Genomic DNA, 52,771 nt, shown 5'->3' with positions numbered 1-52,771 from the left:
TGCACGCTCTGGCTGTCCGTCTGGCCGTAGCTGGCAGGCGCGCGGGCGGCACGTTGGGCGTCGGCCTGCAGGATCTGCATCCGCAGCGAATCGCTTCCGGTACCGCCGTCGCGGTTGCACAGACCGGCCATCAACAGCAGCAGGGCAAGCATCGGCATGGCACGGTGCTCCGGAGAAGGGAGCCCAGCGTTGCACTGTGGCCTGCGCTGTGAAATCGGCATGCGACGAAGACCGGAAAAGCGCGTGCCAAGCGCCGTCTGCAAGGATGAATCCGGGCCGCAGAAAAAAGGGCCGCCCAATCGGACGGCCCGGTGCAACGCCCAGTGCAGACGGGGCGCCTCATCCATGCAGGAACTGTGGCCGGGAAGCCGAAGTCAGGTCCTGCGCTGGATGGGGTGGATCAGGGAACCTGGCAGCAGACGCGTCCGCCGCTCCAGCGGCCGTTGCCGCCGTAAGGACAGCCCGGCGTGTACTCACAGCCCGGTGCGAACCCGGCCTTGGCAGGGGTGGTCGCGAAGGCCTGCGCGGCGCCGAATGACATGGCGGCCACGACGACGATGCCGGCAATGGACGAGAACAGCTTCTTCTTTCCGATCATCTGTATCTCCTTTGCAGAGCTTCGAGGCGGGTTACATGGGATCGCAGCAGGCCAGCAGGCCGTGGGAGCCTGCGTTGCCATAGGGGCAGCTCGGATGTTCCTTGCAGCCCGGCGCGAAGCCGGTCTTCACCGGAGTGGCGAAGGCCTGCGCGGCACCGAATGACATGGCGGCCACGACAACGATGCCGGCAATGGACGAGAACAGCTTCTTCTTTCCGATCATGTGTATCTCCTTGGAATGGCGATGGACAATGAAGTCACCGCGTGCGGGGCGGTGTCGAAGCGGGATCAGTTGGCGACGCAGCAGATGCGCGTGCCGCCGGCGCGGCCATTGCCGCCGAACATGCATCCGGGGGTATCCACGCAGCCCGGCGCGAAGCCGGTCTTCACCGGTGTGGCGAAGGCCTGTGCGGCCCCGAATGACATTGCAGCAACGATGAGGATACCGGCGACGGACGAGAACAGCGTTTTCTTCCCGATCATGTGTATCTCCTTCAGTTGGTGTGGCTTCCCGGATTCATTGCGTTGGCGACGGCCTGCACCGTCCCGGTGTCGAGCTGGCCGACGTGCTTGTAGGCGATGCTGCCATCCGCGGCCAGCACCATCAGCATCGGTGTCAGCGTGGCGCGGTAGCGCTTGGAGACTTCGCCCTGATCGTCGACGGCGATCGGAAACGCCAGCGCGTGCTTGCCTGCGTAGTCGGCAAGCTGGTCGTACGGTGGCAGGCCCACGCCCACCAGCTCGGCACTGCCTCGCGCAGCCGCGATCTGCTGCAGTTGTGGCACCGAGGCCAGGCAGTAACGGCAGGCGGTAGAGAAGAAGTAGAGGATCTGCGGCACGCCGCGCGCGCCACCGATATCGACATGGGTCTGCTGCGTCGTCCGCAGGGTCAATAGTTCAGGCCGGGTGCCGGTGGCAAGACCATGCGCGTCCAGCTGCGTCTGCTGCAGCTGCGCCGCCATCTGTTCGTTGACCTGCCGCAACTGGCGGTTCTGCCAGGAGAGCATGATGACCAGTGCGGCCAGCAGCAGGGCGACTACGGGAAACAGTGCACGCTTGAGCATCGATCATCCTTGAACGCCGCGTTGCATCGACCATACCGGAAACAGCAACAGGAATGTCAAGCTTTTGTATCATCGGTGACGCAGTTCCCAAACCTCAGGACGCCACCATGAGTGACCATGCTCCCGTTTCCCGGCCTAACCCGATCATCGAACTGCTGTTCGGCGGCAACATGCTGGAAGGCACCTTCAAGGCCGTGATCTGGGTCGCACTGCTGTCTGCGGTGCTGGCCTGGACGACCTTCCGCTGACGGGACGCTCAGGCCGCAGTGAAGGCCTGGCGCAGGCTGCGCAGCGTCGCCTGGCGATATTCGGCCGCACACGGCTCGCCCATTTCCAGCTCCTGCAGGCGCAGGCCGACCAGGGTCATCGACAGTGCGTATCCGCGCGCAGCATCGGCAGCGCGTGACAGGCCAAGTGCACGTCGGGTCAACGCGTCCACATGATCCATGTCCGGCAGCAGGCCCAGGTAGGCGCGCTCGGCGCTGTCCAGATCCGGCGCGCGCAGGATCGCGTTGGCATCGGCGGTGGGGGTGACAGCGGCCATGCGGGATCCTTGTTGTCCGTTGGGTGGATGCAGGTTCGGTCAGAACGCGCGCATCAGCGAGATGAAAGCGGAGGTCTGGCTGCTGCGCCGTGCCATCGGGCTGTCTTCGACGGCATCACCGAACCACTGGTTGGCGACGACGCCGGTCGCGCGCCATTTCGTACCCAGGGGCGTGCTGACCGCGATCTGCAGGCTCGGCGAGGTGGCACTGCCGGGCTTGTAGGCCGCCAGCCCGGAGCGCAGCGCTTCTTCGTCACTGATGCCGTAGTAGTAGTCGAGCAGGCGGGCGCTGGAATGCACCACGCCCACGCGCGGCACCCAAGTGAAACGGCCGGCCTGGATCGGATAGCTGTAATGCAGGCTGGATTCAACACCGCCGCCGTGCCCGCTCACTTCGCGCTTCACGCTGGCCGCCACCGCGCCCCAGTCGGCGCTGTAGTCGGCATTGATGCCGACCATCGCCGACATCTGCCGGCTGTGCAGGTGGCGCAGCTGCGGATCGTTCACGTCGTCGGTCTTGAAGCGCAACGTGTAGGGCGTCGCCACCGCCGACAGGCGCAGGCCGTCGGCCTTGTAGAGGTTCATGCCAAGCGAACCGGGGCTGGCGAAGAAGCGCTTGCCCTGCCAGGACAGCGCCGGCAGCACCAGCGGCTTGTCGTCATAGTGCGCGTAGGCGCCAGTGGTCGCGCCGAAGGTGATGCCGGCCTGTACCCCCGGAGCCTGTTCCTGCGCGGTGGCCAGCAGCGGCGTGGAGAGAGCGACGGTGCACAGCAGGGGGCGCAGCAGGGCGGGGGACAGTGAGGTCATCGATGTAGTGCGTTGCAGGGATGGCGATGCATGCTGCGCGCGCAACATTGTCGGAACATTGCGCAGGCGCAATCTGCTGGCATCGCCGCCACCTGCACGCCGAAGGCACTATGATCGGCACCGTTTCCGGTTGCCGAGCCCCTGATGCGCATTCTCCTGGTCGAAGATGATCCCGATCTCTCGCGAGCCCTGCAGTCCGGGCTTGAGCGCCAGGGTGTGGTCGCCGACGTGGTCGGCAGCCTGGCCGAGGCTGCGCTCGCCCTGCGTGAGCCGGTGCATCAGCTGATGCTGCTCGATCGGCAGCTGCCCGATGGTGATGGCGTGGGCTTCGTGGCGACTGCCCGTGCGCTGCGGCCGAACCTGGCGGTGATCATGCTCACTGCCAAGGGTGGGCTGTCGGACAAGGTGGAGGGGCTGGATGTCGGTGCCGATGACTACCTGGTCAAGCCGGTGGCGATCGAAGAGCTGATGGCGCGCATCCGCGCCGTCTCGCGTCGACCGTCGGCGATGGTGACCCCCCGGTTGCGGCTGGGCCGGCTGGAGTTCGATTTCGAATCGCTGCAGGCGCAGGTGGATGGCCAGCCAGTCGCACTGCCGCGGCGGCAGGTGCTGGTGCTGCAGGCGCTGGCGATGCGGCAGGGGCGCACGGTCACCCGCAGTGCGCTGGAAGCGGCGGTGTACGGATTCGATGATGAGATCCAGTCCAATGCGCTCGATGCGCATATTTCAAAGCTGCGCAAGGCGCTGCAGCAGGCCGGGGCAGGCGTGGAAATCCACGTGATCCGCGGCGTCGGCTATCTGCTGGCGGAGGCCTGAGATGGCACGACCGATCCGTTCGATCACCCTTGGACTGGCGTGGCGGCTGTTCCTGGCGCAGGCCTTCACGGTGTTGTTCGCCGTCGTCGCGCTGATCCTGACCTGGGGCGACAAGGACACCTGGGGCATGGACATGTTCATGGCCGAGAGCGCAGCCAATGCGGTGCACAGCGAAGGCGGCCGTCTGGTGCTGGACGAAGCACGCTGGCAGAAGCTCGATGCGCGTGCCGGTGGCAACCTGTGGTTCGCGGCGGTGGACGATCGCGGTGCATGGCTGCAGCGCGGCACGCTGCCTGCCATCCACGCGCCGCTGCTGGCCCGCCTGCCGACACTGGGTGCCACCGAGCTGGGATCGCTGGTACCGCCGTACCTGGATGTGGCGCGGGTGATGATCCGCAACGAAGACGGCCGCCGCATCACGGTGATGGTGGGCGGGGCGCCGAAGGGCGGCCTGCTGGATGGCGCATTGATGGTGCTGCGGCTGATCGGCCTGTGGTTCTTCCTGCCGTTGATCGTGGTCACGCTGCTGGTGATGCCGACGGTGATCCATCGCGCCATGCGTGGCGTGCGCCGGTCCGCGCAGCAGGCCAAGGAGCTGGATATCGGCCAGCCCGGTGCGCGCCTGGACGCGCAGCTGGTGTCGACCGAGGTCGCACCTCTGGTCGAAGCGTTCAACGATGCGATCGACAAGGTGCAGCAGGGCTACGCAGCACGCGATAAATTCCTGGCCGACGCCGCCCATGAACTGCGAGTACCGATTGCGGTGGTACAGGCGCGCTTGTCGCAGTTGCCGCAGGGGGAGCTCAAATCGCAGCTGCTGACCGATGTCGCCCGTCTCGGCAACGTCGCCGAGCACCTGCTCGACCTGCAGCGCCTGGACCGGAACGTCGCAGCGCTGCAGCGCCTGGACCTTGCGCATGTCGTGCGCGAAGCGGCCGCCGACCTTGCGCCCCTGGTCGTTGGCGCCGGATACGGCTTTGAAGTGGATGCGCCGGAGACGCCAGTATGGATCCATGGCGATGGCCTCGCCCTGGGGCGGGTGATCGCCAACCTGGTGCACAACGCCATCGTCCATGGCGGCGGGCGCGGCACCATCTGCGTGCGTCTGGACCGGCAGGGCCTGCTGGAAGTCAGCGACCAGGGAGCCGGCGTGCCGGTCGGTGACCGCGAGGCGATCTTCGAGCCGTTCCACCGCCTGCGTGCTGCTGGCAGTGGCAGCGGCCTCGGCCTGCATCTGGTCAAGGAGATCGTGCAGCACCACGGCGGCACGGTGAGCGTGGGCGAGGCCGTTGGGGGCGGCGCGAGCTTCCGGGTCAACTTCCACCGCGGCAGCGTGCGTCGCTAGCCGGGCGCTGACAACGCCACACGGCGTTGCCTGATGGCTGGGTGAGGCCGCGCCTCGGCACGCTGTGTCGATGGCTGCCGATCGGACCTTGTCGCCCCTGTTTGGCCCCGCGTGTGCTGCCGCTCTGGTTGCCGGTGCGTTGGTCTGCGTGCTGCTGCCGGTGTTGCCACCGCTGTGGGCTTCTGTTGCGGCGACCGCCGTGGCCGCGTTGGGCTGGGTGGTGCGCTGGTGCGGACGCGTGGCGGCTGCCTTGCTGTTCGGCTTGGCCTGGACTTGCTGCCACGGGTATTGGGCAATGCAGGCGCAGCTGCCGGCCGGTTCTGCCGCGCAGGATGTGCTCGTCCGGGGGCAGGTCATCGAACTGCCGAAGGAAACGCCTGCATACACCCGGTTTGAGTTCCGGGTGGATGCGTCCGATGCGATGCCGACGCTGCGTGGAAAGCGGCTGCAGGTGCTCTGGCACGCGCCACGGGGGGGGGCCGACCGACGCCGGGCTTGATCAGAGACGTCTCCTGCACGCCGGGGCGGATTGGCAGTTGTCGCTGCGCGTGCGACCACCACGTTCACGCATCAATCCGGGGGGCTTCGATGGCGAGCGGCAAGCGCTGCTGCGTGGGCTGGCAGGGAACGCCAGCGTGCGCGATTCGAATTCCACGCGACAGCTGCGCCCTGCGCATGGTCTACCTGCGTGGCGCGAGCGCACCAGTGCCGCCATTGCCAGGCAGATCGCACACCCGTCGGCGCGATTCATCCAGGCCTTGGCACTGGGCGATACGCGTGGCCTGTCCGACGTCGATTGGGCGCAGCTGCGCGCGCTGGGCCTGACCCACCTGATCGCCATCTCCGGCTTCCATGTCGGCCTGGTCGCGGGCTTCGCCGCATTGCTGTGTTCTGCGCTCTGGCGATCCTGGCCTGGGCTTGCCCGGTTCTGGCCACGACCGCAGGCGGCGGCCTGTGCGGCGGCGGCGGCAGCAGCCGGCTATGCCGTTGTTGCAGGCAGCGAGCTGCCGACCGTGCGTACTGCGCTGATGATCGCGGTGCTGGCCCTGGCGCGCGTTGCCCGCCGTCCGGTGACGGTAGCGCAGGGGCCGGCGCTGGCCGCGCTGGCGATGCTGCTGCCGGCACCGCTGTCGGTGCTGTCTGCGGGCTTCTGGCTCAGTTTCGGTGGGGTGCTGTGGTTGCTGTGGTGCCTGCCGCAGGGGCGGCCGAAGGGGTTCGCCGCGATGCTGCGTGGCGCTCTGGCAGGGCAGGGGGTGGCCAGCGTCGCTCTGCTGCCGCTGGCGGTGGCACTGTTCGGTGGCAGCGCACGGCTGGGGCCGCTGGTGAACCTGCCGATCATTCCGCTGTGGAGCCTGCTGGTGGTGCCTCTGGCTCTGCTGGGAACCGCTCTGGAGGCCCTGCGCACCGGGGCAGGGCAGTGGCCTTGGCGCACGGCTGCCTGGGTGTTCGAGGCCAGTTGGCAGCTGCTGCAACCCTTGGCCGAGCACCCACAGGCGATGTGGTGGCTGGCGCAGGCGCCGGCCTGGGCGTTGCCGGCGGCCTTGCTGGGGGTGTTCTGGTGGCTGTTGCCACGCGGTGCCGGGGCCGGGCTTGCCGGTTCTCTGCTGTGCCTGCCGTTGCTGTGGCCGGCACGGTCGGGGCCGCAGCAGGGTGAGCTGGAACTGGTGGTGCACGATGTCGGCCAGGGCGCGGCGGTGCTGCTGCGGACCGCCCAGCACGCACTCTGGTATGACGTCGGCCCGCCAGCCGGCAGCGAGGGCGAGGAGCGGATGCTGCTGCCGACGTTGCGGGCGTTGGGACAGGAGCCGCCGGCACAGGTGATGATCAGTCACGACCACCTGGACCACAGCGGCAACCTCGCCGCGCTGCGCCGGCAATTGCCGGGTCTGCACGTACTGGCTCCACCGGGCAGTGCGATTGCCACGGCCGGTAGCTGCCAACAGGGCCTGCGCTGGCAATGGGACGGGGTCGATTTCCAGGTGCTGCATCCGCCCGCCGCGTTCCCTGCCGTTGGCGGGAAGGGCGCCGACAACGAAGCCAGTTGCGTGCTGCGGGTTGCTGGCGCGCACGGGGTGGTGCTGCTGCCCGGTGACATCGGCCGGCAAGGCGAACAGGCGCTGCTGGCGGGTGCTGCCGATATGCTGCGTGCGGACGTGGTGCTGGTGCCCCATCACGGCAGCGGAGGCAGTTCCACGCCGGACTGGGTGAAGGCGGTAGCGCCGCAGCTGGCGCTGGTCTCGGCCGGGCACCGGAACCACTTTGGCCACCCGAAACGTGACGTGGTGCGGCGCTGGCAGGCGGCGGGCGCCGAAGTGCTGTCCACCGCCGAGTCCGGCGCGATCCGCGTATGGCTTGGCGCACAAGGCCTGCAGCTGCGTGAACAGCGTATCCACGCCGCCCGGTGGTGGGATGCCGCTGGGCGGGCGCGGTCGGCTGCTATCCTATCGCCGATCGAACAAGCGGCCGCTGGGCCGGAGGGTTGAAACGTGTGGGAACTGGTCAAGGCCGGTGGCTGGCCGATGGTGCCGCTGCTGCTGTTGGGCGTACTGGCTTTGGCGATCGTCCTGGAGCGTTTCTGGTCCTTGCGGCGTAACGAGGTGCTGCCGCCTGGCCTGGGCCAGGAGGTCCGCAACTGGGCCGCGCGCGGCAAGCTGGACCCGGCGCACCTGCAGACCCTGCGTGCCAATTCACCGTTGGGTGCCCTGCTGGCCGCCGCGCTGGAAGCGCGCAACCGCCCGCGCGACCAGATCCGCGAGCGCATCGAGGACACCGGTCGCCATCTGGTGCACCGCATGGAGCGTTTCCTCAACGCGCTGGGCACCATCGCCTCGGCCGGCCCGTTGCTGGGCCTGCTGGGCACCGTGGTCGGCATGATCCAGATGTTCCTGGGCATCCTCGACCACGGCGTGGGTGATGTGAACCAGCTTGCCGGCGGTATCGGCAAGGCACTGGTGTGCACCGCCACCGGCATGATCGTGGCGATCCCGGCGCTGATGTTCCACCGCTTCTTCAAGGGCCGCATCCACGGCTACGTGGTGGAGATGGAGCAGGAAGCCAGCGCGCTGCTGGATACGCTGGACGGTCGCCCCGGGGTGATGACCCTGGCCCCCGCTGCGCGCGCGTCTTCCGCCGCTACGGCAAAGGCCTGATCGATGCGTATCGGCAACGACCGGTCCCAGGATGAGCCGCATATCGACCTGGTGCCGCTGATCGACGTCATCCTGGTGCTGATCATCTTCTTCGTGGTCACCACCACCTTCGACGCGCGATCGACCCTGCAGGTGCAGCTGCCGACCGCCAGCCAGCAGCAGACCAACGAGCCGCCGCGCTCGCTGAGCGTGCTGATCAACGCTGACGGCCGCTACTTCGTCAACGATCAGGAAGTGCTGCGCAGCGACGTCGAGTCGGTCAAGCAGACCATTGCGGCCGTCGCCGGCAGCGACCGCGAACAGACCGTGCTGCTGCGTGCCGACGCGCGCACTCCCTACCAGGCCGTGGTCACCGCGCAGGACGCGCTGGGCCAGCTCGGCTTCCGTCGTATCGCCATTGCAACAGCGCCAGAGGTGCGTCCATGAGTTCCCATCACGCGCCAGTGTGGCCGATCTACAAACGACTGCTGGGCTATACCCGCACCTACTGGGTGTTCATGATCGGCGCGGTCATCGCGATGGTGGTCGAAGCCCTGGCCGGCTATCACTTCACCAAGCTGATGGAACCGCTGGTCAACCGCGGGTTCGTCAACCCCGAGCCGCGCATGGCGGTGATCCTGCCGCTGACCATTCTCGGCCTGTTCCTGATGCGCAGCGTGGCCACCTGGGTCAGCGACTACACGCTGGCCAAGACCGGCCGCAGCGTGGTCCGCGACCTGCGTGAACAGGTGCTGCAGAAGTACCTGCACCTGCCGTCCTCGCATTTCGATGCCGAGGCGACGCCGGTGATGGTCAGCCGCCTGAACTTCGACACCGAACAGGTCACCCAGGCCAGTGCCGATGCGCTGAAGACCGTGGTGGCCGATACCCTGACCATCATCGCCATGCTGGCGGTGATGCTGCAGATGAGCGTCAAGGTGACCCTGGCGATGCTGGTGGTGGTGCCGCTGATCGGCGTGATCGTGTCCTACGTGGGCAAGCGCTACCGGCGCATCAGCCGCGGCATCCAGGACGGCATGGGCACCATGGCGCAGACTGCCGAGCAGTCGCTGGCCGCGCAGCAGGAAGTGAAGGTGCACGGCACCCAGCAGCACGAGATCTCGCGCTACTCGCGCCTGGCCAACCGCATGCTGGCGCTGAACATGAAGGTGGAAGTGACCCGCGCGGCGGCCTCCAGCGTGGTCCAGTTCCTGGCGGCGCTGGCGCTGGCAGTCATCGTCTGGGTGTCCACCCGCGAGGCACTGGCCGGCAAGCTCAATGCGGGCCAGTTCATGGGCCTGATGACGTCGATGATGGCCATCATTCCGTCGCTGCGGCGGCTGACCAGCGTGCAGACTTCGATCTCGCGCGGTGTGGCTGCGGCCGAGCGCCTGTTCGGCATCATCGACATGCCGGTCGAGCGCGACGAGGGCAAGCACGCGGTGCAGCGCGTACGCGGCGAACTGGCCTTCGAGCACGTCATGCTGCGTTACCGTGAAGACAGTGGCATCGCCCTGGACGACATCAGCTTCGTTGCCAGGCCGGGCATGGTCACCGCCATCGTCGGTCGTTCCGGCAGCGGCAAGACCAGCCTGATCCGGCTGGTGCCGCGCTTCTACGAACCCAACGGTGGCCGCATCCTGCTCGACGGCGTTGCCCTGGATGAGTATCCGTTGGCCGATCTGCGCCGGCAGGTGGCCATCGTCGGCCAGAAGGTCATGCTGTTCGACGACACCATCGCGGCCAACATCGCCTATGGCATGGATGCCACCGACGAGCAGATCCGTGCGGCTGCCGAGGCGGCCAATGCCTGGGAGTTCATCGCACGCATGCCGCAGCAGTTGCAGACGCCGGTAGGCGAGAATGGCGCGCTGCTGTCCGGCGGCCAGCGCCAGCGCCTGGCGATCGCCCGCGCGATCCTGCGCGACGCACCGATCCTGATCCTGGACGAGGCCACCGCGGCGCTGGACAACGAATCCGAGCGCCTGGTGCAGGATGCGCTGCAGCGCTTGATGCCCGAGCGCACCACGCTGGTGATCGCGCATCGCCTGTCGACCATCGAGCATGCCGACCAGGTGCTGGTGATGGACCATGGCCGCATCGTTGAACGCGGCACCCACCAGGAGCTGCTGTCGATGGGCGGCCTGTACCAGCACCTGCACAACATGCAGTTCCGCGAAAGGCAGGACTGATGGCGGGCAAAGGTACCCAGACCCCGCCGTACTGGTACGACGGCAGCCCGGCTCCGTGGCCGATGCGACTGCTGGCACCGCTGTATGCCGGCGTCACCGCGCTGCGCCGGCGCCTGTACCGGCGTGGCTGGCGCAAGCGCCATGCGCTGGCGGTGCCGGTCATCGTGGTTGGCAACATCACCGCCGGCGGCACCGGCAAGACGCCGCTGACCATCGCCCTGGTCGAGCGCCTGCGGGCCGCAGGCTGGAAGCCCGGTGTCGCCAGCCGCGGCTACGGCCGTGAACAAGCGGACAAGGCACGTTGGGTGGAAGCCGATACGCCGACCGCCCTGGGGGGCGACGAGCCGGTGCTGATCGCCTGGAAAACCGGCGTGCCGGTACGCGTGGACAGTGACCGCGTGGCAGCGGGCAAGGCGCTGATCGCCGCCGGCTGCGACGTGATCGTCTGCGATGACGGCCTGCAGCACTACCGGCTGGCGCGCGACATCGAGATCGAGGTGGTTGATGCCCAGCGCCGCTATGGCAATGGCCGGATGATTCCCGCCGGCCCGCTGCGCGAGCCGGTCAGCCGCGCAGCGGAATGCGATTTCCGGGTGGTCAACCTGGGCCAGGCGGATGGAGCGGCGGCTGCCCAGGCCTGTGGCTTCGGCCAATGGCCGATGGCCCTGCACATCGACAGTGCACAGCCGCTGGCCGGCGGGCGCGCACGTCCCCTTTCGTACTTCGCGGGCCAGCGCGTGCATGCCGTGGCCGGCATCGCCCATCCGCAACGCTTCTTCGACATGCTGCGCGCGCGTGCGATCGGCGTGGTGCCGCACGCCTTCGCCGACCATCATGCCTACCAGCCGCAGGATCTGTCCTTTGGCAGCCAGTTGCCGGTGCTGATGACCGAAAAGGATGCCGTGAAGTGCCGCGCGTTCGCCAATGACTGGCAGTACGCGGTGCCGCTGCGCGCCGAGATGCCTGCTGCTTTCTGGATCGCGTTGACCGATCGCCTGGACAAGCTGCGACCGAACTGAGGGGCCGTGCGGCGCTTGCAAATGGACGCCGCCGGCCGCATTCCTGCTGTATCGCGCCTGCCGAGTACCGCCCGCATGACCGACTTCGTTGTTGCCATCCCGGCCCGCTATGCCGCTTCGCGGCTGCCGGGCAAGCCGCTGCGCCTGCTGGGCGGAGAGCCCATGGTGCTGCATGTGGCCCGCCGCGCGCTGCAGGCCGGCGCAGGTGAGGTATGGGTCGCGACCGACGACCAGCGCATTGCCGACGCATTGTCCGGCCTGGCGGAAGTGAAGGTGGCGATGACCGCTGCCTCGCATGCCTCGGGTACCGATCGCCTGGCCGAGTGCGCGCGCATTGCGGGCTGGTCCGATGACACCGTGGTGGTCAACCTGCAGGGCGATGAACCGTTCGCGCCGGCTGCCGGCATCCGCGCCGTGGCCGAGGCACTGGTGGCGGGCAGCGCACCGATGTCGACCCTGGCCACGCCGGTCGAGGATGCCCACACGTTGTTCGACCCCAACGTGGTCAAGCTGGTGCGCAACGTGCGCAACGAGGCCCTGTACTTCAGCCGTGCGCCCATCGCCTGGCATCGCGATGGCTTCGCCCGCAGCCGCGACACCCTGCCCGAAGGCCATCAGTGGCTGCGCCACATCGGCATCTATGGCTACCGTGCCGGTTTCCTGCAGCAGTTCGCCTCGATGCGGCCGGGCACGCTGGAACAGGTGGAATCGCTGGAGCAGTTGCGCGTGCTGGAAGCGGGCTATCCAATTGCCGTGGCGATCTCGCCCGAACCCTTCCCGCCGGGCATCGACACCCCTGAAGACCTGCAGCGCGCTGAAACGCTGCTGCAGGCGATGGCCGCGCGATGAGGCTGCTGGTCGTCTGCCTCGGCAACATCTGCCGCTCGCCGATGGCCGAAGGCGCGCTGCGTGCCCGCCTGGATGCCTCGGCGCTGGCTGGGCGGGTACAGGTCGATTCGGCCGGTACCGGCGACTGGCACGTGGGCCAGCCACCGGACCGGCGTGCCATTGCATGCGCGGCCGGACACGGGGTGGACCTTGGCAGCCTGCGCGCGCGGCAGCTGCAGCCGCAGGACTTCGACGCTTTCGACTGGATCCTGTGCGCCGACGAGGCCAACCTGCGTGATGCCGCACGCCTTGCCACCGCCACCCAGCGCGAGCGCCTGGCGCTGTACCTGCCGTGGTCGGGCGGGCAGGGCGAACGTGCGATTCCCGATCCCTATACCGGTGGCAGCGATCATTTCGAACAGGTCTGGTCGCTGGTCGACGCTGCTGCCGAACGTACCGTGGCACGCCTGTTGCATCACGCCGACTCCGGCATAATCGGGTCATGAACATCCAGCCCGTCCCGGACCTGCCCGAGTTCGCCGCCTGGCTCAATGCCGCGCCCTGCACCCTGACCGAACTGCGTGGCCGGCCGGTCGCGCTGTTGTTCGTCAACGCGGCTTCCGCATGGAGCGCGCAACGGCTGGCCGAGTTCAGCCAGTGGCTGTCACGCCACCCCGGCAAGCTGCAACCTCTGGTGCTGCAGGTGCCGCGCTTCGACTTCGAGCGTGATGCCACGGCTGCGCTGAAACTGCTGCGCCGCCAGGGCCTGACCATGCCGGTGCTGCTTGATGCCGATTGGGATGGCTGGCGCCGCTTCGGCGTCAGCGCCTGGCCGACCATGGTGCTGCTGGACGCGCAGGGTCGCGAACAGCAGCGCTTGATCGGCCAGGGCGTGCCCGGCGAGCTGGAGCGGGCCCTGAATGCCCTCTGCGAGGGTGCGCCGTCGGCCCCTTCGCGTGGCGGCAGCGAGCTGCACCCCGAACCCCGCCAGGCGCTGCGATTCCCGATGGGTCTGGCGGTGAACCAGGAACGGTTGTACATCGCCGACAGCGGCCACCACCGCATCCTGGAATGCAGTCATGGCGGCCGCGTGCTGCGTCAGTTCGGCTTGGGTACCGCCGACTTCATGGACGGCAACCTCGCCGAAGCCGCTTTCCACCGGCCGCAGGCGCTGGCCTTGGAGCGCGAGTCGCTGTACGTGGCGGACACCGGCAACCATGCCGTGCGCCGCATCAACCTGCTGACCGGCCTGGTCGACACCCTGTGTGGCAACGGCCGTCCGGGCGCCCCCGTGGAAGGGCCGGTGACGCAGCCACGGCAGGTGGCGCTGGATCATCCGGTTGGCCTGGCCATCGCCGAAAACCAGCTGCACGTCGCCATGGCCGGCGACAACCGCATCTGGAGCTACCACCTCGGCCAGCGCAGCCTGCAGTGGCGCGCCGGCAGCGGCGCCATCGACGAGCGCGATGGCAGTGGCCATCTGGCCGCGTTCGCCCAGCCCACCGCCGTGGCCGTGGTCCAGCAGGTGCTGTACGTGGCCGATGCGCTGGGCTCTTCGATCCGTTCATTGCAGTTGCGCGGTGACCTGGTGCAGACCCTGGTCGGGCAGGGCACCTGGCGTTTCGGCGAGGACGATGGCCCGCGTGCGCAGGCCAGCCTGCAGTTCCCGCAGGCGATCGCATTGAGCCCGGATGCCCCGTTGTTGTGGATCGCCGATACCGGCAATGGCCGCCTGCGCACGTTGCGCCTGGGCGGCGGCGAACTGACCACCCAGCCCTTGCCGCGGCGCCTGCATGGCCCCGCCGGCCTGGCCGTCGGTGCCGGCGCGGTGTGGATCGCCGAAACCGATTCCCACACCGTACTGCGCCTGGACCCTGACAGCGGCGTGCTCAGCGAAGTGCCGATCAGCGAATGACCGTTGTTCCTGTCCCGACCTTCGATGGCAAGGCATTCGCGGCCCAGCTGAGTACCGCCCCGGGCGTGTACCGCATGTACGCGGCCGACGACATGCTGTTGTACGTCGGCAAGGCCCGCGCGCTGCGCAACCGCGTGGGCAGCTATTTCAACGGCAGTCCGAAGAACGCGCGCATCATGTCGATGCTCTCGCAGATCGTGCGCATGGACGTGACTGTAACGCGCTCGGAAGCCGAAGCGCTGCTGCTGGAAAACCAGCTGATCAAGTCGCTGTCGCCGCGCTACAACGTGTCCCTGCGCGACGACAAGACCTATCCGCATGTGCTGCTGACCCGCGAAGACTGGCCGCGCATCGCCCTGCATCGTGGCCCGCGTGCCATTCCCGGGCGCTATTTCGGGCCGTATCCCGGCGTCACCGCGGTGCGCGAGACGCTGAACCTGATGCACAAGCTGTTCAAGCTGCGCAGCTGCGAGGACAGCGTGTTCCGTAACCGCTCGCGGCCCTGCCTGCAGTATCAGATCGGACGCTGCAGCGCGCCGTGCGTGGAACTGGTGCCAGCAGCGGACTACGCCGAGTCGGTGCGCCGCGCGGCGATGTTCCTGGAAGGCAAGAGCGATGAGCTGACCCGGGAGCTCGGCGAGCAGATGCAGGCGGCCAGCGAAGCGCTGGAATTCGAGCAGGCCGCGCGACTGCGCGATCTGATTACTTCATTGCGCAGCATGCAGACCCGCCAGTACGTGGACGGCCGCGCGGCCGACCTCGACGTACTGGCGGTGGCCATGCAGGGCTCGCAGGCCTGCGTGATGCTGCTGGCCTTCCGTGATGGCCGCAACCTGGGCACCCGCCCGTTCTTTCCCCGCACCAACGGCGAGGAAAGCCCGGATGAAGTGCTGGCGGCCTTTGTCTCGCAGTACTACATCGAATTCGAGCCGCCGCGCGAGATCCTGCTTGACCGCGAAATTCCCGATGCCGATCTGATCGGTTCTGCGCTGTCGGCCTCGGCCGAGCGCAAGGTGCAGTTGAAATGGAACGTCCGCGGCGAGCGCGCCGGCTACCTGGAACTGGCCAGCCGCAACGCACAGTTGACCCTGGCCACCGAGATCAACAGCCGCACCGCGCAGCACGCGCGCAGCGAAGCGCTGCGGGTGATGCTGGGGCTGGCCGAACCGGTAAAGCGGGTGGAGTGCTTCGACATCAGCCACACCATGGGCGAAGCCACCGTGGCCTCCTGTGTGGTGTTCGATGCTGCCGGCCCGGTGCGTGCGCAGTACCGCCGCTTCAACATCAGTGGCATTGAGCCGGGCGATGACTACGCCGCGATGCGCCAGGCGATCGATCGCCGCTTCCGCCGTGCAGTGGAAGAGCAGGGCGTGCTGCCGGATGTGCTGCTGATCGACGGTGGCGCCGGCCAGCTGGCTCAGGCCCAGGCGGCGCTGGCTGATCTGGGCGTGGAAGACGTGCTGCTGGTGGGCGTGGCCAAAGGCGTGGAACGTCGTGCCGGCCACGAAGCGCTGGTGATGCCCGATGGCCGCGAACTGCGCCCGGGTGCGGCCGATCCCGCTCTGCAGTTCATCCAGCAGGTGCGCGATGAAGCACACCGCTTCGCCATCACTGGCCATCGCGGGCGCCGGCAGAAGGCCCGGATGACCAGCAAACTGGAAGACATCCCCGGCATCGGGCCGCGACGGCGCGCCAGCCTGCTGAAGCATTTTGGCGGTCTGGTCGGCCTGAAAGCAGCCGGAGAAGCGGAAATTGCCAAGGTCGAAGGCATCAATGACGCCCTCGCAGCGCGCATCTACGCTAACCTGCACGGGTTGGCCGCGCCGGATCCGGCCGAGTAGAGAGAGAATAAAGCCGCATGACGTTGACCCTGCCCACCTGGCTGACCCTGTTGCGGATCGTGATGATCCCGGTGCTGGTGCTGGTGTTCTACCTGCCCTACACCTGGACCAACTTCGCATCGGCGGCGATCTTCGGCCTGGCCGCGATCACCGACTGGCTCGATGGCTGGATCGCGCGCCGTTACGGCCTGGAGTCGGCGTTCGGCGCCTTCCTCGACCCGGTGGCGGACAAGCTGATGGTGGCGGTGGCCCTGTTCCTCATCGTGCAGGGTCATCCGACCCCGTGGATGGCGTTCTGGGCGGCGGTGATCGTCGGCCGCGAGATCGCGGTGTCGGCGCTGCGCGAGTGGATGGCCGAACTCGGCCAGCGTGCCAAGGTGCGGGTGGCGATGATCGGCAAGGTCAAGACCACCGCGCAGATGGTCGCGCTGCTGTGCCTGCTGTATTCGGTGGCGCCGAACGTTCCGGTCGACGACATCTGGATGGGCCCGCCGGTGTTTCATATCGGTGACTGGACCCTGGCCATTGCCGCGGTGCTGACCCTGTGGTCGGGCCTGCAGTACCTGCACGCCGCCTGGCCCAGCCTGCGTGACGACGAGCGCGCCGCGCGCGAGCGTTCGCGGCAGAAGAAGCTGGGCAACTGAGCACCGGGGTCGGATCCCTTTCCGCGAGAAAGGGCTCTGACCCCATCGCTGCCATCATCCACGCATGGCGTGGATCTACTGGGCATGCGTGCACTGTGTGGGGCTTCGCGTGATCCCTCATCCACGCATGGCGTGGATCGCCTGGAATGTGGCCTGCGGTAGATCCACGCCATGCGTGGATGACGCATTCCATGCCCTCTCGATCTGCCTGAAAAAAAGGCCTTGACGCGTTGCGCAGAACAGGTAGAATTTCGCCTCCCAAGCGGGAATAGCTCAGTTGGTAGAGCGCAACCTTGCCAAGGTTGAGGTCGCGAGTTCGAGTCTCGTTTCCCGCTCCAGATTCAAGAAAAGCGCTCCCGAAAGGGAGCGTTTTTCGTTTGGCCGGAGCGGCTTCATCCCCACTTCACCGCCACTCCATCGCCTCACCATGTGCCGATCCGACGCTGTGCTCCCGGATCCAGCAAGGTGATGCCGCGATGCCTCACACTCCCCCTGCCAACGACTACGACGTGGTCATCGTCGGCGCCAGCTTCGCCGGCGCCGCCTGCGCACTTGCCGCCGCTCAGTACGGCCTGCGCGTCTGCGTGCTCGAGCGCAAGGCCGACCCTGGCGAACGCCTGCACACCACCGGAATCGTGGTGAAGGAGGCGATGGAACAGACCTGGCTGGGGCGCATGCCCGATCATCTCGTGCAACGCGTCGCACGCGTGCGCCTGTATGCGCCGAACCTGCACAACGTGCTGCTGACCGCACCGGGTTACTACTTCCTCACCACCGATACGCCGAACCTGATGCGCTGGCTGGCCAGCGAACTGCGTGCCAGTGGCGTGGACCTGCGGCTGCAGCAGTCGTTCACCGACGCCTGCCGCGACGGCGACGCGTGGCAGGTTGAAGGGGTGGGGCGCACGGCCTGTCTGGTCGGCGCTGATGGCGCACGATCACGTGTTGCCCAGCGCACAGGCCTGGGCCAGGTGCGCGACAACCTGTATGGCGTCGAGCGCGAGTTTGCCGGCGTGCAGCTGCCGGAAGGCGATGCCTTGCACTGCTTTGTCAGCCGCCGGTTCGCACCCGGCTACATCGGCTGGGCCGCGCAGAATCCCACCGGCGTGCAGGTGGGATTGGCGCTGCGGCATGATCCCGCACATGCACGCCCGCCGGATATCGAGGGATTCCTTGAACACGTGCGCGACGTTGTGGGACTTCCGCACTCGGCCCAGGTTGCCGGCACCCGCGCGGGCCTGGTGCCCTGCGGGTTGCCGGATGGCCCGATCACTGCGCCGGGCGTGATCCTGACCGGTGATGCGGCAGGTGTCGTCTCGCCGCTGTCGGCCGGCGGCATCCACTCGTCATGGCGGCATGGCTGGGCGATCGGTGATGCGATCGGGTTGCACCGGCGCGGCAAGGGGCCAGCCGCAGAGCAGGTGGCGCGTCAGGCCGCCCCCACCTTTCACCGCAAGCGCATGCTGCGCTGGGCAATGGACCACCTGCAGCGGGACTGGCCGGTCAATGCGCTGCTGCGTACCGGCCCGATGCGCCGGCTGGCCGAACAGATCTACTTCCATCGGCGGGGCGTGCGGATGTGATCTGAAGCTGAACGCTGCTTCATGAGGGGGCAGCAGAATCCTGTTGACGCCGTGCAGCAATCCCGACACAATAGCGCTCCTTCGACGCAGGTCGAACGGAATCTGCGGGAATAGCTCAGTTGGTAGAGCGCAACCTTGCCAAGGTTGAGGTCGCGAGTTCGAGTCTCGTTTCCCGCTCCAGATTCAGAAAAACGCTCCCGCAAGGGGGCGTTTTTCGTTTGCGCACCGGAAAGGGATTGCGATCGCGCTAGCGCGGGCTGCCTCGGCCCGCACCGCACCAGGTTCGCACGTCCGCACGATCGAAGCCGGCGCAGGCGTTCTTCCGCGTGATGTACAGATACGGGGCGTCGGCCCGGTAGGTGAAGTGGTAGTAGTAGTTCCGGTCCTGGCCGTACACCCAGTAGTTCGACGAGCCCTCGTTGATCACGTAGGGCTCGAAGGAAAAGATCGACGACTGCGCGGGAATGAAGTTGCTGCGGTCCATCAGCAGCATGGCCGCGTTCGACGCCAACGGAGTGGTCAGGCAGATCGCCGTCGTGCCCACGATGAGTACGGTCGCGAAGATGCCGAGCGTGCGGCGAAGGGCGGATTTCAAGCGTATTGCCTGCCGGTGGAAGCGTTCAGGACAATGTGCCGCAGCGCCCGCGGACAGTCCAGCGTTCAGCTTGGCGGCGCCGATGAAAGGCTGTGGAAAGGCCGAGGGTTCGCAATGCATGCACCGCACACGCGCTGTAACGCACCTCCGACCGATTCTCCATGTCCACTCCACAATCGCGGCGTAGCCTCCTCGGCTTCTCTCTCCACGAAGGCGGGCGGGTGGCCAGTCGCATCACTTTCCCGGCAGCGTTCGCGCAACGGAATGCCGTCGTCCCACGCATCGTCCTGGGTACCTGGGCGCTGCTGACCAGCATGATGCTGGTGGGCTGCATGTCGGTGCCGGTTCCCGATCTGCCTGATCGCGTACCAGCAGTCTGGAGTCAGACCGCGGCAGGGCAGGGCGTAGCGGTCGACGCGCGGCAGTGGTGGAAGGTGCTGGCCGATGCGCGCTTGAACGCGCTGGTGGACGAGGCCGTCGCCGGCAATCTGGACCTGCGCCAGGCCACCCTGCGGTTGCAGGCGGTACGCCTGCTGTCGGGCACTTCCGATGCGCGCTTCCGTCCGGAAATCTCCGCCAGTGCCAAGCAGGTGCAGGACGCCGCTGCGGTCGACACGTACTTCCACGCCGGCGTTGAAGCGATCTGGGATCTTGGCCTGTTTGGCGCAGCGGAGAGTGCCCGTCTAGGCGCGCAGGCGGCCAACGGAAATGCCGAAGCACTGCGCGATGCGGCACAGGTGGCGGTCATCGCTGATGTCGTGCGCAGCTACCTGGATCTTTCCGTCGCGCAGGCGCAGGTGGATCTGCTGGGCAGGCAGCAGGCCGTTGACGCACGTGGCGAGCAACTGGGCCTGGTGCGGCAGCGCCTGCATCTGGACGAGCCCGGTGAACTGGATCGCCTGCGCGCGCGGCGGGCGGCCACGCGCGCGGCCATTGCACAGGCGAATGAAAACGCGGGCAACGCCTCGCGCGCGTTGGCGCTGCTGCTGGGGCGCGATGGTCCGGATCCGGCCTGGAATGCGTACCGCACGCCACCGCAGTTGAGCGCCTTCACCCTGCAGCAGGTGCCGGCCGATCTGCTGCGCCATCGCCCGCAGATCCTGCTGGCCGAGGCCGATGTGCTGCAGGCTGCCGCCGAAAAGGGCAGTGCACGCGCGTCGATGTTCCCGAAACTGAGCCTGGGCGGTTCCATCCTGTACGCCTACAACCTGACCCAGAACGCTCGCTCCAACTCTGATTCCAGCCCATCGATCGGTCCCTACATCGATATCCCTCTGTGGGATTGGGGCCAACGTCGCGCGCGCTATCAATCCGACGACAAGCAGCTGGATGCAGCCTTGCTGGGATATCGCAAGGCAGTGCTGCAGGGCGTGGCGGAAGTGGAGGGTGCACTGGGCAGCCTTGCCCGCCAGGACAGCAGCATCCAGTCGCTGCAGGTGGCCGACGAAGCAGCCCGGCAGCAGGTCGTACGACAGGCCCGGCAGGTGCAGCTTGGTCTTTCCAGTGAGTTCGACGGGTTGGAAACCCAGCGTGTCGCGCTGTCCGCGCAGGCCGACCTGATCGGCGCGCAGGGTGCTCGCGTACTTGCATTCGCGTCGCTCTATCGCGCAGTGGGCGGTGCTCCCTTGCCAGCCGAGCCTGAAGGCGACGCGCAATGATCGCGCTTGCCCGCAAGACCCTGGTTTACGAGTGGCGCCGTTTCCTGCCGGTAGTGCTGGCCATGTGTTTCGCCGGCGTGCTGCTGATCGTGCAGGCGGCGCTGGTGCTGGGCATCTTCGGCACCGCCGCGATCTACGTGAAGGCGTCCAGCGCCGATGTCTGGGCGGGCTTTGCCGGCACGCAGAGCGTGAACTACGGTCATGCGATCAGTGCGGATGTAGAGAATCGCCTGCGGATGGACCCGGATGTCACCCGCGTCGAACCCTACGAGTGGGTCGATGGCGAGTGGCGCTCCAGCGCACAGGGTGCCGGCAACGTGTCGGTCTATCTGTCCGGCATCTCCACGGCAGGCGACGCGATGATGTTTTCGCGCATCCTGTCGCCCGATCTGCGTGCCCGGTTGCGCGAACCCGGTGCGGTGATCGTCGACAGCGCGGACCTGGATACTCTGGGCGTCGATCTGCATCGCAACCGCGCGTGGATCAATGGCAAGGCCGTGCGTGTGGTTGCCGCGCAACCCGGCCTGCGTGGCCTTGGCGGTGTCAACGTGCTGGCGTCTTTGGATACCGCGCGTGCCATCGCCGGAACCGATCCGCATGAAGGCAGCACCTACTTCGTGGCGGGCACGCGCTCACCGGAGCTGGCCGCGCGCGTGCGCGATCGCCTCAGTGCATCGACGGGCCGCGCCACGCCCGTCGAGTTCTGGACAGCGCCGGAGTTCGCCAGTCGTTCGCAGCAGTACTGGCTGTTCGATACCGGCGCCGGCATCGCAGTGCTGTTCATGGCGGTCATTGTCTGCTTCGTCGGCGCGGTGATCACCAACCAGTCATTTGCCGCAGTGGTGGCCGGGTCGGTACGCGAGTACGCCACCCTCAATGCGCTCGGCGCAGGCCGCTACGCGCTGGCCCGTGTGGTGTTCGAACAGGCCGTGCTGATCGGTGGTGTCGGCATGCTGCTGGCCGCTGCCTTCAGCGCGGTGGTGCTGATGGTCGCGCAGACCCAGCGCGTACCGGTACAGCTCACGCCGACGGTGGTTCTTGGCTGCGTGGGGCTGGTCGCGGTGATGGCCATGCTGTCGAGCATCATGGCGGTGCGCAGCGTCGTCCGTTCCGATCCATCGCTGCTGTTGCGTTGAGGGGCCACCGATGACGAATGCTCCCATCGCGATCCCGACCCTGCGTGCCGACGCACTCGAAAAGGGCTTCGTGTCCGGCGATGTGCATGTGCCCGTGCTGCGTGGCCTGTCGCTGGACATCTATCCCGGCGAGTTGACCCTGGTATCGGGCCCCTCCGGCTGCGGCAAGAGCACGCTGCTGTCGCTGATGTCCGGGCTCTCAACGCCTGATGGCGGTCGCGTGCATGCGCTTGGCCAGGACGTCAGCCACATGACCCGCAGCGAGGTGGAGCGCTTCCGCCTGCACCACGTCGGTTTCGTGTTCCAGGGCTTCAACCTGTTCCCGGCGCTGACGGCGCTGGAGCAGGTGCAGCTGCCGTTGGGCTATCGCGGCATGCGCAACCGCGACAGCGAGCCGTTGGCGCGGCAGGCGCTGGACGAAGTCGGCCTCTCGCATCGCAGCCACATGCGCCCGGCACAGCTGTCCGGCGGCGAGAAGCAGCGCGTAGCCGTCGCCCGTGCGTTCGCCAAGTCACCCACGCTGATCTTCGCCGATGAGCCCACCAGCGCACTGGACGCCGAGAACGGCCAGCGCGTGATCGACATCCTGCACCGCTATGCACGCGCGCATCAGGCCACGGTGTTGTGTGTAAGCCACGATCCACGCCTGATCCGCCATGCGGATCGGGTGATCGCCATGGAAGACGGCACGGTCCGCGATGACCGCCGCCAGAACAAAACCGTAGAGCCCAGCCCATGACCAGAATGCCGCCGTTGTTCTCCCTCAGCTTCTCCTTGGGCGCGGCATTGCTGCTGGGTGCCTGCAGCAAGGATGCACCCGTACCCGCGCAGCCGACCGCTGCCACGGCCGCCAGCGCGGACAACGTCGCCGTCGCGCGCGGCATCATCGATGTGGAAGGCGGGCTGATTGCACTGGTACCAGCGATGGATGGTTCGGTCAGCACCGCGCCGGTGAAGGAAGGAGCGGTGGTGCGCAAGGGCGATGTCCTGCTCACCCTGGATGGCGCACTGCTTGAACAGGAGGTGGGCATGGCCAATGCCGATCTCGCGCTGGCCACCGATCGACTGAAGGGCAGCCAGGCGCAGCTGCGCGAACTGGAGCGCAACGCCACCCGCCTGGCCACCGGCGCCAGTGAAGGCGTGTCGTCCAGCCAGCAGGCTGACGCAGCCAGGCAGCAGCTGGCCGGCGTCCGCGCCGATGTGGATGTGGCCGGAGCGCAGGTCGACATGGCCCAGCACAAGCTGGAGCACGCCAGGCTCAAGCTGCGACAGATGTCGCTGACCGCACCGGATGCCGGCACCGTGGTCGGCCAGGTGCCGGGCGTGGGTGCGTTCGTGCAGGCCGGCAAGCCGGCGATGTCACTGTTGCCGGCGCGACCGTTGCAGGTGCGTGCCGAGCTGAGTGCGGCCTACGCCGATGCCGTGCAGGTTGGCATGCGTGCGACGGTGGTGATCGATAGCGATGGCGCAGAGGGCAAGCCACTGCCGGTGGCACGCGTGGTCCGCATCAGCCCGGTGTTCGCGCAGGCACGATTGCCCGAGGACGCAGGGCGCGGCGTCGCCAAGGTGGTGGAGTGCGTGCTGGAATTCGATAGCGCCGCCAAGGCGCGCGTCGGCCAGCATGTGCGGGTGGAGTTCCACAGGTAGGGGCGTGCTTCGCTAGGCGCGCGCGCGTCGGGTCTGTTTCCGGGTCAACGCCCGCCACGCACTGGCCAGCGACACCACGCACAGCGCCAGCAGCACAGCCAGGTCGAGCAGCAGCAGGCGCAGCAGATGCATGCCCTGCACCGGTGCCTGGTGCAGGGCAGCGGCCAGCCACGGGAACGACCAGGCCAGCAGCAGCACCAGGGCGATCAGCAGTCGCAGCCACGGGCGCCCTGGTTTCCAGGGGCGCACGATCAGCACGGTGACCACCAGTTCCGCTCCGGCCAGTACAGCGAACTGGATGACCGCGCCGGTGGGGTAGGGCAGGGTTGCGCCTTCGAAGTGGCGCAGCATCCAATAGTCCGGGGTGAAGCCCGCATTGATCAGTGCAGCAATCACCGCAAGCCAGGCCAGGGCGACAAGGCTCCAGCACAGGCGGGCGAAACGAGGTCTCGTGGGCGGGTTCATCGGTGCTGCGGACTGTTGACGGCGTGAAGGAATTTGGACACAATAGCGCTCCTTCGACGCAGGTCGGAGAATCTGCGGGAATAGCTCAGTTGGTAGAGCGCAACCTTGCCAAGGTTGAGGTCGCGAGTTCGAGTCTCGTTTCCCGCTCCAGATTGCACAGGGCCCCGGTTGGGGCCTTGTTTTTCTCTCGCCACGGCAAGGCGGGGCACGTTGAGCCACAAGGCTCTTCGCGCAGTCAGAAAAGTGAAAACTGTTGTGAAATGGCTGGTGTGTGTCCCGGGCTTCCGGTACCATGACGGCTTATGCGGGAATAGCTCAGTTGGTAGAGCGCAACCTTGCCAAGGTTGAGGTCGCGAGTTCGAGTCTCGTTTCCCGCTCCATGTTCCGACAGGCCCCATCGCGGGGTTTTGTCATGTCAGGGGCGTCGTTCCTGATCGCAGTACGTTGGCCTCATGGCAGAGTGGCTATGCACCGGATTGCAAATCCGTTTACAGCGGTTCGATTCCGCTTGAGGCCTCCAATTGAAAAGCCCTGACTCCGGTCAGGGCTTTTTTCTTTGTGCGGACCCCTGGCGCCAGCAGGGGTACCAAACTGCACATGCGACCCGGCGGGACCGGCTGCTAACGTCGCCGCACTCCTCTTCAGCGGTGGTGACTGCAGTGCGGAACCTGGCCATCCAGCAGGCGGTGTACGTTCCTCTCGGCGCCATGCTGGCGCTGATCGCTTTTGCATTCACCGTGCCCGGCTACCACCCGCTCTCCCAGCACCTCAGCGAGCTGGGCCTGATACCGGGGCTGCCAGCCAAGGCGGTGCAGGTCGGCGCGGTGGTCAGTGGCTCGGCCATCATCGTCTTCAGCCTTGCGTTGCTCGCACAAAGCCGCCGTTTCGCGCTCACGGTGCTCACCTCCATCCTGTTCGGCGTGTCCATGGTCAGCAATGGCGTCTTCACCACGGGCAGCCCGCTTCATGGCCTCTATGGCATCGGCATCTTCTCGATCCTGACCCCGCTGCTGTTCCTGGCCGAGCTGGGCCCTGCTGCGTCGACGCGGATGGCCTGGATTGCGCGTGCCATCTCGCTGCTGGGGATGGCCTATCTGTGGCTGATGCTTTCCGGATTCGACCCGGAGCCCTATCGCGGCCTCACCCAGCGCATCGCGCTGCTGCCGGCGTTCGGCTGGTACACCTTCGCTGCGCTGGAGCTGCGTCGATCCCGCGTCTGAATCAGCGGCTTCTTCAACCCCTGGTTCGCAGTGCGCAGCCAAGGGTTCAGGCAGGCAATGGCAAAGGATCGTCAGCGCGGAAATTGCGCGCCACCGGCGTGGTGGTGCCCACATAGTGGCGGAACAGGTAGATCAACGGTGTCCAGCGCTGCACGTCGATGTGCTGGGTACCGGCAACGGTGATCGCCTCGTGCGCATGCACCCGGCAGATCCGTCCTTCGACGATCATGAAGCCCTGATCCTGCGTTCCGCTGGACCGGTGCGAGGCGAGCAGCGTGACCTCCACCTGCAGCGGGCATTCGGCAATCGCCGGCGGTGCCACCTGCACCGAATCGACGCGGCTGAAGCCGCCCAGTGCGAACTTGTCAGGCACATGCACGTACCCCATGGCACGCTTCGATTCCGGCACCGGGGTGCGGGCGGTGGCGCGGGCGATGGCTTCAACCTGCGCCGCCTGCGTGGCATCTGCGAAGTTCAGTACGCATTCGCCGCGTGCCAGAAGGTTGCTGCAGCCCTGGCCCTGTTCGCCGATGCCGAGCACCACGCGGTCGCCCAGCGCCCAGAATGACGAAAGCGGGCTGATGTTCGCACTGCCGTCTTCATTCAACGTGGTCATCAGCACCACCGGTGTTCCCGGGTAGAGCACGGAGGGGGTGATGCAGCGGCGTTGGAGGTCTTCCGGTGACATGCCTGAGCTCGTGGGGTGCGGGCGATGACTGTGCCCTGTGCAGGGGCGCGCATGCTTCGATCCGGGTCGAACGATGCGCGGAAAGCGGCATGCCACAATGCGGCCATGGTCCAGACGTCCCGCTCCTTCATCCATGTCGGCACGCTGGTCGGTGACCACGCACGCGCGGCCATGCTGTTGACGTTGATGGATGGCCGGGCGCACACGGCGTCCGAGCTGGCCGGCGTGGCTGGCATCTCGCCGCAGACGGCAAGCAGTCATCTACGGCGGTTGCTCGACGGCGGCATCCTGGCCGTGGAGGTGCAGGGACGCCACCGCTATCACCGGATTGCCTCGACCGAGGTCGCCGACATGCTGGAAGGCATCCTGCGTTTCAGCGATCAACGGCCACCGCTTTCTCCACGAGCGGTACGAGTTGATGCCGGCTTCCGCCGGGCGCGCACCTGCTACCGGCACCTGGCGGGTGAATACGCTGTCGCCATCTGTGACCACCTGCTGAGCACCGGGGCGATCTCCACGGCTGCAGACCATTGGCAGATGACGTCCCATGGCGCCTCCATCCTGCGCGCCGTGGGGCAGCCGCTGGAAGCGTTGATCGCGCGATCGCCACAGGTGACGCCCGCGCGATACTGCCGCGGCTGCCTGGACTGCACCGAGCGGCGCCCGCACATGGCCGGCATGGTGGGTGAAGCACTGCTGGAGAGTTTCCTGCAGAACCACTGGCTGCGTCGCCTCGCGGGGCGGCGCGACCTGCAGGTCACACCTGCCGGGCAGGAGGCATTCCGCAGGCTGTTCGACGTACACGCCTGAGGCCCGCCGCGCGCCGCTGGCAGTCTCAGCCGGCCACGACATTGCGACGGGGTATGGTCGGAGTCCTGGTCTTCGGGAGCAGCAATGGCAGGCAAGGACATGAGGGGCCGCATGCACGATGCGGCTGGTCGGCAATGAGCAGGTCAACCGCAGATGTGCGCTGGCTTACTTTCCGGCTGAAGAACGGGCAGTCCATCGGCCCCGATCAACTGAAGGATGGCTGGGTCGTCGCCTCGGAGAGCCGTCATTGTGATGTGCGCCGGGAGAGTATCGAGGGCGCTGGCGTGGTCTATGCCCTGTATGGCCCGCCGGATCTTCCGTCTCCGCGCCGCGCCGAACTGCGCATGCGCGACTTCCTCATGCGCTCCGGCTATACCTTCACCATGGGTACGCTCGGCCACTGATGCGGTCGGCGACTCAGAAGGGAGCCGCTGCTGCCTTCAACGCCTCGACCACCTGTGAATCCGCAAAGCCGCAGTGGCCTTCGCCCACCGCAGGCAGTACGCGCGGCAATGGCGTGGCGCCAGCGTGCTCGGCCAGTTGCGGATACACCGCCTGCATGCGCGGCACGATGCTCGGGTCGTTGTTGTTGAACTGGATCACCAGCGGTCGCTTGAGCGCGCCGGTCAACGCCAGCTTTTCGCGCACGTATCGCTGTGCCGGCGCAGCAGGTGCCAGCCGCTGCACGCCCGCGTTGAACGCCTTGTCGTCACCGAATCCGCGGTAGACGGTCGTAACGTTGCCGACCGGCATGCCGCCGGCGCGCGTGGCCAGTTCGTGCAGGATCATCGCGTGCAGGCTGATCGTGCCCGGCAATGCCTCCACGCTTACCTGCAGCCGTGCAGCCAGTTGCGCAGCCACGGCCGGCCGGGTCTGAAGCGCGGCGGCGATGCCTTGATAGAGCTCCATCTGCGGCAGTGCCGCAGCTTCCGCCGATGCCAGGCCCTGCCGGGGCAGTGCCTTGGCTTCGGGGAAGAAATAGTCGAACGCCACCAGGGTGGTCAGCAGGTCATTGGCCAGTTGTTCGCCAGGCAGGTTGGCCCCGCAAAGCGACACGCCACCGGCGTAGTGCCGTGGCAGGCGTTCGAGGGTGGCGATGGCTACCGCACCGCCCATCGAAAAGCCGAGAATCCAGGTGCGACGCACGTCCTTCAATTCGGACACGGCGTGGGCGCGCAGGCGTTCCATGTCCACGATCGCATCTGCCACCGCCCAGCCCTGGCTGGCATAGGCGCTCTGCGCCACGGCATAGCCCGCTGCAAGGAGGCTGGCGGTGCTGTCGTTGGCCGGCATCGGTGATGGCTGCGGCACGCCGACCGGTTCATAGCCATGCGCCAGCATCACCAGTTCGCCGTTCCAGCCGGCGGGCACGTCCAAGCGCCAGCGCGCGCCCTGCAGCTCACCGCTGGAGGTGCGTGGCGTGGCGGGCGGCGCGGCGGCCTGCGACACGTGCGGAAGCAGCAGGACCAGTGCCAGGACCAGCCGGTGGAAGGTTCGCATCATGGTCTTTGCCCTGGCCGGTGTGGTCTGCGCGGAAGGTGCCGCCTGTATAGCGCTGCCCCTGCACGGTGGCTAGCCCCTGACGCAATGCAATCGAATTCGATACGATCTGCTGTATCTGCTCCCTTCCATTTGATCTTGGGTCCCGCCATGGTCGATCGCCTCGCCATCCTGCTCGAACGCTTCGCGGTCACCGCCTCGGTGTTCCATGCCGGCGCGCTGTGCGGCATCAACAGCCTGGAGGCCGAAGGCGACGCCGGCCAGCTGCACCTGGTGCGGCGCGGTCCGTTGCAGGTCAGTCATGGCACGCAGACCGTGCAGGTCGACGTTCCCAGCCTGCTGCTGTATCCGCGCCCGCTGCCGCATCGCTTCCACACCGATCCCCAGCACGGCGCCGACATGGCCTGCGCCAACCTCCATTTCGAGGGCGGCAGGCTCAACCCGATCAGTGCCGCGCTGCCCGATTTCATCTGCCTGCCGTTGGCCGAACTGTATGGCGGCCATGCCGCCCTGGAGCTGTTGTTTGAGGAGGCATTCGAGCAGCGCTGCGGTCGCACGGTGATGGTCAACCGCCTGTTCGAGGTGGTGATGATCCAGGTGCTGCGGCAGTTGATGGAGGGGGGCGAGATGCGCGGCGGCCTGTTCGCCGGGCTTGGCCATCCACGGCTGCGGTTGGCGCTGGTGGCCATGCACGAGGCACCCGCCCAGGCCTGGACACTGGAAGATCTGGCCGATGTTGCAGGCATGTCGCGCAGCGTGTTCGCCGCCAGTTTCCGCGAGGCTATGGGAACCACGCCCGGGCAGTATCTGCAGGGCTGGCGGGTAGGCCTGGCGCAGCAGGCGTTGCGGCAGGGGCGACCGTTGAAACGGATCGCCGACGAGGTTGGCTATGGCAGCGAGGCCGCGTTGTCGCGGGCGTTCAAGGCACACACCGGGCAATCGCCACGGCAGTGGCGCGGACAGGCGCGCGCTGCTGCCGGCTGACTGTTACCCCAGCGCGAGCCGGGTCAGCTTCATGCCGGCGAACAGCCCGGCCAGGCCCAGGGCTACCGAGCCGCCGGCGTACAGTGCGGCCAGGCCATGCTGGCCCCGCTGCAGCAGCAGGCCGGTTTCCAGCGAGAAGGTGGAGAACGTGGTGTAGCCACCAAGAATGCCGGTGGCCAGCAGCAGGCGCAGTTGCGGCGACGCGCCATTGCGCAGCGCAAACGCCTCTACCACCACGCCCATCAGCACGGCGCCGCTGATGTTGACCAGGAACGTCGACCAGGGCCAGGTGCTGCCGGCAGCCACGCGGGCGCCGATCAGATTGCAGGCATGGCGCAGGCAGGCGCCGACACCGCCGCCCAGGAATACCAGCACATAGTTGTTGAACGTCTGCATTGCTTGCCTCGAGTGCGTGTTCGCAGGTTCGACGGCGGACGCAATGGCGGGCACGGCCTGCCATCGACGAACGCCGGATTCGTCTCAGCAGGAGCCATCAGCCATCTCAGGCGGTTATCGGGGGAGCCCCATCCCCATCGACGGCCATGCTACCAGCCCGCGATGGGTCAGGGCAGGGCAGTCATCACCACGCGTGCGACCTTGCCGCGGCTGACGCCCTCCATCAGCAGGTCATGGGCCATCAACCCCAGCGTGGCCTCGCGACGGTAGCCCACCTCAAGTCCGCGCTCGTCAAGGATGTGGGCGACCAGCTCATAGGCCGCTTGCCAGACATCCAGATGGGCTTCGCTGGGCATGTGCATGTAGGCCGTGCCGCGCTCGCCGACTCCCCGTCCCAGCGGGCCGAACAGCAGCTCGCGTGGGTCCAGCTTCACCGCATCGGCAATGCGGAACAGCTGTTCGGCTTTCACGTGGTTGGCCTTGACGTGGTCGTTGAGCCAGTTGCTGACCGTTGCCGTCGTCGTTTCGGCGGCACGCGCCAGGTCGGCCGGGCGTGCATGCCCGGCGTCCTTCATGGCGACCGCGAGTCGTTGTCCAAGAGTATTCATCTATGCAAGCCAGCTTAACGCGTGGAAGCGAAAGAGGCCTTGGCGCAAGAATAAGTTTGATGATGAAAGGGATCGAAAATGGACGAATTCTGGAGCAAGCGGCAGGTCCGCACGCGGCTGGGCTTTTCCACCGACGCAGAGCTCGCCAGGTTGTTTGGAATCAGCAGATCCGCTGTCTCGCAATGGCCCAGAGGCTTTCCCATCCCGCCGCTCAGGCGCTACATCCTGCAGCAGCGATACCCTGCGTTGTTCCCGATGGATGACGACTCGCACGACGAAACCGCATGAGATGCGTCGATGGTTGTCGCAGACAAGCCGCCAAGATCGATTTGCTAAGTATGCTTAGCAACATAGACAGAATCGATCGACTTGTCCCCAGCGATGGTCCGATCTGTGATGGCTACCCGGGTTCGCCGGCTGTCTTTGTCGACATCGGCACGGACGTTTCTGATCCCGGTCGCTACGGCCTTTCATGAACGATTAATAATTTCAATCGCGAAAGTCGCGGCCTGTAATTGACGTGTCGTGAAATCTATGACTAATTGGCATCAACCGGCTGTGAAGGCCGGGAGTCTTTCAGCAGCTCGCAAGTGAATCGGTCGACCGTCAACGATGCAGAACAAGTCCAACGGAGGTCGTATGGAATACGGCATGCATGGCTTGGCTGAACGGGTACGCCGCGAACTGGAAGCCAGTTATCACAAACACGGATGCGGTCCGGCGTTCTGGGATACCTACCAGCAGGTGCTTGATCGTCTGGTTCCGCAGGGGACCGGGCGAACCGATGTCACCAATGAAATGGCGCTGATCATCGAACAACTGGGCATCGTCCGCCGCGCCCAGCTGGTACCGCCGCGCCCGGGCGACCCGGGCTGATTCAGAGCAGGCGCCAAGCGCCGCACACCAGCAGCGCCAGCAGCAACGAAGCCAGGGCCGTGGTGCGGGGGCGCCACCACCGGCGCGGCTGGCCTGCCATCACCTGCGGGCTGCAGTAGCGCACCAGGCTGGGGCCGAAACCGGCCTGATGCTGCTGCTGCGTGCACGCTTCCAGGCAGGCACCGCAGGCCAGGCAGTCGGCCTGTGGGCCATGGCGGATGTCCAGCTGCATCGGGCACGCGCGCACGCAGGCCATGCAATCGAGGCAGTCGCCCAGCCGATCCGCGCTGAAGGTGGGCATCGGTCCGGCCAGCAGCGGATGCGCGGCACGGAAGACATAGTCCTGCGCGGTGGTGGGGTCGAGCAGGCCGCGACCGCGGCCGAGCACGCCGCCCAATGCCGGCGGGCGGGCGCCGCGCGGCTCGCCGCGGCGGGGGTCATACAACATGCGCGGGGTGTGCGGGTCGGTCAGCAACGGCTGCATGCGCGCGAACGGACAGAGTGATCGGCACACCTGCTCGCGCAGGAACCCCGCATTGCCCCACGTGGCGCCGGCATAGAACAGCACCCAGAAGGTCTCCCAGCCACTCCATGCGCCATCGAACGCGCCGGTGACCAGTTCGCGGATCGGGCTGAACAGCCCGACGAACGTGATCCCGGTCCACAGCGACAGCAGCAACCAGGCCAGCTGGGTGGCCGGCCGCGCCAGCTTCGCCGGCAGCACGCGGGCCAATGCCTGCGCGATTCCGTCGAACGCTCGTGTCCACAGCGTCTGCGGGCAGGCATGTCCGCACCACACGCGACCAGCCAAGTGGGTGAGCAGGGCCAGACCCACCGCCATCACCGCCAGCAGCCCCAGCAACACACCGATGTCATCCGGCCACAGGGTCCAGGCGAACAGGTCGAAGCGGCGCGCGTTGAGGTCCAGCAGCAGGGCTTGCCGTCCATCCCACTGCAGCCACGGCAGCGCATGGAACAGGACCAGCAACGCAAGGCCCAGGGTGCGGCGCCAACGCCATGCGCGCAGGGGCGAGGATGCGGTGATGCTCATCCCAGTGGCAGCTCCTCATCCTCTTCGTCCGGCATCGGACGCAGCAGGTAGCCGGTCACCGCGCTGGAAAGTGCGGTGACCGCCCAGAACATGAAGAAGCCTGCGGTGTAGCCCAGCTCACGGCTGATGGCCGTACCCGGGAAGCTGATCGCCTGCAGCCGCAGTGGATCGACGAAGGCGAAGAACACCACGCAGGCCAGGCCGGCGGCGATGAAGCTGGGCCACAGGACTGCACCCCAATGCTGGATACGCCGCTGGCGGCTGGAAGTCGGTGTGTTCATGCGGGTTCGGGTTGAAGAAGAGGGCGGCGCGTATACTTCGCCGTGGTTGGCGCAGCATCCGCAGGGCATGCTTCCTGCAAGCGTGCCAGCCTAGGTGCGCCGCAGTGCGCTGACATTGATCTGGATCAACAGCGGTGGTGGCGGCATGCGGCACACTGCCGATCCGCACTTGGTGCCCTGATGAACGCAACGCCCACGACTGCCCTTCCCATTGCTTCGCCAGAGTTGTGCAGCGAGGAGGAAGTGACCCGGTTGGTCCACGATTTCTATGCGCGCGTGCGTGAAGAGGAGCGTCTGGGGCCGGTATTCGAAGGGCATGTGCGCGACTGGCCGGAACACCTGGCCCAGCTCGTCGATTTCTGGTCGGCGATGCTGCGCGGGACCCGCAGGTTCAAGGGCTCGCCGATGTCCAAGCACATGGCGATCGATCTGGAAAAGGATCTGTTCGACCGCTGGCTGGTGCTGTTCCACATCACCACGGCCGAATGCAACAACCCGCCCATGCAGGCGCTGGCCGACGATGTGGCCGCCCGCATCGCCGACACCTTCTGGCGCCGCTACCAGATGCTGCGTTGGCCGCAGGTCATGCTGCCGGTGCTGGGCGTGCCCCCCAAGGATTGATCTGGGTCAAGGCGTACCGCCAGGGTTGGGGCGATGCTGGCGCCATGGACACGTTCTCTCCCGCTGCCGGTGGCCTGGCCTGGACCTTCGATCCCGATCTGCTGCGACGGCATGACCGTCCCGGCCCGCGCTACACCTCCTATCCCACCGCGCCGCACTTCCATGACGGCTTCGATGCACCCGCGCTGCGCCAAGCGATCGCCGACAGCAACCCGTTGGCGCGCGCGTTGTCGTTGTACGTCCACGTGCCATTCTGCTCCAGCCCCTGCTTCTACTGTGGCTGCAACCGGGTGATCACCCGCGACCGCGGGCGTGGCCACAGCTACGTGTCACGCGTGCTGGCCGAGGCGGACCTGCTGGCACCGCAGTTCGCCGATGGTCGTGAAGTGATCCAGTTGCACCTCGGCGGTGGTACGCCGAATTTCCTCGATGCCGATGCGATGACCGCACTGGTCGAGGGCCTGCGCCGCCGCTTCGATTTCAGCGGTTCGTCGCAGCGTGATTTTTCCATCGAACTGGACCCGCGTTTCATCGACACCAGCGATGTGGCGATGCTGGCCCGGCTGGGCTTCAACCGCGCCAGCCTGGGCGTGCAGGATTTCGACCCGCAGGTGCAGGAATCGATCAACCGCGTGCAGGGCGTACGGCAGACGCTGGATATCCTGCGTGCGTGCCGCGACAGCGGCATGCGTTCGGTCAACGTCGATCTGATCTACGGCCTGCCAGGGCAGAGTCTGCAGGGCTTCGGCCGCACCCTGGAACTGGTGCTGGCGCTGCGTCCGGATCGACTGGCGGTGTATGGCTATGCGCATCTTCCGCACCTGTTCCGCGCGCAGCGGCAGATCGACGAAAGCCGGATGCCTTCGCCGGAAGACAAGCTGGCGCTGCTGGGCCTGGCGGTGGAGCGCCTGTCCGCAGCCGGCTACCAGTACATCGGCATGGACCACTTCGCATTGCCGGAAGAAGACCTGTCGCGTGCCCAGCGCGCCGGCCAGCTGCATCGCAACTTCATGGGCTACACCACCCACGCAGACACCGATCTGCTCGGCCTTGGCGTAAGTGCGATCAGTCACATCGGTGCCACCTACAGCCAGAATCCGCGTGACCTGCCGTCGTGGGAGAGCGCGGTGGACCAGGGACAGCTGCCGGTCTGGCGCGGCGTCGCACTCAGTGCCGACGACCAGCTGCGCGCCGAGCTGATCCAGCAGTTGATGTGTCAGGGTGAGGTGGATGGAATGTCACTGGCCCAGCGCCACGGCATTGATTTCGAGACCTACTTCGCCGAAGACCTGCAGGCCGTGCAGCGCCTGCAGCAGGATGGCCTGGCCGAGTACCGCGATGGCGTGGTGCGCACCAGCGAGCCGGGGCGGCCGTTGCTGCGCCTGCTGGCGATGTGCTTCGATCCCTATCTGCGCGCTGCGCAGGAGCAGCCGCGTTACTCGCGGGCCATCTGAGCGCGGGTCTCAGCGCTTGCCGACGCCGCGTTCGGGGTGGCGAGCGGCCATGCCACCACTGGAGGTGGTGCTCCAGTTGCCGCTCAGATCGCGCACGCTGGTGGAGTAGGAGCCGTCGCTGTACTCGGTGCGCCACCTGCCGCTCAGGTCACGCTTGCTGACCGAGTAGCTGCCGTCACTGTACTGGGTGCGGATGTTGCCGCTCAGGTCAGTGCTGCTGTTGGAGTAGCTGCCATCGCTGTGGGTGGTGCGCTTGCGGCCACTCAGATCCGTGGTGGTGGTCGAACGGCTGCCGTTGCTGTGCTCGGCGGTCACCCGGCCGGACAAGTCGCGCTTGATGCGGCTGGACGATCCGTCACTGTTGCGGATATCCAGGCTTCCGTCGAGGTTGCGATGACTGTCCGAACGACTCTGCGCCGATGCCGGTGCGGTGGCCTGGGCGAGCATCGCGACCAGCGCCAGCGATGACGCGATCCCTATCCACTTCATGGCTGATCTCCTTGTGCGCGGTTCGGCGGCCGGGGCGGGGCGTTCGATTCTGCCATGCCGGCCTGAAGGCGTCCTGATCGCGGAAACGGCAGCTGAGTGGCGGCATTCCGTCCGGCGGGCTGCTGTGCGCAACCAGCGGTGCGGACCCTTTGTGGGAGCGTCAATGCTTGATTGGGTGTGCTACTCCGCCCAAATGGAAGCCGCCTACCAGAAGCTGGTCCGCATGAGAGGTGCCACCGTGTCGCTGCAGGAGTTCGCCGCGCTCTATGCCCACGATCCGGGCAGCCGCTGGGCTAGCTCATGCGCATCGCGGCTCGCGTCTGCTCCTGGGCGTGGTCCTGCTGGGCGACCTGCTGTGCCTGTGAAATCTGCTCGACCTTGGCGAGCGACTGCTCCACGGGTGTGTTGACGGCCTCGCTGATCGCAACCGACGCCCGCAGGTGCGCCGGATTGTCGAGCTCGCCCTGCACGACGAACATGCGCGGGCCCGAAACATTGCTCGGCGGAGTGCCCAGCACGACGTGATCGACGCGCTCCAAACCGCTGCTCTTGGCCGTTGCCAGCAAGCTGGCCGTCATTCGCTCGCTGATTTCATCGAAGCCGCGCCCGTGCTTGGCGTCCAAGGCGGATACGCCATCGCGAATCTGCCGGTATAGCGCATGGTCTGAGTGACCTTCCTTTCTGGGATCCAGGCCTGCCTTGTCCAAGGTTGATTCGATGCTTTCTTGCAACGGGCTCTTGGGAGAGAAGCCTGGATTGCTCAGAGAGGGCGAGCCCTTGTCGGTTGCATCCTGGACCAGCTGCCCGCCGGGCTTGAGCGCATTTTGGGCCCGCTGCTCCGCTTCAGCCTCGTGGCGAGCGTACGCACCGGCTTCCTCGGTGCCGCGCAGGTAATTGACCCCGTCGCGCAGCAGTCCAGGTCCGCCGCCGACAAGCACGGTCGCTCCCACACGCAGCTGATGAATATCACCGCGATAGTCGGCAATCCGGCGCAGGTCTTCAGGGTCTGTGACCCGGGCTCTGGGGTCGTCCAGTACAGACTGCACCGGCCCCTTGTCGGTCATCCGATCAAGGAAATGAACCATTCGATGGGAATCCCCCAACTGGACCGCCACAGCGGCGGACATGAGGTGGCCGCTTTTCAGCCCGGGTGCTCCGAGGGACGCGATGCGTTGGCCCTGCTCGGCGGTGCGCAGAACCTCCAGTTCCTTGGGGAGCGCGTACATCTCAACCTTGCCGTAATGCGGGCCGCCCGCACTGACCAGGTCGCCTGCCATGACATGGTTGGTGAACGGCGCCGCATTGGCCGGCTGGCCTTCGGGAAGGCGATAGGCCAACCCGGCAGCGCCGTACGGATTGAAGGCGTCGCCGGGGAGGTTGTAGTGGTGCGCCGTGATCTGTGCAAGCGCGCCGCCCAGTGAATGGCCGGTGACGTGCACCGGGCCATACCCATTTTCCTCAGCCAGTTTGGTTGCCTGCTTGGTGAGCGCAAGAGCATCGCCAAGCTGTGAATTGATTCTGGCGGTGACCATCGCAGCGTCGATGCCGCCATCAAGTACTGCCTGGCGATCAAACTCGGTTCCACGATGGGCAGCGATGACTTCTTTTGTTTCTATGTTGAGGTAGACAACACCTTGATATCCGTTCCCGGAGTCGCGACGGGCCAAAACCGTGTATTTCGTTCCATCAATGGCGATGTCGGAATCGGGGCGCGGGAGGGGGTCCTTATAGACATGGTTCGAAAGCGTGGCGTTTTTCCTAGCGTTCATGGCGTTGTTCCTTCAACCCGTGTGGATACTTCGATTGGGAAGTATTCCTTGCGCTTGTCTTGTGGCATCTTTTCGTACCAACTCGAAGGTTCGGTTGGAGTCCGGCTTGGCGTTTGCCCCGTGGTCATGGCGGGCAATGCGCGCTTTATATAGGCGGTGAAGGTTTTCCCGCCTTCAATCTCACTGAATAGAGCTGAGACTGATGCACGGATTGGCCGATCATCGATGATGAAGGCGAACGAAGCTTCTACGAGAGCAGGTGTCCATGTGCACGGACCACTACCGTAATAGTCAGCAACTTCCATTCCGTCCTTGAACACGGTGCTGCTGAATTCTGTAGCACTTATACGCCGTACTGGGAGATCAATCGTGTGCTGGTTCGGTTCGTATTGCACACCCTCGTAATTGTTGATCGGGGGCAGGCAAAGTGGATCTATCTGGTAGGTGACGGATACCTTGGGAATTGGTATCTCCAGTGGCGCGTCATGGACCCGTATGATGATGGGCAGCGCATCCGCAGGTACAGGATTTTCGCGGTAAACAGGATACGAGCGTTCCTTGTGGCAGCCTGAAATGACCAAGCTGATCAAAGCGATCAATGCCGCATGAGAAAGGCTTGCGAGAGATTTCAGCATGAGCCGTCCATGTCGCGGATTGACGAACTATGGGGGCATGCTTGTACAGCTTTCGTGCGGAGCATGGTTCTCGGTGCGTGAAGCTGCCGACAGGATTGCCCTGATCGGTGTTCAGCTGGACAAGAGCTATGGCTGTGAAAGCCTGCGCGATGAGCATTTCGGGGCAAATACGACAGTCTCGTCGCCGCCGTCGGCTCGTTCCCATAGCCTCCATTCTTGCGCCCCAGCGATACGGGGCCATGCGAGATAGCGTTCATCATCGCTCCATTGCTCTTCATCAACAGACTATACGGCTCGTTTCTGCCGTGTTCCATGGTGTCGGCCATCCCAGCATCAACGTTCCCTGAAGATTGAGCAGCGCTGCGGCAGTACCTGGACCGAACGATTCAGGCAGGTCACTGCCGCGTTTGCAGGATCTGCGACCGCCGCCCGTGTGCTTTCGGCCGTGCTCCCTTGCACGGCTGCCAAGGCGTCCGCTCAGCTCCTCCCTCCTCTGGTTGGATCCATCTGGGGGATATCTGGACGCCGTGGAGGAATAGGCGGCAAATCGCCCAAGTCTCGCCAGCCAAAGATCCAGGTGTGCGCGTGCATCTGGGTGCTTGAAAGATGTGGGAGACGAGGAATGAGCGGGCGGCCTGCATCTTCCAGGGTAAACGCCATGCCGAGCGCTGGTGCGCGGGCAGGCTGGACCCCCGGATGCGGCTGCGAGCAGCTGTGGCTCGGATGGTGGACGACACTCCGAGCGAGCCTCTACCGCCGCTGCCCGCCCTGCCGCCTACATAAACAGCTGCAGCAGGCACGCTGCTTGATCGAGGGGGGGGCGAGGGACCTGGAACGAGTAAAGGAAGCGCTGGCGCCAATCCGTTCGCCGGCGGTGACGAAGCCAAGGGCGAAGGACCCGATGAAGACACGGCTGAGGACAGGTCTGAGGGAACTGCGCCGGGGCGTGTGAGCACGGCCAGCTCGCTTTTGCGGAGCAAGTCGAAAATTGCGGAGCGCTGGGAGCTACAAGAAATCGCCCGAAACCGTTGGTGCCCGGAGCCGGAATCGAACCGGCATGACCTTGCGGTCGGCGGATTTTAAGTCCGATGCGTCTACCAGTTTCGCCATCCGGGCCTGCAGCGCGCGCCGATTGTAACGGAATCGCCGCCGCTGCCGCCGGCTAACGCGGCTTTTACGCAACCGGGCGCGGCGCTGGGTACAGTCCGCCAACGTTCCCGGGAATGGCGATATGCGTGCACGTGGCAGGCGATGGATCGGATGCAGTGCCGTGCTGGGGCTGATGCTGGGGATCGGCCCGGCCGCCGCGCAGCAGGGGCCTGCGCCCACCGGCGCGGTGGTGGACATGGCGACGGTGCAGGTGACCGGCGAACAACCCGGCCCCGGCCTCTGGAAGGTCACCGCTCCACAGGGGCATGTGTTGTGGATCCTGGGCACGGTCTCGCCGTTGCCGAGCGGTGTGCAATGGCGCTCCGACGAAGTGGAGCGGACCATTGCCAGCGTCGACCATGTGCTGGGCGATCCGGGTTTCGCCCTCGATGCGAAGATCGGTGTGTTCAAGGGCCTGACCCTGCTGCCACTGGCATTGAAGACCGCGCGCGATCCGCAGGGGCGCACGCTTGACCAGATCCTGCCGCCGGCAACGCACGCGCGCTGGCTCGGCCTGAAACAGACCTACCTGGGCAATGACCGTGGCGTGGAAAAGGACCGTCCGCTGGTTGCCTCCGGCCGCTTGTACCAGGCTTTCCTCAAGCGCAACGGCCTACGCGATGGCAAGCAGGTCAAGGAAGCACTCGGGCGCGCGTACAAGGCGCACGATCTGAAGCCGGAAGACGTGCAGGTCAAGCTGAAGGTCGACGACATCCGTGGCACGTTGAAGGAGCTGCAGGCGACCGAAGTAGATGACCGCGCGTGTTTCGAACGCACGCTCGACACGGTGGAATTCCAGGCACCGGTGCTGCGCGAGCGCGCCAACGCCTGGGCGCTGGGGGATGTCGCGGCACTGCGCCGGCTGTCGGGTTCGGCGATGGCCCAGACCTGCCGCGAACTGCTGCAGGATTCGGCCTTCGTGCGCCGGCGCGGCTGGAGCGATATGCCGCAGCAGGTACGCACGCGCTGGCTGCAGGGCGTGGATGCGGCGCTGAGCCGTCATCCAGGCACCTTCGCGACGGTGCCGGTCAGCCTGCTGCTGGGCGAGGGCTATCTGGATGCGCTGGTGCAACGCGGTTATCAGGTCGAGTCGCCGCCGGAATAGCCAATGCTTGAAGTCCTCGTGCTTCCTGTCATATTCCTCTGCACTCAGGAGGGGAGTGATGGACATGCCGTTGCATGCGTACGCTTATGTCAGCACGGCCAGGGAGGGACTGGACGTGCCCGAGCTCGATGCATTGCTGGCCGATGCAACCGCGTTCAACCGCATGGCCGGGGTGACCGGGGCGCTGATGTTCGATGGCAGCCGTTTCCTGCAGTACATCGAAGGCCCACGGGATGGACTGGCTTCGGTGCACGCGCGGATCGGCAACGCGCGTCGCCACGGCAGCATCATCCAGCTTGCCGCAGGCCCGATCCCGAGCCGCTGGTTCCCGCGCTGGACGATGGCCAACCGGCACGTGGATGCGGCGACGCTGGGCAGCATCGTGGCGGCCCCGTGGCATGGTTTCAGCCTGGGGCAGGAGCCCCCGGATGATGGCTTCTGCCTGTTGTTGCGGGCCTGGACGGGGCGGCACGGCGAACTCGAGCCGGCTGCCGTCAGCCTCGGATCCTGATCCGGGCGTGGTCTGGCGCCGCTGCCGCGGTTAACCTTGTCGGCACGTTTGCCTGCTCCCGGATCCTCGCATGACCCAGTGGACACCATCGCCGCCTGTTGGACGCCGCGCATGAGTGCGCCGATCGGCGCAGCACAGAGCCCGTCCCCGGCCATCATCGGCCTGGGATATGTCGGGCTGCCGTTGGCAGTGGCGTTCGGCCGCCAACTGCCTACCCTGGGGTACGACATCGATGCTGCGCGCATCGCCGAACTGGCCGGCGGGCAGGACCACACGCTGGAAATGGAGCCGGACGAACTGGCCAGCGCGTCGCTGCTGCGTTACAGCAGCGATCCGGCGCAGCTCGACGCCTGCAACGTCTACATCGTCACCGTGCCCACGCCGATCGATGCCTACGAGCAGCCTGATCTGGAGCCCTTGCGCTCGGCGACGCGACTGATCGCCAGCCATCTGCGCGTCGGTGATCTGGTGATCTACGAATCCACCGTCTACCCGGGTACCACCGAAGAAGTCTGCGTGCCGCTGCTGGAACAGGGCTCGGGGCTGCGCTTCAACGAGGATTTCTACTGCGGCTACAGTCCCGAGCGGGTCAGCCCGGGTGACCGCCAGCGGCGCCTGGCCGACATCCGCAAGATCACCTCCGGTTCAACGCCGGACGTGGCTGCGGTGGTCGATGGCCTGTACCAGCGGATCATCACCGCCGGTACGTTCCCGGTGCCGTCGATGCGGGTCGCCGAAGCGGCCAAGGTGGTGGAGAACATCCAGCGCGACGTCAACATCGCGCTGGTCAACGAGTTGGCCCTGATCTTCGATCGCCTCGGCATCGACACCCAGGATGTGCTCGACGCCGCAGGCAGCAAATGGAACTTCCTGCCGTTCCGGCCGGGGCTGGTGGGAGGCCACTGCATCGGCGTGGACCCGTACTACCTGCTGCACAAGTCCGAAAGCATGGGCTACCACCCCGACCTCATCCACACCGCCCGGCAGGTCAACAACCGGGTGGGCGAACATGTGGCCAAACGCGTGCTGGCGATGCTGGCCGAACGTGGCCGCATGCCAGCGCACTCGCGCATCCTGGTGCTGGGCGTGACCTTCAAGGAGGACTGCCCGGACCTGCGCAACAGCCGCGCGCTGGAACTGGCCCAGCGGCTGGCCGGCAGCGGCGCGCAGGTGGACGTCAGCGATCCGTGGGTGGGGCCAGCTGCCATGGCGGACGAGGGCGTGAACTGGCTGGCCGAGCCGGCGCCCGGCAGCTACGACGCGGTGGTGCTGGCGGTGGCGCATGAGAGCTTCAAGGCGATGGACGATGCCCATATCCGCAGCCTGTTGGCGCCCGGTGGGCTGGTCTATGACGTGAAGTCCGCCTGGCCGCGCAGCGTGGTCGACGATCGCCTGTAGGTGCTTGCGCGGTAGACTCGGGGCAGTTGCAACCGAGGAACGCCATGCACCGGTATATCGTCTACCTGCTCGCCATCCTGATGTTTCCGATCTGCCTGTGGCTGGCCACGATCTGGCCGGCCTGGTACTGGGGCGTCGGCATTACAGCTGCGATGGTGGCGCTGGGGACCTGGGACCTGCTGCAGAAGCGCAGCACCCTGCGCCGCAACTATCCGGTGATGGCGCACTTCCGTTATGGCCTGGAATCGATCGGCCCGGAGATCCGCCAGTACTTCGTGCAGAGCGATCTGGAGGATGTGCCGTTCTCGCGGCAGCAGCGCGCGCTGATCTACCAGCGCGCCAAGAACCAGATGGACACGGTGCCCTTCGGTACCCTGCGCAGCACATATGCGGTGGACTACGAATGGATCAACCATTCGCTGGCGCCGACCACCATCGCCAAGCATGATTTCCGCGTGCTGATCGGTCCGAACTGTGCCAAGCCCTATTCGGCCAGCGTGTTCAACATCTCGGCGATGAGTTTCGGTTCGCTGTCGGCCAATGCGATCCGCGCATTGAACGAAGGCGCACGCCTGGGGGGTTTCTACCACGATACCGGCGAAGGCTCGATTTCGCCGTATCACCGGGAGATGGGCGGTGACCTGGTCTGGGAGATCGGCTCGGGCTACTTCGGGTGCCGTGACGAGAAGGGCGGCTTCAGCGAGGAACGCTTCGTTGCCAATGCCAACCACGATCAGGTGAAGATGATCGAGATCAAGCTGTCGCAGGGTGCCAAGCCCGGCCATGGCGGGGTGCTGCCGGCGCCGAAGGTGACTGCCGAGATCTCGGTGACGCGTGGCGTGCCGATGGGCGTGGACTGCGTGTCGCCATCGCGCCATTCGGCGTTCTCCACGCCGGTTGAACTGCTGCAGTTCGTGGCCCGCCTGCGTGAACTGTCCGGTGGCAAGCCGGTTGGTTTCAAGCTGGCCATCGGCCACCCATGGGAATGGTTCGGCATTGCCAAGGCAATGCACGAGACCGGTCTGCTGCCTGATTTCATCGTCGTCGATGGCGCCGAAGGCGGTACCGGCGCGGCACCGGCCGAATTCGTCGATCACGTGGGGGTGCCGATGCACGAAGCGTTGCTGCTGGTGCACAACACCCTGGTCGGCCTGGACCTGCGCGAGCACATCCGTATCGGCGCTGCCGGCAAGATCACCAGCGCGTTCGATATCGCCCGCACCATTGCGATGGGCGCCGACTGGTGCAATGCCGGGCGCGGTTTCATGTTCGCGCTGGGCTGCATCCAGTCGCTCAGCTGCCATACCGACAAGTGCCCGACCGGCATCGCGACCCAGGATCCGGCGCGCTGGAAGCATCTGGATGCACCGGACAAGGCCACGCGCGTGTACAGCTTCCACGAGCACACCCTGCACGCGCTGAAGGAGTTGCTGTGCGCGGCGGGCTTGAACGATCCGGCCGAGCTCGGCCCGGAACATATTCTGCGCCGGGTGTCGCCGGTCGAGATCCGTTCACTGGCCTCGCTGTATCGCTACCTGGAACCGGGCGAGCTGCTGCACAAGGTGCCCGACCACGCGGTGTTCCATTCGTTCTGGGCGGACGCACGCAGCGATTCGTTCCAGCCGCCACCGAAGATCCAGGCGCTGCGTGCCAGCAAGTCGCGATGACCCGCGTTGCAGGACCGAGCCCATGCTCGACTGCACGAAAACCATCCATGCAAGGAGGCTGCATGCAGTTCAGGACGGGTACCGACGATGATGTGGGCACGCTGTGGGCCCTGCGAACGCGCTGCGTGCGTGAGCTGTGCAGCAGCCACTATCCGCCGGAGGTGATTGCACCCTGGTCGGCATCGCCGCCGCCGGTGCAGTATTCGCGGCTGCTGGGGCAGGGCGGCGGCGTCGTAGCCGAGGATGACCGGGGCAATGTGCTGGGGTTCGGTGTGTTCGATGCCGAGGGCAACGAGATCGATGCGCTGTTCGTTGATCCGGATCGGGGCGGGCAGGGTATCGGCCAGGCGCTAATGCAGCGGTTGCTGGCCCTGGCCGACCCGACGCGGGAGGTTGTGCTGTCGGCCTCGCTCAACGCCGTGCCGTTCTACCAGCGGCAGGGCTTCGTCGCCGAGCGCGAGGAGCTGTATCCGCATCCCAGTGGCGTGGCATTGGCGTCGGTGAAGATGCGCCGGCCGGGGTGAAATTTACGGCGCTATCGCGCGTTGATCAACGCGTGGCCAACCACGCGGTCACGCCCTCTGCCGCACGCAGTCCGCTGGCATAGCACGCCGTCAACAGGTAGCCGCCGGTCGGTGCTTCCCAGTCCAGCATCTCTCCGGCGCAGAACACGCCGGGCAAGGCACGCAGCATCAGGCCCTCGTCCAGCGCGTCCAGGCGCACGCCGCCGGCCGTGCTGATCACCTCGGCCATCGGCCGCGGGCGCAGCAGGCGCAGTGGCAGGCGCTTCAACGTGGCGATCACCGCGGCCAGATCGTTGCCAGCATCCTTGCCCAGTGTTTCGAACACCAGCGCGGTCTTCACTGGGTCCAGTCCAGCCTGGCGACGCAGGTGCTCGCCGAAGCTTCGCCCCTTGCGCGGCTGCGAAAGGTCGGCCAGCAGCCGTGCCTCGTCGCGGCCCGGAACCAGGTCCAGCCACAGCGTGGCGTGGCCGTCGCGGTTGAGGGTTTCGCGCAGATCGGCCGACAGGGCGTAGATCAGGCTGCCTTCGATACCGTACTCGCTGGCCACGCACTCCCCTTGCAGGGTGTGCGGCTCGCCGTCGAGGCCATGCCAATGTGCCACGACCGGCCTCAGTGGCGCACCCGCATGGCGCTGCGCGAAGAACGGTGTCCACGCAATATCGAATCCACAGTTGGCCGATTGCAGCGGCGCGATGTCCACGGCGCGGGCCTGCAACGTCGGAACCCATGCACCGTCACTGCCCAGCTGTGGCCAGCTTCCGCCGCCCAGTGCCAGTACGGTCGCATCGGCGCGCACCTCCAGTTCGCCGTTGTCGGTGGCAAAACGCAGTGCGCCGTCGTCGCTCCAGCCCAGCCAGCGATGGTTGACGTGCAGGCGCACGCCCTGTTCCTTCAGCCGGCGGACCCAGCCGCGCAGCAACGGTGCCGCCTTGCGGTCGACCGGGAACACCCGGCCGGAACTGCCGACGTAGGTTTCCACACCGAAGCCTGCGGCCCAGTCGCGCAGCGCCTGCGCGTCGAAACCATCCAGCCAGCGGCCGACGCGGGTTGCCTGCTCGCGGTAGCGGCTGTCGAACAGTGGACGTGCGTCAGAATGGGTGAGGTTGAGCCCACCCTTGCCGGCGATCAGGAATTTGCGGCCCGGCGAGCCCTTGGCCTCGTACAGATCGACATCCAGGCCTGCCGCGCGCAGCCGCTCGGCGGCAAACAACCCGGCCGGGCCGCCGCCGATGACGGCGATGCGGCGCGGCGGGCGGACGTCACTGTTGGACATTGAGCAGCTCGACGTCGAACACCAGCGACGAACCTGCCGGAATCGGGCCGACCTGGCGGTCGCCATAGCCGAATTCCGGCGGAATCATCAGCGTGCGCTTGCCGCCGACCTTCATGCCGGCGACGCCTTCATCCCAGCCACGGATGACCTGGCCCGCACCCAGCGTGAAGGTGAACGGCTCGCCGCGCTCGACCGAACTGTCGAAGGTCTTGCCGTGCTTGTTGTCGGCGCGCTCGTCGTAGATCCAGCCGGTGTAATGCACGCTGACCTTCTGGCCCGGCACGGCCTCGGCACCACTGCCCGGCTGGGTGTCGATGCGCTCGAACGTGGCAATGGTGCCTCCCGGCGGCGGGCCGGACGGCTCCGACGAGCAACCAACGGCGGCGAGGGACAGCAGCAGGGGAAGCAGCAGGCGGCGCATCAGGCGTCTCCAGGGGCGATGAGTCGAGGGCGGCAAGGTTAGCGCATCGGCGCCGGGTATCATGGTGGCATGGCAAAACTCCTGCTCAATCTGCGCAATGTCGGCAACGACGAATATGCCGATGTCTGCACGCTGCTGGACCAGCACGGCATCGCTTGGTACCGCACCGAACCCAGTCCGTGGGGCATCTCCAATGGTGGCCTGTGGCTGCGCGAGGATGCCGACCAGCCGCGTGCCAAGGCGCTGATGGCCGAGTACCAGGCGGCCCGCGGGGTGCGGGTCCGCGCTGAGCGCGAGCAGGCCCTGCGCGATGGCACTGCCGAGACCTTTGGCAGCCTGTTGCGCCGCCGCCCTGTGTTCGTGGTGCTGGTGCTGCTGGGCATGGCGGTGGCGGCGGCACTGGTGCTGCTGCCGTTCATGCTGCTGCGGGGGTAGGGGGGCCGGCCGGGTTGCACCCGGCACCCGCAGAGGCAACGGCAACAGCAACAGCGGGCGTTCCGTGGTGGGCGGGGCGGTATAGGCAGGCGGGACACGCCGTAGACCCATCCTTGGGGGCTCGATGGCGCCATCCATGGCGCCAACGGTCCCGCCTGCCTATACCGCCCCGCCCCGGACGCGTTCCGGGTGCTGTCGGTAGATGTCGACCTTGGTCGACACTGTGGTAGATCCACGCCATGCGTGGATGAACGGTGGAGGCTGATGCGGGGGCGGACAGGCGCTAAAATGGCGGGATGATCGCCAATACCGCTGCCTATCATTTCGCCGTCATCGACGCCCCCCAGGCCCTGTGCGACCAGCTGCAGGCGCGTGCCGAGGCGTCCGGCCTGCAGGGTACGATCCTGGTGGCGGGCGAGGGGCTGAACCTGTTCCTGGCGGGTGCGCCGTCCGCGATCGATGGCTTCTACGCGGAACTGCGTGTTGATGCGCGCTTCGCCGATATGCGGGTAAAGACCAGCTTCAGCGAACACCAGCCGTTCGCGCGGCTGAAAGCCAAGGTCAAGGACGAGATCATCAGCTTCCGTCGTGACGATGGCCAACCGCTGGACTACCCGCGCGCGCCGGCCATCGATCCTGCCACCGTGCAGCGTTGGCTGCGGCAGGGGCATGATGATGCTGGCAAGCGCGTGGTGATGCTCGATACGCGCAACCTGCAGGAGATCGAGTACGGCACCTTCAAGGATGCGCTGGTACTGCCCATCCACAAGTTCACCGATCTGCCCGAGGCGCTGGCGCCCCATCGTGAAGCGCTGAAGGACAGCACCGTGGTCAGTTTCTGTACCGGTGGCATCCGCTGCGAGAAGGCGGCGCTGTGGATGCTCAACGACGGCATGGACAACGTGCTGCAGCTCGATGGCGGCATCCTCGGCTACTTCGAGGAAGTCGGCGGTGAGGGCTACGAAGGTCGTTGTTTCGTGTTCGACGAACGGGTGGCGCTGGATGCCGAACTGAAGCCGTTGGTGGACGAGCCGTTGCCCGAGCCACGCCCCAGCGCGTTCTGACCCGTCCACATTGGCCTGCGGGCCTGAACCGGCCAGGCAGGAATCAGCGTCCCGCCACCGGCACTGGCCGTGGGGGCAGGGCGACCCCATCAAACGGGGATCTTGTGACGGAAAACCGCCTGATGATCCCGTTGTCGATTCTCGACCTGGCCCCGGTCTGCGAGGGCAGCGATACCACTGCCGCCTTTGCCAACATGCTTGAGCTCGCCCAGCATGCCGATGCGCTGGGCTACCGCCGCTACTGGCTGGCCGAACACCACAACATGCCTGGCATCGCCAGTGCCGCCACGGCGGTGCTGATCGGTCATGTGGCCGGTGGCACCCAACGCATCCGCGTCGGCGCCGGCGGCATCATGCTGCCCAACCATGCGCCGCTGCAGGTGGCCGAGCAGTTCGGCACCCTGGCCTCGCTGTACCCCGATCGCATCGACCTTGGCCTGGGCCGCGCACCGGGTACCGACCAGCCGACCGCCCGCGCCCTGCGCCGCTATTTCGACAGCGCCGACCAGTTTCCGCAGGACGTACGCGAGCTGCTGCACTACTTCGAACCGGTGCAGCCTGGGCAGGCGGTGCAGGCCGTACCGGGTGGCGGCCTGCGGGTGCCGACCTGGATCCTCGGTTCCAGCCTGTTCGGCGCACGCATGGCCGCCTCGATGGGCCTGCCGTATGCATTCGCCTCGCACTTCGCCCCCGATTCCATGGATGAAGCGCTTGCGGTGTATCGCCGCGAATTCCGCCCTTCGGCCACGCTCAAGCAGCCGCACGCAATGCTGGCGTTGAACGTGGTGGCCAGTGACAGCGAGGCCGAATCGCGGCGGTTGTTCACCAGCCAGCAGCAGAGCTTCGTCAACCTGCGTCGCGGCCGTCCGGGCAAGATTCCGGCGCCGATCGATGACATCGAAGCGTTCTGGGAACCCCACGAGAAGCTCGGCGTGGAGCGGGCGCTGGCGTGCACCGTGCTGGGTGATCCGCAGCAGGTCGCCGATGGCATCGCGGCGTTCGTCGAACGCCATCAGCCCGACGAACTGATGCTTACCGCCAACCTGTACGACCACCGCGCGCGTCTTCGCTCGTTCGAGCTGGCAATGCACGCCTGGCATGCCCGCCACGCGGGCTGAACAATTGCGTCACGGCAATTTGCGGTGCGGACGCGTCTGATGGGGACTCCCACTTCCGGAGTCCCCCATGGACGAATCGCGTACCGAGCACATTGCCCAGCTGGCTGAACTGATCAAGGACGTGGAGGTGGCGATGTTCACCACCCGTGGTGTCGATGGGCGCCTCTACAGCCGTCCACTCGGCACCCAGCAGGTCGCCTTCGATGGCGACCTGTGGTTCGCTACTGCGGCCGACAGCCCGAAGGTGGCCGAGATCGCGCTCGACCCGCGGGTCAACGTGGCCTATGCCTCGCCATCGAAGAATACGTATGTGTCGGTAGCCGGCGTGGCACGGATCATCGATGACCGCGCGAAGGTCGAAGAGCTGTGGTCGCCGGCGATGAAGCTGTTCTTCCCGGGCGGCCCGGATGACCCGAGCCTGCGCTTGATCCACGTGCGTGCAGAGACCGCCGAGTACTGGGACGGACCGGGCACGCTGCTCGGCTCGGCGTTGAGTTTCGTGTTGTCGGCGGTGCAGGATGAGCCGGCACGGTTGGGCGACAACGGATTCATCGATCTGCGTTGATTGCAGTAACCCGCCGGGCATGGCCCGGCGCTCCCCGGGCGGGGCTCAGGGTAGCGCCGGGCCATGCCCGGCGAGCGCAGCGGCAGGCGCTCAGAACCAGCGCTGGAACAGGTCGACGGTGTAGCCCACCAGCTGCCCGGAACTGAAGCCGAAGAAAGCGATCGCCACCAGCGCAGCCACCCAGTTGAACAACATCAGCGCGCCGTCGCGTTCAAGCAGGGCCAGCGCGAACAGCAGCAACTGGAAGCCGAACAGATAGTTGGTGAACGGAATCGGCAGCGACAGCAGCAGGCCCAGCAGCACCAGCAGCAGGCCGCTGAAGGCGTGGGCGGGAGCCGGGGTCAGCAGTTGCGGCATGCGCGGCTTGAGCATGCGGTCGAGACGGCGCAGGGCACCGTCAATGCGATCCAGGAACCGGTGCATGGTGCCGCGCTTCGGCCCGCGACGGGCAATGAAGCCGGGCAGCCAGGGCCGGCGCATGCAGAACAGCATCTGCAGGCCGATCAGGATCACCAACGGACCGCTGACTGCGCCGCCCAGCCCCGGGATGGGGATGAAGGCCGGCAGGATGGCGACGAACAGGAATACACCAAAGGCACTCTGCTGCAGATCCTGCAGGATCTGCCCCAGCTTCATGTGCTGGGCCGGGTCACCGAAGGCGAACATCGCCAGCAGGGTCCGGATGCCCTCGTTGCGGTACTCCGGCGATGCAGCGCCGGGGCCGGCGTCAGGCGGTGAGCTCATCGGCCTGCTCGTCGGACAGGGTGCGAAGCAGCAGTTTGTCCACGCGCGCACCGTCCAGATCGACCACCTCGAAGCGCCAGCCGGCCCAGTCGAAGTACTCGCCCGCGTGCGGGATGCGGCCGAAGAAGTGGATGCACATGCCGGCCAGGGTGTAGTAATCGCCATCCTCGGCGTCGGGCAGGTCGTTGCTGCCGATCAGCTCGCGCAGGTCCTCGATCGGCAGCGAGCCGTCCACCAGCAGCGAGCCGTCCTCACGGGTCACCACCAGCGCGTCCTCGTCGGCATTTTCCGTTGCCTGCAGGCGGCCGACCACCGCGCCCATCAAATCGCTGATGGTTACCAGGCCCTGGATCTCGCCGTACTCGTCCACCACCAGCGCCATCGACTGCTGTTCTTCGCGGAAGATCTCCAGCAGCTTCATCGCATGGGTGGATTCGGAGACGTACAGCGGTTCGCGCAACGTCTGGAACAGCGCGTTGTCGCCGCGTGCCATCCGCGTGGCCAGCGATTTCAGCTCAAGCACGCCGACCACGTCCATGTCGTTGTCGCGGTACACCGGGTACCGCGAGAACTCGTGCTCGGCCATGATCTCCAGGTTCTTGTCCAGGCCACCCAGCGTATCCAGCCAGGCGATCCGGTTGCGCGGGGTCATCAGGCTGTCGGCGGTACGGTCGCCCAGGCGCATCACGCGGTTCATCATGTCGCGCTCGTGGCTGTCGATCACGCCGGCCTCGTGGCTCTCGGCCACCAGCATGCGGATCTCCTCTTCGGTCACCGACGCGACCTCGTCCTTGCCCAGGCCGAACAGGCGCAGCACCAGCTGGGTGGTCTTGGACAGCAGCCAGACGAAGGGGAAGGCCAGCTTGGCCAGCCAGCTCATCGGCAGCGCCACCAGGCCGGCGATGTCCTCTGAGCGGGTCAGGGCCAGCCGCTTGGGCACCAGTTCGCCGAAGATCAGCGTGATGAAGGTGATGAAGGTGACTGCAAGGGCCTTGCCGATGCCGCCGGCGTAGGCGAAGCCCGGCATCAGCCCCTGGATCCAGCCGCCGATGGCTTCACCCAGTGCCTCGCCGCCGAGGAAGCCGGTCAGCACGCCGATCACGGTGATGCCGATCTGGACGGTGGACAGGAAGGCTTCCGGCTTCTCCGACAGCTCCAGGGCCTTGGCCGCGCGCTTGGAGGTGCCGGCCAGCTGCTTCAGCCGGCTCTTGCGCGAGGTCATGACCGACATCTCGGACATGGCAAAGAAGCCGTTCAGCAGAACAAGCGCGAAAACAATCAGGATCATTTCAAACACGGGCATCGTCCCCGGTTGGTGACAGGGAGGGCGGGTGCTTGCGATGGCGGCAGGCGCTCAGGAACGGGGTCCGGCGCGGCGCTGGGGGATAAGGGTCGTCGTCCATAAGGTGCGCCCGAAGGCGCGCTGGCATCTTAGCAAAGGGCCGTGGCTGGGTGGCAAATGCCTGTTCAGTTTTGGGCGTCCCGACCCCCGGAAAGGGGCAGGGATACCCGTGATGGTCATCTAGCCGTCATAATTCGCACTGGTGCCGTCCTTCCCGCGACGGCTGACAGGTTTCTCAATGTTCTCTCTGCAGACCATTTTCGGTTCCGGCAAACAGTTCTACACCCTGCTCGATGAGGCTGCCGTCGCGGCTTCCGATGCCGCCAAGGCACTGCATTCGATGCTGCGCGACGCCGATCGCCAGCCCGCCCTGGATGCCTTCAAGCTGGCCCGTCTGCGCGAACGCGCGGCCTCGGACAAGATCAGCCAGGCGCTGGTGGACAGCTTCATGACCCCGATCGAGCGCGAAGACATCGAAGCGCTGGGCTCGGCCCTGTACAAGATTCCCAAGCAGATCGAGAAGTTCGCCGATCGCTATTCGCTGGCCACCACCCACCTGGAACACATCGACTTCGCGCCGCGCGCGGCGATGCTGGAGCAGGCCGCTGGCGTAGTGGTGGAGATGGTCGCCGACCTGCGCCACATGAACCTGGACCGGATGACCGCGCTCAACGAGCGCCTGCGCTCGCTGGAAAATGAGGCCGACCGTCTGATGCTCGAGCTGTACCGCGACATCTACTCCGGTCGCCTGGACAACCTGCAGATGTTCCTGCTCAAGGAATTCTTCGAGATCCTGGAAAAGGCCATCGACCGCTGCCGCGAGGCCGGTGTGGTGGCGTACCAGATCGTGTTGAAGAACAGCTGACGGGCCGGTACCGATGCTCACCCTAGTCCTGGTGGTGATCCTGGCCGCGCTCGTCTTCGAGTTCATCAACGGCTTCCACGATACCGCCAACTCCATCGCTACCGTGGTGGCAACCAAAGTACTGTCGCCCGGTTGGGCGGTGATGCTTGCCGCCTTCATGAACCTCATCGGTGCCCTGACCGGCACCGCGGTTGCACTGACCATCGCGTCGGGCCTGCTCAACACCAACGTGGTCGACGTGACCCCGCAGGTGATCCTGTGCGCGCTGCTCGGCGGCATCATCTGGAACCTGATCACCTGGTGGAAGGGCCTGCCGTCCTCGTCCTCGCACGCGTTGATCGGTGGCCTGTGCGGCGCCGGCCTGGCTGCGGCCCACAACAACTGGGACGCGCTGATCTGGTCCGAACGGCTTGGCAGCTGGGCGCAGAACAAGGGCCTGCTGTGGAAGGTGTTCGTGCCGATGATCACCTCGCCGATCGCAGGCTTCCTGCTCGGCATCGCAGTGATGGTGCTGTTGTGGGCACTGATCGCAGGCCTGGCCAAGATCGGCGGCGCGATCGGCCGGCTGGCACGTCCGCGCATCGTCAATGCGTTCTTCGGCAAGGCACAGATCGCTTCGGCGGCCTACATGGGCTTTGCCCACGGCCACAACGATGCGCAGAAGACCATGGGCATCATCGCGATGACCCTGATCGGTGCCGAAGCGACCGGCGCGTTGAACGACCTGCCGTCGTGGCTGGCCTTCATGCATCCGGACGCGCACGCCGGCGACGGCATCGCCATGTGGATCGTGCTGACCTGTGCGGTGGTGATGGCCGCCGGTACCGCCTCGGGCGGCTGGAAGATCATCAAGACCCTGGGCCACAAGATGGTCAAGCTGCACCCGATCCACGGCTTCGCCGCGGAAACCAGCTCGGCCACCGTGCTGACCCTGGCGGCGCACTTCGGCATGCCGGTATCGACCACCCACAGCATCTCCACCGCGATCATGGGCGTAGGCTTCGCCAAGAACCCGCGTTCGCTGCGCCTGGGCGTGATCGAACGCATCGTCTGGGCCTGGATCCTGACCATCCCGGCGGCAGGCGGCTGCGCCTACCTGATCCTGAAGCTGTTCGAGCTGCTCGGCTGGACCTGAGTTCCACGCCAACGCTGGAAACAAAAAGCCCGCCGGATTCCGGCGGGCTTTTTTATTTCATGAAGCATCCGGTTTCCGTTATCCACGCATGGCGTGGATCTACCGTGTCGACCAAGGTCGACACCTACCAACAGCAGCAGGAAGTCGACACCCACCAACAGCAGCCGGAACCTGTCGAAGGCGGGGTGGGTCCGGTTGCGGGGGTGTCCGCGGCATGGATGCCGCGGCCAAGCCCCCAAGGGTGAGGG

The 52,771-nt window shown here is 66.3% G+C and carries 60 protein-coding genes, 6 tRNA genes and 1 riboswitch (1 of these 67 cut by a window edge); of the genes, 43 read left to right on the top strand and 23 right to left on the bottom strand.

Translation table 11 applies throughout. The annotated features are described in order from the left end of the window. The 5 genes from AC3WTC_RS08760 to AC3WTC_RS08740 form a co-directional block, all read right to left on the bottom strand. Positions 1-158: the 5' portion of a hypothetical protein gene (locus AC3WTC_RS08760; RefSeq protein WP_033830769.1), read on the bottom strand. 175 nt of this gene lie to the left of the window's left edge; only the first 158 of its 333 coding nucleotides appear in the window; its start codon is at positions 156-158; its stop codon lies beyond the left edge, outside the window. A gap of 242 nt (positions 159-400) precedes the next feature. Further along, positions 401-598, bottom strand: coding sequence for a hypothetical protein (locus tag AC3WTC_RS08755; RefSeq protein WP_093817838.1), 198 nt, complete (start codon positions 596-598; stop codon positions 401-403). 31 nt (positions 599-629) lie between these two features. Next, positions 630-821, bottom strand: a complete 192-nt coding sequence (locus AC3WTC_RS08750; RefSeq protein WP_025875235.1) for a hypothetical protein — start codon at positions 819-821, stop codon at positions 630-632. Between the two features lie 65 nt (positions 822-886). Next, positions 887-1,081, bottom strand: coding sequence for a hypothetical protein (locus tag AC3WTC_RS08745; protein ID WP_312400559.1), 195 nt, complete (start codon positions 1,079-1,081; stop codon positions 887-889). An 11-nt stretch (positions 1,082-1,092) separates the two neighbouring features. After that, positions 1,093-1,662 carry a peroxiredoxin family protein gene (locus AC3WTC_RS08740; RefSeq protein WP_025875231.1) on the bottom strand — a complete coding sequence of 190 codons (570 nt, stop codon included), beginning with the start codon at positions 1,660-1,662 and terminating at the stop codon, positions 1,093-1,095. Positions 1,663-1,769: 107 nt separating this feature from the next. Here AC3WTC_RS08740 and AC3WTC_RS08735 point away from each other — a divergent pair, with 107 nt between their 5' ends. Continuing rightward, positions 1,770-1,910, top strand: coding sequence for a hypothetical protein (locus tag AC3WTC_RS08735; protein ID WP_162887621.1), 141 nt, complete (start codon positions 1,770-1,772; stop codon positions 1,908-1,910). 8 nt (positions 1,911-1,918) lie between these two features. Here AC3WTC_RS08735 and AC3WTC_RS08730 read toward each other — a convergent pair whose 3' ends face one another. Both AC3WTC_RS08730 and AC3WTC_RS08725 read right to left on the bottom strand, forming a co-directional pair. After that, the gene (locus AC3WTC_RS08730) at positions 1,919-2,206 is read right to left on the bottom strand and encodes a hypothetical protein (protein ID WP_025875229.1); all 288 of its coding nucleotides are present in this window, start codon (positions 2,204-2,206) and stop codon (positions 1,919-1,921) included. A 39-nt stretch (positions 2,207-2,245) separates the two neighbouring features. After that, positions 2,246-3,013 carry a MipA/OmpV family protein gene (locus AC3WTC_RS08725; RefSeq protein WP_492711302.1) on the bottom strand — a complete coding sequence of 256 codons (768 nt, stop codon included), beginning with the start codon at positions 3,011-3,013 and terminating at the stop codon, positions 2,246-2,248. A gap of 144 nt (positions 3,014-3,157) precedes the next feature. Between AC3WTC_RS08725 and AC3WTC_RS08720 the strand changes: the two genes are divergently transcribed. The 16 genes from AC3WTC_RS08720 to AC3WTC_RS08645 all read left to right on the top strand — a co-directional run bounded on the left by AC3WTC_RS08720 (position 3,158) and on the right by AC3WTC_RS08645 (position 18,504). Further along, positions 3,158-3,829 carry a response regulator transcription factor gene (locus tag AC3WTC_RS08720; RefSeq protein WP_025875225.1) on the top strand — a complete coding sequence of 224 codons (672 nt, stop codon included), beginning with the start codon at positions 3,158-3,160 and terminating at the stop codon, positions 3,827-3,829. A 1-nt stretch (position 3,830) separates the two neighbouring features. Further along, entirely contained in the window at positions 3,831-5,174 is a 1,344-nt protein-coding gene (locus AC3WTC_RS08715) for a sensor histidine kinase (RefSeq protein WP_032975720.1), read from the top strand. A gap of 70 nt (positions 5,175-5,244) precedes the next feature. After that, on the top strand, positions 5,245-5,673 hold the full coding sequence (locus tag AC3WTC_RS08710) for a DUF4131 domain-containing protein (protein ID WP_492711301.1): 429 nt from the start codon (positions 5,245-5,247) through the stop codon (positions 5,671-5,673). A gap of 37 nt (positions 5,674-5,710) precedes the next feature. Beyond that, positions 5,711-7,657, top strand: coding sequence for a DNA internalization-related competence protein ComEC/Rec2 (locus tag AC3WTC_RS08705; RefSeq protein WP_309598822.1), 1,947 nt, complete (start codon positions 5,711-5,713; stop codon positions 7,655-7,657). Between the two features lie 3 nt (positions 7,658-7,660). After that, the gene (locus AC3WTC_RS08700) at positions 7,661-8,323 is read left to right on the top strand and encodes a MotA/TolQ/ExbB proton channel family protein (protein WP_492711300.1); all 663 of its coding nucleotides are present in this window, start codon (positions 7,661-7,663) and stop codon (positions 8,321-8,323) included. Positions 8,324-8,326: 3 nt separating this feature from the next. After that, complete coding sequence (locus tag AC3WTC_RS08695) at positions 8,327-8,749, top strand: ExbD/TolR family protein (RefSeq protein ID WP_025875217.1); 423 nt, start codon at positions 8,327-8,329, stop codon at positions 8,747-8,749. Continuing rightward, positions 8,746-10,494 carry a lipid A export permease/ATP-binding protein MsbA gene (msbA, locus tag AC3WTC_RS08690; protein WP_492711299.1) on the top strand — a complete coding sequence of 583 codons (1,749 nt, stop codon included), beginning with the start codon at positions 8,746-8,748 and terminating at the stop codon, positions 10,492-10,494. The genes AC3WTC_RS08695 and msbA overlap by 4 nt, the downstream gene beginning before the upstream one ends. Continuing rightward, a complete protein-coding gene (gene lpxK, locus AC3WTC_RS08685; protein ID WP_025875213.1) occupies positions 10,494-11,513 on the top strand; it encodes a tetraacyldisaccharide 4'-kinase in 1,020 nt (339 codons plus the stop codon). The genes msbA and lpxK overlap by 1 nt, the downstream gene beginning before the upstream one ends. 75 nt (positions 11,514-11,588) lie before the next feature. Then, positions 11,589-12,362, top strand: coding sequence for a 3-deoxy-manno-octulosonate cytidylyltransferase (gene kdsB, locus AC3WTC_RS08680; protein WP_025875212.1), 774 nt, complete (start codon positions 11,589-11,591; stop codon positions 12,360-12,362). Then, complete coding sequence (locus tag AC3WTC_RS08675) at positions 12,359-12,847, top strand: low molecular weight protein-tyrosine-phosphatase (protein WP_134832267.1); 489 nt, start codon at positions 12,359-12,361, stop codon at positions 12,845-12,847. Before kdsB ends, AC3WTC_RS08675 begins: the two co-directional genes overlap by 4 nt. Beyond that, positions 12,844-14,256, top strand: a complete 1,413-nt coding sequence (locus AC3WTC_RS08670; RefSeq protein ID WP_105163809.1) for a hypothetical protein — start codon at positions 12,844-12,846, stop codon at positions 14,254-14,256. Before AC3WTC_RS08675 ends, AC3WTC_RS08670 begins: the two co-directional genes overlap by 4 nt. Further along, positions 14,253-16,097 (top strand): excinuclease ABC subunit UvrC, encoded by a 1,845-nt coding sequence (gene uvrC / locus AC3WTC_RS08665; RefSeq protein WP_492711298.1) that lies wholly within the window; start codon positions 14,253-14,255, stop codon positions 16,095-16,097. Before AC3WTC_RS08670 ends, uvrC begins: the two co-directional genes overlap by 4 nt. A gap of 17 nt (positions 16,098-16,114) precedes the next feature. Next, positions 16,115-16,741 (top strand): CDP-diacylglycerol--glycerol-3-phosphate 3-phosphatidyltransferase, encoded by a 627-nt coding sequence (pgsA, locus tag AC3WTC_RS08660; protein ID WP_025875200.1) that lies wholly within the window; start codon positions 16,115-16,117, stop codon positions 16,739-16,741. A 262-nt stretch (positions 16,742-17,003) separates the two neighbouring features. Beyond that, a tRNA-Gly gene (locus tag AC3WTC_RS08655) sits at positions 17,004-17,079 on the top strand. A 138-nt stretch (positions 17,080-17,217) separates the two neighbouring features. Continuing rightward, positions 17,218-18,324, top strand: a complete 1,107-nt coding sequence (locus tag AC3WTC_RS08650) for an NAD(P)/FAD-dependent oxidoreductase (RefSeq protein WP_492711297.1) — start codon at positions 17,218-17,220, stop codon at positions 18,322-18,324. Positions 18,325-18,428: 104 nt separating this feature from the next. After that, positions 18,429-18,504 (top strand) — tRNA-Gly (locus AC3WTC_RS08645). A 67-nt stretch (positions 18,505-18,571) separates the two neighbouring features. Here the strand turns inward: AC3WTC_RS08645 and AC3WTC_RS08640 are convergent. Continuing rightward, positions 18,572-18,919, bottom strand: coding sequence for a hypothetical protein (locus AC3WTC_RS08640; protein ID WP_492711296.1), 348 nt, complete (start codon positions 18,917-18,919; stop codon positions 18,572-18,574). A gap of 161 nt (positions 18,920-19,080) precedes the next feature. Between AC3WTC_RS08640 and AC3WTC_RS08635 the strand changes: the two genes are divergently transcribed. The 4 genes from AC3WTC_RS08635 to AC3WTC_RS08620 are packed head-to-tail and all read left to right on the top strand — an operon-like array spanning position 19,081 to position 23,360. After that, positions 19,081-20,577 carry a TolC family protein gene (locus tag AC3WTC_RS08635; RefSeq protein WP_492711295.1) on the top strand — a complete coding sequence of 499 codons (1,497 nt, stop codon included), beginning with the start codon at positions 19,081-19,083 and terminating at the stop codon, positions 20,575-20,577. Then, positions 20,574-21,713 (top strand): ABC transporter permease, encoded by a 1,140-nt coding sequence (locus AC3WTC_RS08630; protein WP_492711294.1) that lies wholly within the window; start codon positions 20,574-20,576, stop codon positions 21,711-21,713. Before AC3WTC_RS08635 ends, AC3WTC_RS08630 begins: the two co-directional genes overlap by 4 nt. 10 nt (positions 21,714-21,723) lie before the next feature. Further along, on the top strand, positions 21,724-22,452 hold the full coding sequence (locus AC3WTC_RS08625) for an ABC transporter ATP-binding protein (RefSeq protein WP_049464392.1): 729 nt from the start codon (positions 21,724-21,726) through the stop codon (positions 22,450-22,452). Beyond that, entirely contained in the window at positions 22,449-23,360 is a 912-nt protein-coding gene (locus AC3WTC_RS08620; protein ID WP_492711293.1) for an HlyD family secretion protein, read from the top strand. The genes AC3WTC_RS08625 and AC3WTC_RS08620 overlap by 4 nt, the downstream gene beginning before the upstream one ends. 12 nt (positions 23,361-23,372) lie before the next feature. Here the strand turns inward: AC3WTC_RS08620 and AC3WTC_RS08615 are convergent, their stop codons facing one another. Further along, positions 23,373-23,825, bottom strand: a complete 453-nt coding sequence (locus tag AC3WTC_RS08615; protein ID WP_492711292.1) for a hypothetical protein — start codon at positions 23,823-23,825, stop codon at positions 23,373-23,375. 74 nt (positions 23,826-23,899) lie between these two features. Between AC3WTC_RS08615 and AC3WTC_RS08610 the strand changes: the two genes are divergently transcribed. The 4 genes from AC3WTC_RS08610 to AC3WTC_RS08595 all read left to right on the top strand — a co-directional run bounded on the left by AC3WTC_RS08610 (position 23,900) and on the right by AC3WTC_RS08595 (position 25,045). Beyond that, a tRNA-Gly gene (locus AC3WTC_RS08610) sits at positions 23,900-23,975 on the top strand. A gap of 154 nt (positions 23,976-24,129) precedes the next feature. Then, positions 24,130-24,205: transfer RNA gene (locus tag AC3WTC_RS08605), tRNA-Gly, on the top strand. 66 nt (positions 24,206-24,271) lie between these two features. Then, positions 24,272-24,345: transfer RNA gene (locus tag AC3WTC_RS08600), tRNA-Cys, on the top strand. Between the two features lie 139 nt (positions 24,346-24,484). Further along, positions 24,485-25,045 carry a DUF998 domain-containing protein gene (locus tag AC3WTC_RS08595; RefSeq protein WP_154879828.1) on the top strand — a complete coding sequence of 187 codons (561 nt, stop codon included), beginning with the start codon at positions 24,485-24,487 and terminating at the stop codon, positions 25,043-25,045. Between the two features lie 46 nt (positions 25,046-25,091). On the opposite strand, the gene AC3WTC_RS08590 is transcribed toward AC3WTC_RS08595, so the two are convergent. Then, positions 25,092-25,733: a flavin reductase family protein gene (locus AC3WTC_RS08590; protein ID WP_492711291.1), complete on the bottom strand. Its 642-nt coding sequence runs from the start codon at positions 25,731-25,733 to the stop codon at positions 25,092-25,094. A 105-nt stretch (positions 25,734-25,838) separates the two neighbouring features. On the opposite strand from AC3WTC_RS08590, the gene AC3WTC_RS08585 reads away from it, so the two are divergent. Together AC3WTC_RS08585 and AC3WTC_RS08580 are read left to right on the top strand one after the other, a co-directional pair. Continuing rightward, positions 25,839-26,543 carry an ArsR/SmtB family transcription factor gene (locus tag AC3WTC_RS08585; protein ID WP_492711290.1) on the top strand — a complete coding sequence of 235 codons (705 nt, stop codon included), beginning with the start codon at positions 25,839-25,841 and terminating at the stop codon, positions 26,541-26,543. Positions 26,544-26,677: 134 nt separating this feature from the next. After that, complete coding sequence (locus AC3WTC_RS08580; RefSeq protein WP_025875177.1) at positions 26,678-26,947, top strand: hypothetical protein; 270 nt, start codon at positions 26,678-26,680, stop codon at positions 26,945-26,947. A gap of 13 nt (positions 26,948-26,960) precedes the next feature. On the opposite strand, the gene AC3WTC_RS08575 is transcribed toward AC3WTC_RS08580, so the two are convergent. Further along, on the bottom strand, positions 26,961-28,043 hold the full coding sequence (locus AC3WTC_RS08575; protein WP_492711289.1) for an alpha/beta hydrolase family protein: 1,083 nt from the start codon (positions 28,041-28,043) through the stop codon (positions 26,961-26,963). A gap of 150 nt (positions 28,044-28,193) precedes the next feature. On the opposite strand from AC3WTC_RS08575, the gene AC3WTC_RS08570 reads away from it, so the two are divergent. After that, entirely contained in the window at positions 28,194-29,027 is an 834-nt protein-coding gene (locus AC3WTC_RS08570; protein ID WP_032976490.1) for an AraC family transcriptional regulator, read from the top strand. A gap of 3 nt (positions 29,028-29,030) precedes the next feature. Here AC3WTC_RS08570 and crcB read toward each other — a convergent pair whose 3' ends face one another. Together crcB and AC3WTC_RS08560 are read right to left on the bottom strand one after the other, a co-directional pair. Then, positions 29,031-29,423 (bottom strand): fluoride efflux transporter CrcB, encoded by a 393-nt coding sequence (gene crcB, locus AC3WTC_RS08565; RefSeq protein WP_025875171.1) that lies wholly within the window; start codon positions 29,421-29,423, stop codon positions 29,031-29,033. 81 nt (positions 29,424-29,504) lie between these two features. After that, a riboswitch (Fluoride riboswitch) is annotated at positions 29,505-29,568 on the bottom strand. Between the two features lie 22 nt (positions 29,569-29,590). Then, positions 29,591-30,031: a helix-turn-helix domain-containing protein gene (locus AC3WTC_RS08560; RefSeq protein ID WP_223485056.1), complete on the bottom strand. Its 441-nt coding sequence runs from the start codon at positions 30,029-30,031 to the stop codon at positions 29,591-29,593. A gap of 78 nt (positions 30,032-30,109) precedes the next feature. On the opposite strand from AC3WTC_RS08560, the gene AC3WTC_RS08555 reads away from it, so the two are divergent. Further along, on the top strand, positions 30,110-30,319 hold the full coding sequence (locus AC3WTC_RS08555; protein WP_025875167.1) for a helix-turn-helix domain-containing protein: 210 nt from the start codon (positions 30,110-30,112) through the stop codon (positions 30,317-30,319). Between the two features lie 351 nt (positions 30,320-30,670). After that, positions 30,671-30,907 carry a hypothetical protein gene (locus tag AC3WTC_RS08550; RefSeq protein ID WP_025875165.1) on the top strand — a complete coding sequence of 79 codons (237 nt, stop codon included), beginning with the start codon at positions 30,671-30,673 and terminating at the stop codon, positions 30,905-30,907. A 1-nt stretch (position 30,908) separates the two neighbouring features. Here AC3WTC_RS08550 and AC3WTC_RS08545 read toward each other — a convergent pair whose 3' ends face one another. Next, entirely contained in the window at positions 30,909-31,958 is a 1,050-nt protein-coding gene (locus AC3WTC_RS08545) for a 4Fe-4S dicluster domain-containing protein (protein ID WP_032976491.1), read from the bottom strand. After that, on the bottom strand, positions 31,955-32,239 hold the full coding sequence (locus AC3WTC_RS08540) for a hypothetical protein (RefSeq protein ID WP_105163816.1): 285 nt from the start codon (positions 32,237-32,239) through the stop codon (positions 31,955-31,957). Before AC3WTC_RS08540 ends, AC3WTC_RS08545 begins: the two co-directional genes overlap by 4 nt. Before the next feature lie 180 nt (positions 32,240-32,419). On the opposite strand from AC3WTC_RS08540, the gene AC3WTC_RS08535 reads away from it, so the two are divergent. Together AC3WTC_RS08535 and hemN are read left to right on the top strand one after the other, a co-directional pair. Next, complete coding sequence (locus tag AC3WTC_RS08535; RefSeq protein ID WP_312786227.1) at positions 32,420-32,860, top strand: group III truncated hemoglobin; 441 nt, start codon at positions 32,420-32,422, stop codon at positions 32,858-32,860. A 44-nt stretch (positions 32,861-32,904) separates the two neighbouring features. Further along, positions 32,905-34,314, top strand: coding sequence for an oxygen-independent coproporphyrinogen III oxidase (gene hemN / locus AC3WTC_RS08530; protein WP_492711288.1), 1,410 nt, complete (start codon positions 32,905-32,907; stop codon positions 34,312-34,314). Between the two features lie 9 nt (positions 34,315-34,323). On the opposite strand, the gene AC3WTC_RS08525 is transcribed toward hemN, so the two are convergent. From AC3WTC_RS08525 to AC3WTC_RS08510, 4 genes are all read right to left on the bottom strand, one after another. Next, positions 34,324-34,803, bottom strand: coding sequence for a hypothetical protein (locus tag AC3WTC_RS08525; RefSeq protein ID WP_059063732.1), 480 nt, complete (start codon positions 34,801-34,803; stop codon positions 34,324-34,326). A 293-nt stretch (positions 34,804-35,096) separates the two neighbouring features. After that, complete coding sequence (locus tag AC3WTC_RS08520; protein WP_492711287.1) at positions 35,097-36,572, bottom strand: XVIPCD domain-containing protein; 1,476 nt, start codon at positions 36,570-36,572, stop codon at positions 35,097-35,099. Continuing rightward, the gene (locus AC3WTC_RS08515) at positions 36,569-37,207 is read right to left on the bottom strand and encodes a hypothetical protein (protein ID WP_492711286.1); all 639 of its coding nucleotides are present in this window, start codon (positions 37,205-37,207) and stop codon (positions 36,569-36,571) included. Before AC3WTC_RS08515 ends, AC3WTC_RS08520 begins: the two co-directional genes overlap by 4 nt. Before the next feature lie 1,029 nt (positions 37,208-38,236). After that, positions 38,237-38,323, bottom strand: a tRNA-Leu gene (locus tag AC3WTC_RS08510). A 154-nt stretch (positions 38,324-38,477) separates the two neighbouring features. Between AC3WTC_RS08510 and AC3WTC_RS08505 the strand changes: the two genes are divergently transcribed. The 5 genes from AC3WTC_RS08505 to AC3WTC_RS08485 all read left to right on the top strand — a co-directional run bounded on the left by AC3WTC_RS08505 (position 38,478) and on the right by AC3WTC_RS08485 (position 43,561). Beyond that, positions 38,478-39,461, top strand: coding sequence for a TraB/GumN family protein (locus tag AC3WTC_RS08505; protein ID WP_492711285.1), 984 nt, complete (start codon positions 38,478-38,480; stop codon positions 39,459-39,461). A 58-nt stretch (positions 39,462-39,519) separates the two neighbouring features. Then, positions 39,520-39,972, top strand: coding sequence for a BLUF domain-containing protein (locus AC3WTC_RS08500; protein ID WP_492711284.1), 453 nt, complete (start codon positions 39,520-39,522; stop codon positions 39,970-39,972). Positions 39,973-40,083: 111 nt separating this feature from the next. Then, entirely contained in the window at positions 40,084-41,370 is a 1,287-nt protein-coding gene (locus AC3WTC_RS08495; protein WP_093820096.1) for a nucleotide sugar dehydrogenase, read from the top strand. A gap of 44 nt (positions 41,371-41,414) precedes the next feature. Continuing rightward, positions 41,415-43,037 carry an FMN-binding glutamate synthase family protein gene (locus AC3WTC_RS08490; RefSeq protein WP_025878880.1) on the top strand — a complete coding sequence of 541 codons (1,623 nt, stop codon included), beginning with the start codon at positions 41,415-41,417 and terminating at the stop codon, positions 43,035-43,037. A 62-nt stretch (positions 43,038-43,099) separates the two neighbouring features. Beyond that, the gene (locus AC3WTC_RS08485; RefSeq protein WP_492711283.1) at positions 43,100-43,561 is read left to right on the top strand and encodes a GNAT family N-acetyltransferase; all 462 of its coding nucleotides are present in this window, start codon (positions 43,100-43,102) and stop codon (positions 43,559-43,561) included. A gap of 25 nt (positions 43,562-43,586) precedes the next feature. Here the strand turns inward: AC3WTC_RS08485 and AC3WTC_RS08480 are convergent, their stop codons facing one another. Continuing rightward, positions 43,587-44,834: a TIGR03862 family flavoprotein gene (locus AC3WTC_RS08480; protein ID WP_492711282.1), complete on the bottom strand. Its 1,248-nt coding sequence runs from the start codon at positions 44,832-44,834 to the stop codon at positions 43,587-43,589. Then, positions 44,821-45,255, bottom strand: a complete 435-nt coding sequence (locus AC3WTC_RS08475) for an FKBP-type peptidyl-prolyl cis-trans isomerase (protein ID WP_025878883.1) — start codon at positions 45,253-45,255, stop codon at positions 44,821-44,823. The genes AC3WTC_RS08480 and AC3WTC_RS08475 overlap by 14 nt, the downstream gene beginning before the upstream one ends. 69 nt (positions 45,256-45,324) lie before the next feature. On the opposite strand from AC3WTC_RS08475, the gene AC3WTC_RS08470 reads away from it, so the two are divergent. From AC3WTC_RS08470 to AC3WTC_RS08455, 4 genes are all read left to right on the top strand, one after another. Continuing rightward, positions 45,325-45,690 (top strand): DUF6164 family protein, encoded by a 366-nt coding sequence (locus AC3WTC_RS08470; RefSeq protein WP_025878884.1) that lies wholly within the window; start codon positions 45,325-45,327, stop codon positions 45,688-45,690. 296 nt (positions 45,691-45,986) lie between these two features. Further along, a complete protein-coding gene (locus AC3WTC_RS08465) occupies positions 45,987-46,754 on the top strand; it encodes a sulfurtransferase (protein ID WP_492711281.1) in 768 nt (255 codons plus the stop codon). Positions 46,755-46,876: 122 nt separating this feature from the next. Continuing rightward, positions 46,877-47,872 carry an LLM class flavin-dependent oxidoreductase gene (locus AC3WTC_RS08460; protein WP_032976501.1) on the top strand — a complete coding sequence of 332 codons (996 nt, stop codon included), beginning with the start codon at positions 46,877-46,879 and terminating at the stop codon, positions 47,870-47,872. A 67-nt stretch (positions 47,873-47,939) separates the two neighbouring features. Beyond that, on the top strand, positions 47,940-48,437 hold the full coding sequence (locus tag AC3WTC_RS08455) for a pyridoxamine 5'-phosphate oxidase family protein (protein WP_025878887.1): 498 nt from the start codon (positions 47,940-47,942) through the stop codon (positions 48,435-48,437). Between the two features lie 90 nt (positions 48,438-48,527). Here the strand turns inward: AC3WTC_RS08455 and AC3WTC_RS08450 are convergent, their stop codons facing one another. Together AC3WTC_RS08450 and AC3WTC_RS08445 are read right to left on the bottom strand one after the other, a co-directional pair. Beyond that, positions 48,528-49,181: an exopolysaccharide biosynthesis protein gene (locus AC3WTC_RS08450; protein ID WP_025878888.1), complete on the bottom strand. Its 654-nt coding sequence runs from the start codon at positions 49,179-49,181 to the stop codon at positions 48,528-48,530. Further along, the gene (locus AC3WTC_RS08445) at positions 49,165-50,469 is read right to left on the bottom strand and encodes a hemolysin family protein (protein WP_032952108.1); all 1,305 of its coding nucleotides are present in this window, start codon (positions 50,467-50,469) and stop codon (positions 49,165-49,167) included. Before AC3WTC_RS08445 ends, AC3WTC_RS08450 begins: the two co-directional genes overlap by 17 nt. 292 nt (positions 50,470-50,761) lie before the next feature. Between AC3WTC_RS08445 and AC3WTC_RS08440 the strand changes: the two genes are divergently transcribed. Further along, positions 50,762-51,388 carry a DUF47 domain-containing protein gene (locus AC3WTC_RS08440; RefSeq protein ID WP_025878890.1) on the top strand — a complete coding sequence of 209 codons (627 nt, stop codon included), beginning with the start codon at positions 50,762-50,764 and terminating at the stop codon, positions 51,386-51,388. Between the two features lie 13 nt (positions 51,389-51,401). Then, positions 51,402-52,523 carry an inorganic phosphate transporter gene (locus AC3WTC_RS08435; protein ID WP_025878891.1) on the top strand — a complete coding sequence of 374 codons (1,122 nt, stop codon included), beginning with the start codon at positions 51,402-51,404 and terminating at the stop codon, positions 52,521-52,523. The last annotated feature ends 248 nt before the right edge of the window (positions 52,524-52,771 follow it).

The sequence above is a fragment of the Stenotrophomonas sp. FW305-C-20-S1 genome (assembly GCF_058783335.1).
Note: the sequence above shows the minus strand (reverse complement) of the source record. Positions and strands in the feature narration are given on the sequence as shown.

Excerpts from the sequence above, each read along its gene's own strand:
- AC3WTC_RS08480 (WP_492711282.1), bottom strand. The coding sequence starts at position 44,834 with ATGTCCAACAGTGACGTCCGCCCGCCGCGCCGCATCGCCGTCATCGGC.
- AC3WTC_RS08465 (WP_492711281.1), top strand. The coding sequence starts at position 45,987 with ATGATCGCCAATACCGCTGCCTATCATTTCGCCGTCATCGACGCCCCC.
- lpxK (WP_025875213.1), top strand. The coding sequence starts at position 10,494 with ATGGCGGGCAAAGGTACCCAGACCCCGCCGTACTGGTACGACGGCAGC.
- AC3WTC_RS08525 (WP_059063732.1), bottom strand. The coding sequence starts at position 34,803 with ATGAAGTGGATAGGGATCGCGTCATCGCTGGCGCTGGTCGCGATGCTC.
- AC3WTC_RS08435 (WP_025878891.1), top strand. The coding sequence starts at position 51,402 with ATGCTCACCCTAGTCCTGGTGGTGATCCTGGCCGCGCTCGTCTTCGAG.
- AC3WTC_RS08710 (WP_492711301.1), top strand. The coding sequence starts at position 5,245 with ATGGCTGCCGATCGGACCTTGTCGCCCCTGTTTGGCCCCGCGTGTGCT.
- AC3WTC_RS08470 (WP_025878884.1), top strand. The coding sequence starts at position 45,325 with ATGGCAAAACTCCTGCTCAATCTGCGCAATGTCGGCAACGACGAATAT.
- AC3WTC_RS08635 (WP_492711295.1), top strand. The coding sequence starts at position 19,081 with ATGTCCACTCCACAATCGCGGCGTAGCCTCCTCGGCTTCTCTCTCCAC.
- AC3WTC_RS08485 (WP_492711283.1), top strand. The coding sequence starts at position 43,100 with ATGCAGTTCAGGACGGGTACCGACGATGATGTGGGCACGCTGTGGGCC.
- AC3WTC_RS08450 (WP_025878888.1), bottom strand. The coding sequence starts at position 49,181 with ATGAGCTCACCGCCTGACGCCGGCCCCGGCGCTGCATCGCCGGAGTAC.
- AC3WTC_RS08580 (WP_025875177.1), top strand. The coding sequence starts at position 26,678 with ATGAGCAGGTCAACCGCAGATGTGCGCTGGCTTACTTTCCGGCTGAAG.
- AC3WTC_RS08725 (WP_492711302.1), bottom strand. The coding sequence starts at position 3,013 with ATGACCTCACTGTCCCCCGCCCTGCTGCGCCCCCTGCTGTGCACCGTC.
- AC3WTC_RS08475 (WP_025878883.1), bottom strand. The coding sequence starts at position 45,255 with ATGCGCCGCCTGCTGCTTCCCCTGCTGCTGTCCCTCGCCGCCGTTGGT.
- AC3WTC_RS08545 (WP_032976491.1), bottom strand. The coding sequence starts at position 31,958 with ATGAGCATCACCGCATCCTCGCCCCTGCGCGCATGGCGTTGGCGCCGC.
- AC3WTC_RS08550 (WP_025875165.1), top strand. The coding sequence starts at position 30,671 with ATGGAATACGGCATGCATGGCTTGGCTGAACGGGTACGCCGCGAACTG.
- AC3WTC_RS08745 (WP_312400559.1), bottom strand. The coding sequence starts at position 1,081 with ATGATCGGGAAGAAAACGCTGTTCTCGTCCGTCGCCGGTATCCTCATC.
- AC3WTC_RS08575 (WP_492711289.1), bottom strand. The coding sequence starts at position 28,043 with ATGCGAACCTTCCACCGGCTGGTCCTGGCACTGGTCCTGCTGCTTCCG.
- AC3WTC_RS08570 (WP_032976490.1), top strand. The coding sequence starts at position 28,194 with ATGGTCGATCGCCTCGCCATCCTGCTCGAACGCTTCGCGGTCACCGCC.
- AC3WTC_RS08445 (WP_032952108.1), bottom strand. The coding sequence starts at position 50,469 with ATGATCCTGATTGTTTTCGCGCTTGTTCTGCTGAACGGCTTCTTTGCC.
- AC3WTC_RS08540 (WP_105163816.1), bottom strand. The coding sequence starts at position 32,239 with ATGAACACACCGACTTCCAGCCGCCAGCGGCGTATCCAGCATTGGGGT.
- AC3WTC_RS08455 (WP_025878887.1), top strand. The coding sequence starts at position 47,940 with ATGGACGAATCGCGTACCGAGCACATTGCCCAGCTGGCTGAACTGATC.
- AC3WTC_RS08650 (WP_492711297.1), top strand. The coding sequence starts at position 17,218 with ATGCCTCACACTCCCCCTGCCAACGACTACGACGTGGTCATCGTCGGC.
- AC3WTC_RS08500 (WP_492711284.1), top strand. The coding sequence starts at position 39,520 with ATGGACATGCCGTTGCATGCGTACGCTTATGTCAGCACGGCCAGGGAG.
- AC3WTC_RS08585 (WP_492711290.1), top strand. The coding sequence starts at position 25,839 with ATGGTCCAGACGTCCCGCTCCTTCATCCATGTCGGCACGCTGGTCGGT.
- uvrC (WP_492711298.1), top strand. The coding sequence starts at position 14,253 with ATGACCGTTGTTCCTGTCCCGACCTTCGATGGCAAGGCATTCGCGGCC.
- AC3WTC_RS08560 (WP_223485056.1), bottom strand. The coding sequence starts at position 30,031 with ATGAATACTCTTGGACAACGACTCGCGGTCGCCATGAAGGACGCCGGG.
- hemN (WP_492711288.1), top strand. The coding sequence starts at position 32,905 with ATGGACACGTTCTCTCCCGCTGCCGGTGGCCTGGCCTGGACCTTCGAT.
- AC3WTC_RS08615 (WP_492711292.1), bottom strand. The coding sequence starts at position 23,825 with ATGAACCCGCCCACGAGACCTCGTTTCGCCCGCCTGTGCTGGAGCCTT.
- msbA (WP_492711299.1), top strand. The coding sequence starts at position 8,746 with ATGAGTTCCCATCACGCGCCAGTGTGGCCGATCTACAAACGACTGCTG.
- AC3WTC_RS08440 (WP_025878890.1), top strand. The coding sequence starts at position 50,762 with ATGTTCTCTCTGCAGACCATTTTCGGTTCCGGCAAACAGTTCTACACC.
- AC3WTC_RS08750 (WP_025875235.1), bottom strand. The coding sequence starts at position 821 with ATGATCGGAAAGAAGAAGCTGTTCTCGTCCATTGCCGGCATCGTTGTC.
- AC3WTC_RS08515 (WP_492711286.1), bottom strand. The coding sequence starts at position 37,207 with ATGCTGAAATCTCTCGCAAGCCTTTCTCATGCGGCATTGATCGCTTTG.
- AC3WTC_RS08720 (WP_025875225.1), top strand. The coding sequence starts at position 3,158 with ATGCGCATTCTCCTGGTCGAAGATGATCCCGATCTCTCGCGAGCCCTG.
- AC3WTC_RS08460 (WP_032976501.1), top strand. The coding sequence starts at position 46,877 with ATGATCCCGTTGTCGATTCTCGACCTGGCCCCGGTCTGCGAGGGCAGC.
- AC3WTC_RS08620 (WP_492711293.1), top strand. The coding sequence starts at position 22,449 with ATGACCAGAATGCCGCCGTTGTTCTCCCTCAGCTTCTCCTTGGGCGCG.
- AC3WTC_RS08755 (WP_093817838.1), bottom strand. The coding sequence starts at position 598 with ATGATCGGAAAGAAGAAGCTGTTCTCGTCCATTGCCGGCATCGTCGTC.
- kdsB (WP_025875212.1), top strand. The coding sequence starts at position 11,589 with ATGACCGACTTCGTTGTTGCCATCCCGGCCCGCTATGCCGCTTCGCGG.
- crcB (WP_025875171.1), bottom strand. The coding sequence starts at position 29,423 with ATGCAGACGTTCAACAACTATGTGCTGGTATTCCTGGGCGGCGGTGTC.
- AC3WTC_RS08735 (WP_162887621.1), top strand. The coding sequence starts at position 1,770 with ATGAGTGACCATGCTCCCGTTTCCCGGCCTAACCCGATCATCGAACTG.
- AC3WTC_RS08535 (WP_312786227.1), top strand. The coding sequence starts at position 32,420 with ATGAACGCAACGCCCACGACTGCCCTTCCCATTGCTTCGCCAGAGTTG.
- AC3WTC_RS08740 (WP_025875231.1), bottom strand. The coding sequence starts at position 1,662 with ATGCTCAAGCGTGCACTGTTTCCCGTAGTCGCCCTGCTGCTGGCCGCA.
- AC3WTC_RS08625 (WP_049464392.1), top strand. The coding sequence starts at position 21,724 with ATGACGAATGCTCCCATCGCGATCCCGACCCTGCGTGCCGACGCACTC.
- AC3WTC_RS08555 (WP_025875167.1), top strand. The coding sequence starts at position 30,110 with ATGGACGAATTCTGGAGCAAGCGGCAGGTCCGCACGCGGCTGGGCTTT.
- pgsA (WP_025875200.1), top strand. The coding sequence starts at position 16,115 with ATGACGTTGACCCTGCCCACCTGGCTGACCCTGTTGCGGATCGTGATG.
- AC3WTC_RS08630 (WP_492711294.1), top strand. The coding sequence starts at position 20,574 with ATGATCGCGCTTGCCCGCAAGACCCTGGTTTACGAGTGGCGCCGTTTC.
- AC3WTC_RS08520 (WP_492711287.1), bottom strand. The coding sequence starts at position 36,572 with ATGAACGCTAGGAAAAACGCCACGCTTTCGAACCATGTCTATAAGGAC.
- AC3WTC_RS08715 (WP_032975720.1), top strand. The coding sequence starts at position 3,831 with ATGGCACGACCGATCCGTTCGATCACCCTTGGACTGGCGTGGCGGCTG.
- AC3WTC_RS08670 (WP_105163809.1), top strand. The coding sequence starts at position 12,844 with ATGAACATCCAGCCCGTCCCGGACCTGCCCGAGTTCGCCGCCTGGCTC.
- AC3WTC_RS08730 (WP_025875229.1), bottom strand. The coding sequence starts at position 2,206 with ATGGCCGCTGTCACCCCCACCGCCGATGCCAACGCGATCCTGCGCGCG.
- AC3WTC_RS08675 (WP_134832267.1), top strand. The coding sequence starts at position 12,359 with ATGAGGCTGCTGGTCGTCTGCCTCGGCAACATCTGCCGCTCGCCGATG.
- AC3WTC_RS08590 (WP_492711291.1), bottom strand. The coding sequence starts at position 25,733 with ATGTCACCGGAAGACCTCCAACGCCGCTGCATCACCCCCTCCGTGCTC.
- AC3WTC_RS08695 (WP_025875217.1), top strand. The coding sequence starts at position 8,327 with ATGCGTATCGGCAACGACCGGTCCCAGGATGAGCCGCATATCGACCTG.
- AC3WTC_RS08495 (WP_093820096.1), top strand. The coding sequence starts at position 40,084 with ATGAGTGCGCCGATCGGCGCAGCACAGAGCCCGTCCCCGGCCATCATC.
- AC3WTC_RS08490 (WP_025878880.1), top strand. The coding sequence starts at position 41,415 with ATGCACCGGTATATCGTCTACCTGCTCGCCATCCTGATGTTTCCGATC.